This is a genomic window from Dendronalium sp. ChiSLP03b, assembly GCF_034531165.2.
GTDB classification, from domain to species: Bacteria; Cyanobacteriota; Cyanobacteriia; order Cyanobacteriales; family Nostocaceae; genus Dendronalium; species Dendronalium minutum.
In genome coordinates this window covers 1-57,671 of record NZ_JAVRBR020000095.1, presented here as the reverse complement: position 1 = coordinate 57,671, position 57,671 = coordinate 1, and the positions used below count along the sequence as shown (strand labels likewise).

The 57,671-nt window shown below is 41.2% G+C and carries 57 protein-coding genes and 3 CRISPR repeat arrays (1 of these 60 running past the window's edge); of the genes, 31 read left to right on the top strand and 26 right to left on the bottom strand.

Annotation, left to right across the window (positions count from 1 at the left end; all coding sequences use genetic code 11):
* The 7 genes from RMY31_RS22345 to RMY31_RS22315 form a co-directional block, all read right to left on the bottom strand.
* Window positions 1–624 (bottom strand): IS630 family transposase gene (locus RMY31_RS22345; protein ID WP_322661709.1). Its coding sequence is split into 2 segments (ribosomal slippage): window positions 1–192 and window positions 192–624, totalling 1,020 coding nucleotides (it extends 395 nt beyond the left edge of the window); the frame shifts between segments, so codons are not numbered across the junction.
* 481 nt (window positions 625–1,105) lie between these two features.
* The gene (locus RMY31_RS22340; RefSeq protein ID WP_322661698.1) at window positions 1,106–1,981 is read right to left on the bottom strand and encodes a class I SAM-dependent methyltransferase; all 876 of its coding nucleotides are present in this window, start codon (window positions 1,979–1,981) and stop codon (window positions 1,106–1,108) included.
* Window positions 1,982–2,581: 600 nt separating this feature from the next.
* Entirely contained in the window at window positions 2,582–3,586 is a 1,005-nt protein-coding gene (locus RMY31_RS22335) for an alanine racemase (RefSeq protein ID WP_322661696.1), read from the bottom strand.
* 48 nt (window positions 3,587–3,634) lie between these two features.
* On the bottom strand, window positions 3,635–4,888 hold the full coding sequence (locus RMY31_RS22330; RefSeq protein ID WP_322661694.1) for a hypothetical protein: 1,254 nt from the start codon (window positions 4,886–4,888) through the stop codon (window positions 3,635–3,637).
* A 66-nt stretch (window positions 4,889–4,954) separates the two neighbouring features.
* The gene (locus RMY31_RS22325; protein ID WP_322661692.1) at window positions 4,955–6,064 is read right to left on the bottom strand and encodes a fatty acid desaturase family protein; all 1,110 of its coding nucleotides are present in this window, start codon (window positions 6,062–6,064) and stop codon (window positions 4,955–4,957) included.
* Window positions 6,065–6,084: 20 nt separating this feature from the next.
* A complete protein-coding gene (locus RMY31_RS22320; protein WP_322661690.1) occupies window positions 6,085–7,233 on the bottom strand; it encodes a M14-type cytosolic carboxypeptidase in 1,149 nt (382 codons plus the stop codon).
* A 605-nt stretch (window positions 7,234–7,838) separates the two neighbouring features.
* Complete coding sequence (locus tag RMY31_RS22315; protein ID WP_322661689.1) at window positions 7,839–8,204, bottom strand: hypothetical protein; 366 nt, start codon at window positions 8,202–8,204, stop codon at window positions 7,839–7,841.
* Between the two features lie 248 nt (window positions 8,205–8,452).
* On the opposite strand from RMY31_RS22315, the gene RMY31_RS22310 reads away from it, so the two are divergent.
* On the top strand, window positions 8,453–8,647 hold the full coding sequence (locus RMY31_RS22310) for a hypothetical protein (protein WP_322661688.1): 195 nt from the start codon (window positions 8,453–8,455) through the stop codon (window positions 8,645–8,647).
* Here the strand turns inward: RMY31_RS22310 and RMY31_RS22305 are convergent.
* The 3 genes from RMY31_RS22305 to RMY31_RS22295 all read right to left on the bottom strand — a co-directional run bounded on the left by RMY31_RS22305 (window position 8,637) and on the right by RMY31_RS22295 (window position 10,500).
* Window positions 8,637–8,798 (bottom strand): DUF1392 family protein, encoded by a 162-nt coding sequence (locus RMY31_RS22305; RefSeq protein WP_409878188.1) that lies wholly within the window; start codon window positions 8,796–8,798, stop codon window positions 8,637–8,639. The two genes, RMY31_RS22310 and RMY31_RS22305, sit on opposite strands and share 11 nt — an antisense overlap.
* Window positions 8,799–8,867: 69 nt before the next feature.
* The gene (locus RMY31_RS22300; RefSeq protein WP_322661687.1) at window positions 8,868–10,238 is read right to left on the bottom strand and encodes a DNA cytosine methyltransferase; all 1,371 of its coding nucleotides are present in this window, start codon (window positions 10,236–10,238) and stop codon (window positions 8,868–8,870) included.
* 112 nt (window positions 10,239–10,350) lie between these two features.
* Window positions 10,351–10,500, bottom strand: a complete 150-nt coding sequence (locus RMY31_RS22295; protein WP_322661685.1) for a hypothetical protein — start codon at window positions 10,498–10,500, stop codon at window positions 10,351–10,353.
* 40 nt (window positions 10,501–10,540) lie between these two features.
* On the opposite strand from RMY31_RS22295, the gene RMY31_RS22290 reads away from it, so the two are divergent.
* Window positions 10,541–11,500: a cytosolic protein gene (locus RMY31_RS22290; RefSeq protein ID WP_322661683.1), complete on the top strand. Its 960-nt coding sequence runs from the start codon at window positions 10,541–10,543 to the stop codon at window positions 11,498–11,500.
* Window positions 11,501–11,561: 61 nt separating this feature from the next.
* Here RMY31_RS22290 and RMY31_RS22285 read toward each other — a convergent pair whose 3' ends face one another.
* The 5 genes from RMY31_RS22285 to RMY31_RS22265 all read right to left on the bottom strand — a co-directional run bounded on the left by RMY31_RS22285 (window position 11,562) and on the right by RMY31_RS22265 (window position 14,497).
* Window positions 11,562–12,167, bottom strand: coding sequence for an MT-A70 family methyltransferase (locus RMY31_RS22285; RefSeq protein ID WP_322661681.1), 606 nt, complete (start codon window positions 12,165–12,167; stop codon window positions 11,562–11,564).
* Complete coding sequence (locus tag RMY31_RS22280) at window positions 12,164–12,367, bottom strand: hypothetical protein (protein ID WP_322661679.1); 204 nt, start codon at window positions 12,365–12,367, stop codon at window positions 12,164–12,166. Before RMY31_RS22280 ends, RMY31_RS22285 begins: the two co-directional genes overlap by 4 nt.
* Window positions 12,368–12,411: 44 nt before the next feature.
* A complete protein-coding gene (locus tag RMY31_RS22275; protein ID WP_322661677.1) occupies window positions 12,412–12,924 on the bottom strand; it encodes a hypothetical protein in 513 nt (170 codons plus the stop codon).
* Window positions 12,925–12,950: 26 nt separating this feature from the next.
* Window positions 12,951–13,433, bottom strand: a complete 483-nt coding sequence (locus tag RMY31_RS22270) for a DUF1392 family protein (RefSeq protein WP_322661675.1) — start codon at window positions 13,431–13,433, stop codon at window positions 12,951–12,953.
* A 149-nt stretch (window positions 13,434–13,582) separates the two neighbouring features.
* Complete coding sequence (locus tag RMY31_RS22265; protein WP_322661673.1) at window positions 13,583–14,497, bottom strand: hypothetical protein; 915 nt, start codon at window positions 14,495–14,497, stop codon at window positions 13,583–13,585.
* Between the two features lie 266 nt (window positions 14,498–14,763).
* Here RMY31_RS22265 and RMY31_RS22260 point away from each other — a divergent pair, with 266 nt between their 5' ends.
* Both RMY31_RS22260 and RMY31_RS22255 read left to right on the top strand, forming a co-directional pair.
* Window positions 14,764–15,018, top strand: coding sequence for a helix-turn-helix transcriptional regulator (locus tag RMY31_RS22260; protein ID WP_322661671.1), 255 nt, complete (start codon window positions 14,764–14,766; stop codon window positions 15,016–15,018).
* 207 nt (window positions 15,019–15,225) lie between these two features.
* Window positions 15,226–16,173, top strand: coding sequence for a hypothetical protein (locus RMY31_RS22255; protein WP_322661669.1), 948 nt, complete (start codon window positions 15,226–15,228; stop codon window positions 16,171–16,173).
* A 48-nt stretch (window positions 16,174–16,221) separates the two neighbouring features.
* Here RMY31_RS22255 and RMY31_RS22250 read toward each other — a convergent pair whose 3' ends face one another.
* On the bottom strand, window positions 16,222–16,782 hold the full coding sequence (locus tag RMY31_RS22250) for a hypothetical protein (RefSeq protein WP_322661667.1): 561 nt from the start codon (window positions 16,780–16,782) through the stop codon (window positions 16,222–16,224).
* A 539-nt stretch (window positions 16,783–17,321) separates the two neighbouring features.
* Here RMY31_RS22250 and RMY31_RS22245 point away from each other — a divergent pair.
* A complete protein-coding gene (locus RMY31_RS22245) occupies window positions 17,322–17,693 on the top strand; it encodes a hypothetical protein (RefSeq protein WP_322661665.1) in 372 nt (123 codons plus the stop codon).
* A gap of 702 nt (window positions 17,694–18,395) precedes the next feature.
* Window positions 18,396–20,205: direct repeats of the CRISPR family, unit length 37 nt; unit sequence GTTTTCAAACCCAATTACCCCTCACGGGGACTGAAAC.
* Between the two features lie 82 nt (window positions 20,206–20,287).
* Here the strand turns inward: RMY31_RS22245 and RMY31_RS22240 are convergent.
* A complete protein-coding gene (locus tag RMY31_RS22240) occupies window positions 20,288–20,860 on the bottom strand; it encodes an HD domain-containing protein (RefSeq protein ID WP_322661663.1) in 573 nt (190 codons plus the stop codon).
* Window positions 20,861–20,867: 7 nt separating this feature from the next.
* Window positions 20,868–22,220, bottom strand: coding sequence for a TIGR03985 family CRISPR-associated protein (locus RMY31_RS22235; RefSeq protein WP_322661662.1), 1,353 nt, complete (start codon window positions 22,218–22,220; stop codon window positions 20,868–20,870).
* 100 nt (window positions 22,221–22,320) lie between these two features.
* On the opposite strand from RMY31_RS22235, the gene RMY31_RS22230 reads away from it, so the two are divergent.
* From RMY31_RS22230 to csx2, 9 genes are read left to right on the top strand one after another with little or no spacing between them, the layout of a single operon-like run.
* The gene (locus RMY31_RS22230; protein ID WP_322661660.1) at window positions 22,321–22,626 is read left to right on the top strand and encodes a CRISPR-associated protein Csx3; all 306 of its coding nucleotides are present in this window, start codon (window positions 22,321–22,323) and stop codon (window positions 22,624–22,626) included.
* A gap of 43 nt (window positions 22,627–22,669) precedes the next feature.
* On the top strand, window positions 22,670–23,593 hold the full coding sequence (locus tag RMY31_RS22225) for a CRISPR-associated protein Csx3 (RefSeq protein WP_322661658.1): 924 nt from the start codon (window positions 22,670–22,672) through the stop codon (window positions 23,591–23,593).
* Between the two features lie 30 nt (window positions 23,594–23,623).
* Entirely contained in the window at window positions 23,624–25,906 is a 2,283-nt protein-coding gene (cas10, locus tag RMY31_RS22220; protein WP_322661656.1) for a type III-A CRISPR-associated protein Cas10/Csm1, read from the top strand.
* On the top strand, window positions 25,903–26,397 hold the full coding sequence (csm2, locus tag RMY31_RS22215; RefSeq protein ID WP_322661654.1) for a type III-A CRISPR-associated protein Csm2: 495 nt from the start codon (window positions 25,903–25,905) through the stop codon (window positions 26,395–26,397). The genes cas10 and csm2 overlap by 4 nt, the downstream gene beginning before the upstream one ends.
* On the top strand, window positions 26,394–27,353 hold the full coding sequence (csm3, locus tag RMY31_RS22210) for a type III-A CRISPR-associated RAMP protein Csm3 (protein ID WP_322661653.1): 960 nt from the start codon (window positions 26,394–26,396) through the stop codon (window positions 27,351–27,353). Before csm2 ends, csm3 begins: the two co-directional genes overlap by 4 nt.
* 3 nt (window positions 27,354–27,356) lie before the next feature.
* On the top strand, window positions 27,357–28,442 hold the full coding sequence (gene csm4, locus RMY31_RS22205; protein WP_322661651.1) for a type III-A CRISPR-associated RAMP protein Csm4: 1,086 nt from the start codon (window positions 27,357–27,359) through the stop codon (window positions 28,440–28,442).
* A 2-nt stretch (window positions 28,443–28,444) separates the two neighbouring features.
* Window positions 28,445–29,734, top strand: coding sequence for a type III-A CRISPR-associated RAMP protein Csm5 (gene csm5, locus RMY31_RS22200; protein WP_322661648.1), 1,290 nt, complete (start codon window positions 28,445–28,447; stop codon window positions 29,732–29,734).
* Window positions 29,735–29,736: 2 nt separating this feature from the next.
* Window positions 29,737–30,513: a CRISPR system precrRNA processing endoribonuclease RAMP protein Cas6 gene (gene cas6, locus RMY31_RS22195; RefSeq protein WP_322661646.1), complete on the top strand. Its 777-nt coding sequence runs from the start codon at window positions 29,737–29,739 to the stop codon at window positions 30,511–30,513.
* The gene (gene csx2, locus RMY31_RS22190; protein ID WP_322661643.1) at window positions 30,510–31,721 is read left to right on the top strand and encodes a TIGR02221 family CRISPR-associated protein; all 1,212 of its coding nucleotides are present in this window, start codon (window positions 30,510–30,512) and stop codon (window positions 31,719–31,721) included. Before cas6 (RMY31_RS22195) ends, csx2 begins: the two co-directional genes overlap by 4 nt.
* Window positions 31,722–31,822: 101 nt before the next feature.
* Here the strand turns inward: csx2 and RMY31_RS22185 are convergent, their stop codons facing one another.
* Window positions 31,823–32,461, bottom strand: a complete 639-nt coding sequence (locus tag RMY31_RS22185) for a Uma2 family endonuclease (protein ID WP_322661641.1) — start codon at window positions 32,459–32,461, stop codon at window positions 31,823–31,825.
* A gap of 110 nt (window positions 32,462–32,571) precedes the next feature.
* Between RMY31_RS22185 and RMY31_RS22180 the strand changes: the two genes are divergently transcribed.
* A complete protein-coding gene (locus tag RMY31_RS22180; protein WP_322661640.1) occupies window positions 32,572–33,183 on the top strand; it encodes a DEAD/DEAH box helicase in 612 nt (203 codons plus the stop codon).
* Between the two features lie 2 nt (window positions 33,184–33,185).
* Entirely contained in the window at window positions 33,186–35,249 is a 2,064-nt protein-coding gene (cas3, locus tag RMY31_RS22175) for a CRISPR-associated helicase Cas3' (protein WP_322661638.1), read from the top strand.
* A 77-nt stretch (window positions 35,250–35,326) separates the two neighbouring features.
* Here the strand turns inward: cas3 and RMY31_RS22170 are convergent, their stop codons facing one another.
* Complete coding sequence (locus tag RMY31_RS22170) at window positions 35,327–36,949, bottom strand: IS1634 family transposase (protein WP_409878186.1); 1,623 nt, start codon at window positions 36,947–36,949, stop codon at window positions 35,327–35,329.
* Window positions 36,950–37,048: 99 nt separating this feature from the next.
* Here RMY31_RS22170 and RMY31_RS22165 point away from each other — a divergent pair, with 99 nt between their 5' ends.
* From RMY31_RS22165 to cas6 (RMY31_RS22130), 8 genes are all read left to right on the top strand, one after another.
* Window positions 37,049–38,866, top strand: a complete 1,818-nt coding sequence (locus RMY31_RS22165) for a hypothetical protein (protein WP_322661634.1) — start codon at window positions 37,049–37,051, stop codon at window positions 38,864–38,866.
* The gene (locus tag RMY31_RS22160; RefSeq protein WP_322661632.1) at window positions 38,859–39,821 is read left to right on the top strand and encodes a DevR family CRISPR-associated autoregulator; all 963 of its coding nucleotides are present in this window, start codon (window positions 38,859–38,861) and stop codon (window positions 39,819–39,821) included. The genes RMY31_RS22165 and RMY31_RS22160 overlap by 8 nt, the downstream gene beginning before the upstream one ends.
* Window positions 39,802–40,584, top strand: a complete 783-nt coding sequence (locus RMY31_RS22155; protein WP_322661630.1) for a hypothetical protein — start codon at window positions 39,802–39,804, stop codon at window positions 40,582–40,584. Before RMY31_RS22160 ends, RMY31_RS22155 begins: the two co-directional genes overlap by 20 nt.
* Entirely contained in the window at window positions 40,562–41,590 is a 1,029-nt protein-coding gene (cas6, locus tag RMY31_RS22150) for a CRISPR system precrRNA processing endoribonuclease RAMP protein Cas6 (protein WP_322661629.1), read from the top strand. The genes RMY31_RS22155 and cas6 (RMY31_RS22150) overlap by 23 nt, the downstream gene beginning before the upstream one ends.
* Before the next feature lies 1 nt (window position 41,591).
* On the top strand, window positions 41,592–42,191 hold the full coding sequence (gene cas4, locus RMY31_RS22145; protein WP_409878185.1) for a CRISPR-associated protein Cas4: 600 nt from the start codon (window positions 41,592–41,594) through the stop codon (window positions 42,189–42,191).
* Window positions 42,192–42,245: 54 nt separating this feature from the next.
* Window positions 42,246–43,223 carry a type I-D CRISPR-associated endonuclease Cas1d gene (gene cas1d, locus RMY31_RS22140; RefSeq protein WP_322661625.1) on the top strand — a complete coding sequence of 326 codons (978 nt, stop codon included), beginning with the start codon at window positions 42,246–42,248 and terminating at the stop codon, window positions 43,221–43,223.
* The gene (gene cas2, locus RMY31_RS22135; protein WP_322661623.1) at window positions 43,220–43,513 is read left to right on the top strand and encodes a CRISPR-associated endonuclease Cas2; all 294 of its coding nucleotides are present in this window, start codon (window positions 43,220–43,222) and stop codon (window positions 43,511–43,513) included. Before cas1d ends, cas2 begins: the two co-directional genes overlap by 4 nt.
* A gap of 228 nt (window positions 43,514–43,741) precedes the next feature.
* A CRISPR array of direct repeats spans window positions 43,742–45,330; the repeat unit is 37 nt; unit sequence GTTTCCAAACCTCATTACCCCTCACGGGGACTGAAAC.
* Window positions 45,331–45,430: 100 nt separating this feature from the next.
* Entirely contained in the window at window positions 45,431–46,606 is a 1,176-nt protein-coding gene (gene cas6, locus RMY31_RS22130) for a CRISPR-associated endoribonuclease Cas6 (protein WP_322661621.1), read from the top strand.
* Between the two features lie 72 nt (window positions 46,607–46,678).
* A CRISPR array of direct repeats spans window positions 46,679–47,524; the repeat unit is 37 nt.
* Between the two features lie 288 nt (window positions 47,525–47,812).
* Here cas6 (RMY31_RS22130) and RMY31_RS22125 read toward each other — a convergent pair.
* Both RMY31_RS22125 and RMY31_RS22120 read right to left on the bottom strand, forming a co-directional pair.
* Complete coding sequence (locus RMY31_RS22125) at window positions 47,813–48,883, bottom strand: ArsR family transcriptional regulator (protein WP_322661619.1); 1,071 nt, start codon at window positions 48,881–48,883, stop codon at window positions 47,813–47,815.
* Window positions 48,884–48,903: 20 nt separating this feature from the next.
* On the bottom strand, window positions 48,904–49,719 hold the full coding sequence (locus RMY31_RS22120; RefSeq protein ID WP_322661617.1) for a BRO family protein: 816 nt from the start codon (window positions 49,717–49,719) through the stop codon (window positions 48,904–48,906).
* Between the two features lie 214 nt (window positions 49,720–49,933).
* On the opposite strand from RMY31_RS22120, the gene RMY31_RS22115 reads away from it, so the two are divergent.
* The 3 genes from RMY31_RS22115 to RMY31_RS22105 all read left to right on the top strand — a co-directional run bounded on the left by RMY31_RS22115 (window position 49,934) and on the right by RMY31_RS22105 (window position 52,909).
* Entirely contained in the window at window positions 49,934–50,257 is a 324-nt protein-coding gene (locus RMY31_RS22115; RefSeq protein ID WP_322661615.1) for a helix-turn-helix transcriptional regulator, read from the top strand.
* 173 nt (window positions 50,258–50,430) lie between these two features.
* A complete protein-coding gene (locus RMY31_RS22110) occupies window positions 50,431–51,906 on the top strand; it encodes a hypothetical protein (RefSeq protein ID WP_322661613.1) in 1,476 nt (491 codons plus the stop codon).
* Between the two features lie 445 nt (window positions 51,907–52,351).
* Window positions 52,352–52,909, top strand: a complete 558-nt coding sequence (locus RMY31_RS22105) for a hypothetical protein (protein ID WP_322661611.1) — start codon at window positions 52,352–52,354, stop codon at window positions 52,907–52,909.
* A gap of 126 nt (window positions 52,910–53,035) precedes the next feature.
* On the opposite strand, the gene RMY31_RS22100 is transcribed toward RMY31_RS22105, so the two are convergent.
* Together RMY31_RS22100 and RMY31_RS22095 are read right to left on the bottom strand one after the other, a co-directional pair.
* Window positions 53,036–53,506 (bottom strand): GNAT family N-acetyltransferase, encoded by a 471-nt coding sequence (locus tag RMY31_RS22100; RefSeq protein ID WP_322661609.1) that lies wholly within the window; start codon window positions 53,504–53,506, stop codon window positions 53,036–53,038.
* On the bottom strand, window positions 53,490–53,657 hold the full coding sequence (locus RMY31_RS22095) for a hypothetical protein (protein WP_322661607.1): 168 nt from the start codon (window positions 53,655–53,657) through the stop codon (window positions 53,490–53,492). Before RMY31_RS22095 ends, RMY31_RS22100 begins: the two co-directional genes overlap by 17 nt.
* Before the next feature lie 210 nt (window positions 53,658–53,867).
* Between RMY31_RS22095 and RMY31_RS22090 the strand changes: the two genes are divergently transcribed.
* A complete protein-coding gene (locus RMY31_RS22090) occupies window positions 53,868–54,227 on the top strand; it encodes a hypothetical protein (protein ID WP_322661605.1) in 360 nt (119 codons plus the stop codon).
* Between the two features lie 322 nt (window positions 54,228–54,549).
* Here RMY31_RS22090 and RMY31_RS22085 read toward each other — a convergent pair whose 3' ends face one another.
* Window positions 54,550–55,110: an NAD(P)H-dependent oxidoreductase gene (locus RMY31_RS22085; protein WP_322661603.1), complete on the bottom strand. Its 561-nt coding sequence runs from the start codon at window positions 55,108–55,110 to the stop codon at window positions 54,550–54,552.
* Between the two features lie 31 nt (window positions 55,111–55,141).
* Window positions 55,142–55,366, bottom strand: coding sequence for a hypothetical protein (locus tag RMY31_RS22080; protein ID WP_322661601.1), 225 nt, complete (start codon window positions 55,364–55,366; stop codon window positions 55,142–55,144).
* A gap of 176 nt (window positions 55,367–55,542) precedes the next feature.
* Between RMY31_RS22080 and RMY31_RS22075 the strand changes: the two genes are divergently transcribed.
* The 3 genes from RMY31_RS22075 to RMY31_RS22065 all read left to right on the top strand — a co-directional run bounded on the left by RMY31_RS22075 (window position 55,543) and on the right by RMY31_RS22065 (window position 57,579).
* The gene (locus tag RMY31_RS22075; protein ID WP_322661599.1) at window positions 55,543–56,433 is read left to right on the top strand and encodes a hypothetical protein; all 891 of its coding nucleotides are present in this window, start codon (window positions 55,543–55,545) and stop codon (window positions 56,431–56,433) included.
* Between the two features lie 688 nt (window positions 56,434–57,121).
* Complete coding sequence (locus RMY31_RS22070) at window positions 57,122–57,316, top strand: hypothetical protein (RefSeq protein ID WP_322661597.1); 195 nt, start codon at window positions 57,122–57,124, stop codon at window positions 57,314–57,316.
* A 2-nt stretch (window positions 57,317–57,318) separates the two neighbouring features.
* Window positions 57,319–57,579 (top strand): hypothetical protein, encoded by a 261-nt coding sequence (locus RMY31_RS22065; protein WP_409878184.1) that lies wholly within the window; start codon window positions 57,319–57,321, stop codon window positions 57,577–57,579.
* Window positions 57,580–57,671: the final 92 nt, after the last annotated feature.

The window sequence follows — 57,671 nt, the reverse complement described above, 5'->3', positions numbered from 1 at the left end:
TGTAGTTTAATGCACCATAATATGTTTGTTTCTCACGCTCATTCACTACTGGAATGCTGACTCGCTCACTAGTTTTTCCCCAAACATATCCACATATATCACCCCACAGTAAATGACATTCATCAATCATGAAAACCACTAGTTCTCCCGCCTCTATTTCAGTGCGTCGCGCTGCCAATAACTCACAAATCGCTTTTTCTTTGAGTCTACTAAATCCGGGTCATGTTTTGGATTATTGGCTTGTGCTTTCTTCCAACTAATCCGTGCTGTTTCAAACAGTTCGTAGTAACTCTGTTTCGAGGTGAATGTCACTCCATACTGAGATGCAATGTGGTATTCTAACTCATTCAACGTCCAAGTATCCTTAGTTTGTAACCATTCAACTACCTCTGTTTTTTGCTTTTCATTGAGCATTACAACCGAGCCTTTATACCCCAGCTTTAAACCATCCACTCCATTTTTAAAAAACGCTTTCTTCCATTTACTGATGAAACCACTCGATACACCTAGTATTGGCATGATCTGTTCATGCTTGTAGCCATATAGCAGCATTTTTACTGCTGTAGCACGCTGTATTTCACGCTGCTCCTTGCTGTTTTTGATAAAATTTTCTAGCGATTCTATCCACATGGCTGTGTCGGCAGTATAGTCTTAAATTTTACTTTATAACTACCTCCGTATTTTCTCACTAATTGTGCAGGATTGCTATATATTGACAAGCCATTATATGGATACTTCAAATTTGTTTGAGGAAAATATCTGTATTGTAAACAAAACGTGTACGAACCGAATGGCACTAATTTTAGATAAAACCTTTATCAGAATTGGATGTAGGAGTGTAAGAAAACTATAAGCTGTGTTGACTCGCTGGTATCTTAATTTTAAATCTAATTCTTTCCACATCCTTATATCCTTTAACCTAAAACTCAGTGATATCTAGGCTTAACGTTTTTTTAAATGCCATCCGTGTATGAACTCAGAAGAGGAAGGAAATACTTTCAAAATCAGTAAATTACTCTTATTATTCCATTAGTTCTTCTTAAATTACCTGCAATACAAAACTGCTCCTCTTTGTGCGTCAACAATCTCTTTATTCAGAAACCTTTCAAGTACAAGCATTAAGAGTAAGCACAAAGACAGGCATGGTTGCTAGGAGAGGCTTGATAGACTCAGGAGTAACTCCCAATCGTTGCAAAGAAGTCAGTTCTTCGATAACTTCAAGTGTACTGTACTCCTCAATGCAAAACCCTTGTTTTAAAATAAACTCTTTAGCATGCTCCATGTTGTTAAAGGTATTATTCAATATGGATCTTCCTGTAGTATTAGCAATTGTTTGATAAAAGTTCTGCATTGCTAAGTCATGTCCTTGCATCTGAAGCTGACGTTCCTTAGTAACGATGTCAGTAGTAATCCAAACTCCTCCATAATGCTGAAGCATCTCCCGAACGTTTGTAAAAACTTGTTCTTTTTCAGAAAAAGTTAGGTATTGTAGCAATCCTTCGCATAAAACGATAACTTTCTCGCTAGAGCGCAGGTAGTTTGTATGCAGCGGGAGATTGTTTAGCAAGTTGGTTGCATCTATTGCTTCAAAATGAAGATTAGAACGCTCTCCAATCAATTGGGTAACTATCTGTTTTTTCAGGTCAATCATAGTAGGCAAGTCACTTTCGACATATGTAACTTTTGGATCCTGAGACATTACCATCCCACGCGGTAGCAACCCTGATGCAAGTTCCATAATTTGTGTACTCTCAAACTTAGCAAGCACATGGTTAACCGCTTTGTAGCGAGCTTCAACGATCGGACTTAAATGAAGAAGCTTTTGAAAACCGTCACTAGCATATTGGTCAAAGACTGTCTGAGCATCAACAATTTGAGCAAGTTCCGCAGCGTACGGAGTGTCGCTAAATTGTCTAGCATAGGTCATAAGTAGTGCCGTTGGGCTGATTTTGTCAAAGCTATTTAATTGCGAGAAAGTCATTGTTGTTTTGAGTTTCCTAACTTTTCTACTTGAGAGGTTTAATAAATTGTGCTTTGCACAATACTCTGTACTTCTTATGGAATTGATCGTGTTAAAGACCTTCGTTTACTAAAAAATACGCACATTAAATTTTATACTTCACGGTTGTGTTTAGGCGATAAGAGCTACTAAGGAATTGCTAAACTCCATACTCATAGCTGTATCCCTACTAAAAAACCTTCTAGGGCTGATTTATCCACTCCTGAACGCCAGCACAATCGCAATTTAGCTCAACTACATGTTTTTGATGAACACATTTTTGATGAACACATCAACCGCTGGCTTAAGATTTTTTGTATTCCAAAAACAATATCGTAACCGCAGAAAACGCTTTGGCTTGTGTTGCAACTTGATTGCTGGAATTCTAAATTATAAATTTGCTCTGTCTTCTTGATTCGTGCAAGAGGTAAGCTTTACTAACAATATAGTGTTATTCTTGACAAGATGCGCTTGCCCTGAGCTTGTATCTCTCCAATATTTTCCAACATCCTCTAGTGGAAGTCATAAAAAAATTTCTAACTACGACTTCAGTCAGTCTTTGTAACATAACCTATTTGATGCTCAAACTAAAACTACCTGAGTGTACGGGGACAAAAACAAACGATTTAACGAGTAATAATTCACTCCAAAAGTCACTTTGTCGCCCACTGCTAAATCGGCGTGACGTTCACCTAGACAAATCATTGTGTGATCGCTAGTAATGTCAAAAACAGAAAGTTCATCAGTTGGTATTAAGCCCGCAAGCTCTACATCAACCCTACCCATGTGTAGTACAGCCGTCCTGTTTTTGACACCGTCATGGATTATCTGCATGATCTCTGCCTGTAGGGTGAAAACGAAGTGATGAAATCCCTCAATGTATTCTGGTCCTACCGAGGATGATATGCCGAGTAGCAATCCGGTTCCCACTCTAAACTGATTAATTCCCTCTGGTATCTGCTGGGTTCGAACAAAACTTCCAAACGCACCGGACGACCCCACCGATACAGTTGGTAAGCTAAGACCAAATTCTGTTTCTATAGCACGTACTTGCTTTACCAATTCTGCCTCCTTTTGGAAGTACTCAGAATCGGTTTCCTTTTTAGCAAAGTAAATTGCCAAGCCAGTCAACTGAAGATTCGGTAGCTCAAGTACCTCCTGACAAACCTGCTGTAAAGTGTTGCCTTTCAATCCCTCACGGTGGGTATCAGCATCAAAAACAATGCTGACATTATGTTCCTTACACATCAACTGCGCCTGATGTGACAGCGCACGAAGGACATCGAGATCAACGTTAAAACTGGTATCTACATATGTAATGCAATCATCGATCTCGTCCATTGAAGGTGGCCGCAGCAACGTCATTTCGCAGTCGATTCCAGCTTGCTTCAAAGTTTTGATGTTGTGCAATCTAGAATCAGCCAGCTTCGTCAGCCCAGCCTGAATAATCTGACGACATATATTGATGTGTCCACACAGACCTTTGACTACGGCAACTAGCTCCAGATCTTGAGCACAACAGATCTTGGTGGCTTTCCAGATATTTTCTTGGAGCTTTGCAAGATCGACAGTAACTACTATTGACATGATACGCTCGTCCTTATGTTTAAATCTTAAGTGTGGCGTAACTCATCTTTAGTCACGCTCTGATGTTGACATGACGACCGACCCAAAAGCCACTGCTTCTAAAGCATAGCGTTGACGAACACTATCGCTGTGTAAAAGCTCACCAATCGGCTGCCAAGGCAGTCCTTTCTTGGTAGCAGTATCCTTATGGGTTAGCTGACCCTTGAAGCAGCTCACTCCATTACATAAAAATCGATTACTTAGAATAGTCTCGACTATACCGTTGTTAGCCATTTGCAAGACATAATGAAAGCTCTCTTGTGTTAAAAGTTGGGTTGCTGTTCTTGCAACTAATGCTGGAATATGGTCGCAATTATAGTGAATAACACCATTGACTTCATAGGTGTAATGCAACGATGCAGATGAGATACAGGTTTCGATTAAGTCTTTATCGTTCGCTGTGGCATCACAGATAACGCTACCAGGAGTCATCTGAGATACCATTTCTCGATCAATCAAGTACTCGACCTTGTCCTTAGATAGATTCTGTCGCCGGACAGCGCTACAAATGATAATGTCAAGAGCCTGCATCCGCTTGGTGATTGCATCCTTAGTTATCACCGGATTATTGATATCCATTTGGATATAATCGATGTTGAACGCTCTAATATAATCAATGTTCGTTGTCTTAAAGCGTACATTAGCTTTGGTATTTGCACTTTGTAGATCAGCATTGTCTAGCACGGTCAATTTAAGCTTGTTGTCGAGAAAGTACTTCAGCGTTGATAGACCTATGTTGCCCAGACCAATGATCATTGCATAAGCAGACGGTAAAAAGCTTTCGTTGCCGCTACAGAATACTCCTTTATTCCAAGCACATAGATATAAAGCCTTTTGGGCGAAAAGGTAGCCTGTGAGTCTACTCATTGGCTGTAGTAGTGGATAGTGCTTATTCTCACCAACCCATTCGTAAGCAATACCGAGAAAACCTCTGCTAATAAGCTCCTCAATCTGTTGTGGGGCAATGTTCTCATCAAAATGGAGATAAGTGAATAATGTATGATTTTCATTATAGTCTCTGTATTCTTCTGGTAATGGAGCTTTTACCTTCAACAATAACCGCGCTTTGTCCAGAACCTCACATTTGGAAACAACAATACTCCCGTTTTTTTCATACTCTGTATTTGGAAAACCGGAGCCTACTCCTGCTCCGTTTTCTACATAAACTCTATGTCCGTAAGATTTCAATACAGATGCCTGGTCAGGTCTCAAAGCAACGCGTTTTTCACCTTCTTTAATCTCTTTAAGGACACCAATTTCCATTTGATTTTTCCACGCTTGATTTCACTTTTATCAGATCTGTTAAGTTTGCTTCATTACTGAGTGGGGTCAATTAATTTGGGTTTCGGCTTTCTGTCTAGACACTACCATTTGTTCACGCAGATCTGAGAGTGCGGACGGATGATCGCCCCCCCTCAAGAACAGACCTACGCTGATGCGTTCCGAATAATCGGGAAGATTGCGCTTCAGTAGCCGATCAACCGCTGGTAGGTAGTTCCATCGAACGTGGGGAAAGAGTGAATGCGCCATATGGTAGCTGTCTCCAATTGGGAACAGATGTGTTTTCCAAAATAAGCCTATAATGCCAGGATAGTCAGTCGGGCGACCGCTGCTCATCTCGCGTTCTAGCCGATCCTTCCCGATGACGTTGATGAACCAACGGTGTTCTACAACTTGCGACAGCCAATAGAATTGTGGGAAGATAAAAATTAATGGTAATAAGTAAAACATTACAAGTTCGTAATACATACCGTAATATAAATACGGAGCTATCACTGCTGTAACACAGAATAAACGCAGTGTAAGCCATTTCAAGTTCTTGACATCCATCAGTACGTTATTTAAGCATCCCTTAAGACGTGTTTTGATACCTGACGGCGTTAAAGGATAAAATACCCCAGCCCAGAAAGCTCTCTCCGAAATATTTGGTACAAAGCCGATGTCGTAGAAGTCCTGTAAACCCGGATCGAGACCCTTTAAATTGACGTTAGGATGGTGTTCAACGCAGTGCCGTTGGCGGCGAACCAGCGAATTGGGCTTAAATAGAGGGAACTGAAAAAATACGTTGGCGAGAAAAAAATTAAGCTTCTCAGACGGTGATACTGACCCATGAATCGCCATATGCCCTAGCTCTTCGAGGGAACGGAACCGGCCAGCAATAAACAGCATACACAGTAGGTCGAAAGCTAAATGATTGACAACCTTTGCAGCTAAGACTGAAGCTATGCACAATAGCACATTTGACATCATCGGTAGGACACCAATCAAGTTGTCGTACTTCTTGGCACGAAAACTCTTCAAGAAATGGTATATTTCTTTGCTAGTCATGCTATGAGAAGGAACCTTATTTATCTTCACTACTTCCGGAAAATGATAAATATAGTCAACAACCGATAATGCGGTAGCGGTTGTTACTAAGTACACAATGATATTAAACATTGCTAGTCTCCTTGCCTGACTTATACTGACTGATATTGTGAACTGTTACCCTGCAAGCAAATGAATTCATCAATTGCTAATATCACGCTTTTGCTTAAAGCTTTACTTCGTAAAACAGTCCATCCCTTGTCTGGATCTAGATTGTTCTTGCAATCTTTATAAGGCATCTCGATTGTCAATGAAAGGCAGCGATAAGTTTCTCCGATGTAATTACTTGCCATTGTCAAATCTGCTTCACCTTTCTTTTTCTTGGGATAACCATAATCATCCTGAAAATCAAAATTGGATTTTAATAGCACGTTTTTAAATTGGCGTTCGCGCTCTGCCGCTTGCGCGTTATAAGAAGGTACTCCTTCACAACCCATCACAAAAGCGTATGGCAGGGTCTCTTCTCCATGAACGTCAAGGAATAGGTCGATGCCAGTTTGCTCAATCAGACCCTTAACATACTTGATTTCGGGGCTACGCTCGACACTCGGCGCAACCCATTCTCGGTTTAAATTTATACCTGCAGCATTAGATCGCTGGCTACCGAGGGCAGAGCCATCGGGGTTCAGGTTAGGAATCAAGTAGATATCAGCGGCGTTGAGAATGCGACGAATCTCTTCGTCATTCGCTTCAATCTGATCAACGATACCCTCTACAAACCATTCGGCCATTGTCTCACCAGGATGTTGGCGTGCGATCATCCATATTTTCTTGCGTATTACCGATGTCTGCAGCCCCAGCCTTATGACATCTATCGTGCGCCCTTCGACGCTTCGACCGTTGTATGATCCTAAAAAATAGGGTGTAGCTTTCAGTCTTTTAACTAGGCAAGTATGTTGTTTCTGTTTATATGGCTCAAAATAAGCAAAATAAACTTTGTCACACTCAGGCGTAAATTTTATAGTAAGTGTTTTACCATCATAGGTAGTATCCACACGGAACCAGATGGCATCATCGTATGATGCCAGCGCCGAATAATCATACCAACCGTCTGGAAAAGATGCCTCACTAGCATTAACAATATCTATATGAAGCTTGGCGTTTTTGCAGCCATCAATTTTGAAGTAGAACCACTGGAAATCTTTGGAGTACTGGTCAGTTTTAATCTTTGCTTTAATAAAGTTACCATTAAGTGAGCAAATTTGTATATTTCCACACTCAAAATCACTAGTAATTTGCATATTTTTTTTGGTACTTCACTTTTTTATTTAAAAATTTCAACAACCAGAAAAACAATTGTTAAATTATTTTTATTCTTAGAAATTATTGAATTACTCACTATCGATATCCTTAATTTTTTTAATTTACCATTACTTTTTAACTTTCTAGGTAGAGCAAATGTGTGTTTATTAGAAGGCTTAATATATTTTATGTTGCTGTCGTTTGAATCTTACAATTACTATGGTCATCAGAGCAACACTTTTTAAAACAAATAAGTCGGGAGTTTAGTCGGGAGTTTAGCCTAAGTAGGTCGGAAGTTTAATTTAAATAGGTCGGAATTTGAAAGTTTCGTAGAAAGGAATTTACCTATGGCAGAATCTGACTTTTCCCGTTAAGTCGTGAAAAGCTTGCTGTTCAAGGATTTAAGAAGCAGCACAGTAAATACGGTACAGTAATCGAAATCGGGTGCTAAAGGCAATACCTTAGCATCCGTGAGAGGTTAAGGTAATTGCACATTTGTCAAGAGTGTGCAGGAAAAGGGGATAAATCCAGCCTGGAGGCTGGCTTTCGCAAGGCTTTGACAATTCCTAAATTGCTGATTCACCCACGGCGACCCTAGTGTTACTCATAAACTTTGAGTAAGTATCGGTTCTAGTCGTTCTGGTAGTACAATCTGGGCATTAAACAAACCTTGCTTACCAGTGATAGGAATAGGCTGGACAATCCGCCGTATATTGTCTAACCTCCAAGCGAATCGCCCGACTTGCCAATCCCCAGTTTCAAGTTCAGTTTGCGATTGCTGTTTGATGAATGCTTCAGTCATGCTGATACAAGCGGTGAAATCAGCCAGAGCCACGGCATGACCAAAGGGCAAATCTTCCCATTCAATGTAGTTATCAGTATTGGCTAGTATTTTTTGATACTTACTAAGGAAGTAGTTATGAGTGAGTTTTTGGTGAATGCTAGTTTTCTTGGCAGCACAAATTAACAACGGGCCTCTATAGCTGGGGGAGCAACGCGATTTTCTGAAGTCGGGTAAAAAACGAGCGATCGCTAAATCATGTATTTAAGTAGCTAGTTAAAATAAATACTTTCAGAAGAGAGTTAATACTGAAAATACACGAGAGTAGTCTATTTTGAGAGTTGTTTAAATTTATTATGGAAACAAAAAAGTGTAGGATGCCCTTTGAATAATGGTTTTGATGTTGAATATCAAAACAGGGAGTTTGCCGTCACTTCATGAATGAAAAAATATATTCAAGTTTAGATTTAAGCAAATCATTGTCAGACTTTAAAGAAAAAGTTACGAAACTTTTAGAAATTAAAAATCTGAGCGAATGGTCGGCTCAAACTTTTAAAACATTAGAAGAAGAAATTAGGAATACAGCATTAACTCTAGCAGGAGAATGCGTAGCGGTAGAATCTAACCCGTAACAGTAAGTTCATTTTCCCCAACCGAGATAATCCCGCGTTCGGTTGCAATAGAATAACGCCAGCCGTCATTAAACCACTCGATTCCACAGCAGTAACCGACTATTTTTGTAAGATTAAGGATATAAACTTTTTCTAACAGACTAACGAGTATCTGCGGGACATCCTTATGCCAGGGTAGTGAGATGTACCAGCAAGTTTGGAGTGAGTTGCTCTCGGTTTGTCATACAATTGCCCCTGATAATTGTCGTTGAATATAAGTAAATAATTGACAAGCAAAACTAGGAGGAACAGAATACCCGATGATTGACCCAGCCGTTGCAGTTTCCGGTGGCAACTCATACCAAGACGGAAACCCTTGCAAAATGGCAGCAGCTTCAATTGATAAAGACTTCACAGTACCATCAGGCAACCAAATATCCGCAAACTTATTCCTATTGCACCCCTTGCGATCGGTGAAATGCGATCGCACGATAGTATTAGCAGGTAAATGCCCAGGCTTGAGCTTCAATCCATTTCGTCCCCCAACTCGTTCTATAAGCAGGGGTGCGGGTTCATTTGCAGCCAAAAATCGTTCTACTGCTTGCTGTTGTCGAGCAAGTAATTGGGAATCGGGCATCATGGGGATTAGATGCGCGATCGCCCCATACCAACCGATATGTCCTGATGTTGGAGGTAGTGAAATAGCCAAATCCTGACAAGCCACCAGAACTAACCGCCGCCGCGCCTGGGGTAGTCCATAGTCAGCCATGTTTACCACGCTGTAATTGACGTGATAGCCAAGTGACTCCAGCGTGTTCAGGATAATGGCGAAACTTTGACTACTTTGGTAGCGTGGAACATTTTCGAGCGTAAATACTCGTGGTCGCAACTGTCGAATAGCTTGAGCTACTGCTTGCGCTGCGGTCAGGTCATCAGGAGTTTCTATTGCAGTGCCAGCCTTTGCAGTGTGGGCTTGGCTGAAGTTGGCGCACACCGGGGAGGCATGGAGATAATCGGGTCTGGTGGGAAAGCCGCGAAATCCTGATTGTGCTACTTCCTGTACTGTTTGCTGGATTACTTTGCAGCCATACTCGCTGAAGTTGCAATGGTGAGTGTGGGCGATCGCTGCACTCAGTTGTGGTTTTGTTGGGTCATGTTCCACCGCGACGACCGGACGAAGAAGAGCTTGCACCATACCTGCTTCAATCCCGCCGCCCCCGGCGAATAGTACAACAGCTGTCGGTGCGTTGGCTGGAATGATAGGTTTGCCAGAAAGTGGTTTTTTAGCTTTTGCTCGTTTGATGAAGGCGATGATGTCATCTCTGGTAGCTCCTTGACGTTGCATTTGGAGAATCAGAGCTACTGCACTCCAAGGGATAGAGCCGATAGAGCGACCTTTCCAAACACCATCTACTTTCTCCTTCCAATTGAAGCCCCACCGCCAATGAGAAGCGTTATTTGAATCACGTTCACCGATGACACGGGGATATAATGCTGTCGAACCGTCTTGTAACTTTTTAGTTTCTAAGTACGGATAAAGATATCCGACTGACTCGAAACCTGGGCTTTTGAGTCCTTTCTCTAAGAATTTTTCGGGTGTCGCAACAGACATAGTGAGCATCACCGTATGAGTGAATCGATTGACAAAATTTGCTCTCTTTTAACTTGTGACCAATGATTCATTCAGGGATACAAGCCTCTCAATTTATTGAGAAAAAATAAATCTACATAGTATTAATATTCAAGCCCTCGCCTTTGGGCGTAGGAGAATAATTGCGAATTGCGAATTGCGAATTGGATTGACACCACCAGCCACCTTCTTTGGCACGAATGATATTATCTGTTAAGTCTGTCCATTCGATGTTTGTTGGCATAATTACACTCTACTAATTTGAAATTAGATAACTTTGAAAAATGGCTCAAAAAACACCTCAAACTGAATACGATTCCCCCTGGAAGCAGATGTTGCAGTTGTATTTTGAAGACTTTATGAGATTTTTCTTTCCCCAAACCCATGCTCAAATTGATTGGAGTAGAGGTTTCGAGTTTTTAGATCAGGAACTCCAGCAAGTAGTTCGTGATGCTGAATTAGGAAAGCGACTGATTGATAAATTGGTGAAAATCTATCGCGTTGGCGGTGAAGAATCTTGGCTGTTGATCCATATCGAAGTCCAAAGTCAAGAGGAAACCGATTTCCCTAAACGGATGTTTGTTTACAACTATCGAATTTTTGACCGTTACGATCGCTCAGTTGCTTCCTTAGCAATATTGGGGGATGAAAACATCAAGTGGCTACCAAATCGATTCGGTTATGAATTATTTGGGTGTACGGTTGATTTTCAGTTTCCTGTAATCAAGCTGTTAGACTATCAACAAAGGTGGAAAGAGTTAGAAACTAGTCGCAACCCCTTTGCTACGGTGATCATGGCTCACTTGGCAGCAGTACAAACCAGCAGTGATAGGCTACAGCGCAAGCAGCAGAAACTAGTTTTAGTCAAAAGGCTATATGAGCAAGGGTTGGGGCGAGACGATATCATAAACTTATTCCGATTTATTGATTGGATGATGACCCTACCAGATCAATTCGAGTTGGAATTCTGGCAGGAATATCGAGACTTTGAGGAGTCTAAACGTATGCAGTATGTTACTTCGGTTGAGCGTAGTGGTATTCGCTTAGGACTGTTAGAAGGGATTGAGTTAGGTTTAGAACTTAAATTTGGTGTTTCTTCACTTGGGGTGATGGATGAAGTTTCCCAAATTTATGACATTGAACAATTACGAAAAATTAAAGAAGGTATAAAAACAGCGACTTCAATTGATGAATTGCGTCAAATCTACCAGTCCTCTACAACTGAAAATCCTTCAGAAAATTAGTATTGTTTGATATTTAGTTTTCAAGGTGAGCGTAAGTTTTGAGTGCCAAAATTAGCCTTAATTACGCACTCAACGAAATATCTCCATCATGCCCCTCAACAGGCCGATCGAACATCTCCGCCTCATCCCCCCAACAATCCCAGCCAACTCTTGACTCTCGTGCGAACATCTCCAGTTTGGTCATGTTAGGACAGAGTTTCTCTACAAGTTCAAAAAACTGAGGGGGCTTACGGGAATGTTCACGGCGTGGTGCGTGTAGTATGGTGGACTGGTTTGTGAGTGTCTGTCCAGCAAAAGCCCTCACATTCCCCCGAACAGCCAAAGCGCAATGTTCAGTGCAGTTTCTTAGCCAGTGGCCAGTCCCAAGATGTGTTTTAGTGCCATCCTTGGTGACTTTTTCCCAAGTCACAATCGTCTTGAGGTCGAAACCCCAAGCTTGTAAGCATTGGGAAGCCTCAATCATGTGATTGTTGGTAAACCATAAAAAGAGAACACACCCCTTGCTATCAGACAACTCCCGAACGGGCAGTGCCAGAATTTCTTCAGTCCGCATTGGTTGATAAGGGATGCGGTTGCGATGGGTCTTATCTTGATTTCGGAGGCGATAGAACCAAGGAGGATCTATCACAATGCACTGGTACTGACCTTGTAGATTTGAAAGTCTCATGCGGCCTCCTGTGGTTGTTGGACAATCGTTGCACTGATGGATTCAAAATCAACTTGGAAGATGTTTAAATCAGGAGTCATTTCGCCACTGTTATAAAGTCCAACAATATGTTGTCTGATGGTTTCTTCTGTCAGTCCATCTGGTAGATAAATGTGTGCTTCACTGACGACTTTCTCGACTATTTGAACTACGACTTTCATAAGTTTATTAACCTGTAATTAACTGTGAGTTATTTTTAATTTCATCAGCAAGTATTACTGTTGTTACTGTGTGTAATACTCAAACGCTCATACGAGTATTGGTTAAGTAGCCAAGTGTGCAATCGCTGTTCAACTGGGGGCAGTGCTGGTGCAGGGGGTTGTTGGGGTTGGGTTGTGGGTTTTGTCCAACCCATGATGTCTTGCATCCAGGCGCGAACACCGATGCGGTTAAAAGCTTTGCATACGAGTCTTGCTTGCTGTTTGCAGTACCGCCCAGCATCAAACGCGTAATATTCAATAACGGCAGCGACACCCATATCAGGAATTCCCTCATTCCAGGCTTCTAGTGCCGCAGGGGTAAAGCCTTGCTGCATAAGGTTTTTAGCTAATGCAGAGGGTTCCAGTGCCGCACTTAGTAACGCACGGCGAAGCGAAGAATCTTGTACATCTGCCAGCCTTGCTGTTGCCCGAATACTAGCTTTCCCATGACCATTAGAGTCAATAGTAATTTCCTGTTTTATCTGTTCGATGATTTGAGCGATTTCGATTTGTGACATAATCGTTGCTCCCTGTTAAAAAATACTTACATATGAACTCGAATTAAATCTGTCTCGCCCACCAACGGAAAACGAGCAGGCGCAGCCAGCGATCGAGACAAAACTGGGGACATTAGCTCTACAACGTAAAACCAAGCGTTATTCACCAGCACAATCCCCAGAATCAAACGCTGCTTTGTGGCATGGCTATCAAAACGCAACATAACGCGAGATCCCAACACAAAAGCAGGTTTTCTCATATAAGCGGACTGTACTCGTCCAGTACCGATAATTTCGTGTTTGGTGAAACATGTGATTGAGCGTTCGCCCTTGGCGTTGGCGCAGCCATCGCACCTGACCGCATAAACCCATTCGCCTTCCTGCCACAACACCCCGCAGCAGTAGCCGAATGTTTTGGAATCGGTGAGGTAGACTTTCTCTGACAGGTTGACTTCAAGCGAGGGCATTTGCTGACCCCAAGGCGGCGACAGATACCAGCGTCTTTCAAGGGCGATGATTGCACAGGTCATTATCTTTAACTATGAATGAAGTGATTAGTGAGGCATTGGAAGAAAATTACGGAGGTTTGTCCTAATGCAGATGGGTATAGTTGATGGAAACAAGAGAACAGTTAGCTAACGGGTGGGCATCCAAGCCCACACCTTTTCTTACACCGCGACTAACTCTGCCGTCTCAAACAACCGTTGCAATTCTCCAGATGACAACTGCTCAAGCGGGTGGTATTGCAGATATTCGCTAGCTGTAAGTAAAGTATCCGGTATTTGCAGTAACCACACGGTATCAAAGCAGAATCGCAAAAGGTTCGCTTTTGATTGACTCGCGCAAAGCACCAGAGTTCATCTGTAAAGCCAACTTCGCCCAGCTTCTCACCATTACTGGTGTAAATCCTATCTTCCAGCAGTTCCAAGCCGCACTGCTCACATTCGTTGAATATCTGCACTATAATTTCGTTGTCAGTAGTGCAGGATTCTTCTAGTTCTGACTGCTCTTGTGGTGGCAGTGTGTTTTGTTGGTATTGCTGTTGGTCAAAATCAGAGATTTCTAGAATCGTTACTTGTGCTGACACTTGGAAAGCTTCGGTTTGTGCTGGGGCTGGGGGTATTGGTAAGGATTTGTTGAGTGTTCTTTGCTTGAAATGCCATGTGATGAAGCTGTAGCATGTGTTCCAAATTTGATGGCGGAATTTCTCTACGCCATTAACCATTACTACCCAAGCTTGCGTTACGAAATTGTGGTGGTCGTAAGTAATTGTAGCTACGAGTTGAGAACCAGCGTATACTTCATGCTCGTAGAAGCTGAGTTCAACCGTCTTCAGGCTTGTAGGGGCTATCGCTTCGGCTTGGTCTGCAATGTACTGGTCGAACTCGCCTTGTGCGATCGCTTGCTCATCTTTTGCAGGACGGGCGATTTTCTGGAGTTGGGCGGACTGGTATCGGGCGATCGCGCTTCTCCATTCGTCCTTGCATCGTCTGTCTTGTACTTCAAGTGTGCAGCCGATTTCGCTGTAGATGCGCTTTAGCTGGGCTAGGGATTTGGAGTACAGCTGTTGTTGGCTGTAGATTTGGTATGTCATGATGAGTAATACTCCATCTTTATGGTGGGCGTTTTATAGAAGGCGATCGCCGCTCCGGCCAAGAAACGCGATCGCCTTTGTTTTTGTCTGTTCACAGCAGTTTTAGCTGTAGAAAAGAACTTTTGAGATTTGGGCGTACCAATAGACTTTAATATTCATAGTTTATTGTCTATAGTAAAGCTTGTCAAGCGAGACTAGAAAAGTTATGCTTGAAACGTGAGGAAAGAAACGCTATGATTTGAGTACATTAATGGAGGCGTGAATTTATGAACTTAATGCAAGTTACTTTGTCTGTCGATCTGCCTGGCTTAGGCAGACGAATTAGAGAGATTCGGGAGTCTAAAGGATTATCCCCAACATGGGTGGCAGCACAAGCAGGTATGAGTGTTGCTAACCTTTACCGCATTGAAAGCGAAGACGCTAAATCTTTACCGCGTGAAACTCTGCGAAAACTCTCTGAAGCACTTAACGTAGATTTCGATGCTGAGGTGAAAGCTGCTTTAGCCCAAGAGGTAGGATAAAACACTGACTAGATTAGGTTTACGCTGTTATCTGACATAAAGTATTTAATTACTCCCATTTCTGCTCTAAAGATTATTGGTATTGATTAATAGGAAGTTTTGTTTGTCGCTATGGTAAAACCGAAAGCAATTGCATTTAAGCACTACAGTTGACATCTATCTCCAATCGACGTTGAGCGAATGCTATTAACTCGAAGAGATAGAAAAATGAACACCCCATCCCGTAAACGCAAAAAAGCCATCTCTACAGCCAGTGATTCAAAATCAGCAGTTAACCCAGATATCTCTCCCCAAGACAATCAGGATGTAGTGACCATCCAGGTTACTGCTGTTGAAGTTCCAGAGTTAACTGAACAAGAGCAGAGCGATCGCTTACATCTGGAGCGGCAAGTAGAAAAAGCGTTTTACCTTGCGGGGAAGGCGCTGATGGAATTGCGAGACAGGAAGCTGTATCGTAGCACCCACAAAACTTTCGAGGAGTATTGCCGAGAGCGTTTTGGTTTTGAGCGCCGTTATCCATACAGATTAATGGAAAGTACGGTGGTCGTGGATAATCTCATGAAAATGTGTCCTAATAGGACACAAAATGATCTGAGCGCGGACACATCTACTCCAGACTCCAGCGAAGGACAAGTTTTACCCATTAACGAATATCAGTTGCGACCTTTGATTCCATTAGAGCCGGAAGTACAAAGAGAAGCATGGCAGCAGGCAGTAAAGGAGGTGGATGGGAAAGTACCATCAGGTCGCATCGTCAAAGACGTAGTACAACGTATTATGGAGAGAACCCAAGTACCAAATACCTACCAGTTGGGCGAGGTGTGCCAAATTCTAGCTAAGGATAACCCGGAACTCAGGGGCAAGGGTGGGTGCTGGGGGATAGTCAGCCAGGTAAACGACTTTAGCTGCACTGTGAGAACTTGGGATGGGGAGTATACGATTGGATTGCAGCACCTGAAGTCATTCGATTATTTACCTGCTGAGTGTGAGGAAATGCAAGTGATTTGCGATCGCATCAGTCGAATATATTCCAATTCTTTAGAGGAGACAGTCCTAAATCTGTTGCAGTCATTGGGGAAGCTGAACCGTCCTTATCTAACTGCTGTGGAAGAGAAGTTGCTGAGTGTGTTGGAGTTGGAATACGCAGAAAGATAACCCTTTCATGTCACTTAAAGGACATTATTCCTCAAGTTACACATTTTGTTATTTGCTTCGGGTCTTGGTAACATTTGCTGAGTTCAAAATAATTGAGCTTTCCGCACTTCCTTTGATCTCAGACTCATCCTTTTCTACGGTTTCTTTAATTTTCTTGTTAATTTCGTCTTTGAAAACTTTAATTTCCGTTTCAGCATCTGAAAAACCTCCAAAAATTCCAACAACCAGTCCTAATACAGCAAATGAAGCTAGTATGCTACCAAATTCTTCATTTTTGAGCTTAAAGATTGCTTGTGCAGTCCAACTGACAATAAATCCTATCAATCCAAAAGAAAAAGTAGACAAGAGTATAGCACTAGACAAATTTTCTAAGTATATTTCTACTCTTTTTCTTAGTTTAAGCTCTTCGTGAACGTATCCCTTGTGAATTTGCGAGTTAACACTCCTCAGTAATGGTAAATAATTGGCCTCTGCTTCTTTGGCTAACTTAAGTAATTCCAGTTCTCTCTTTAGCTGGTTGGATTGACCAAGTAATACTTGGTACAGCAGTCCAAGTAGCGCAGCCAATGAGCTGACAATTAAAGATATGGCTCTATAATCAATGTCCATTTGCAAAAGTTCAGCTATTCAGTAGGCTAAGTGTCTTTGTGCGTCTCTCAAGAAACTGGATTTTGATAGAGCATATATACTCATCTCGTATACTCAGTTGCTTTCATTCAGAGTTAAGGTAAACAGCCTTAATAGTGCACTTCTAAGTAATTATATTCTTTTTAAGTACATATACTTATCGTCTAAAGCCAGTTACTTTTACCCTTAAGGTGCGAAATGCAGTGGATAATCTCATACAAATGTGTCCCACCCTGACACAAATTCTGCCGACAAGTGAGCGTCAAGTTCGCCCTCTCACTAAGCTAGAACCCCAGCAACAACAGGAAGTTTAGCAACGGGCTATCGAGGAAGCTGGCGGTAAACTTCCCAGTGCCAGGATTGTAACAGATGTGGTGCAAAGGGTAATAGTTACATCTTTCTTCAAAAAGTCGCTTCTTAAACCCTGCTTTAATAAATGATTATCTTCAGATAATATCCGTATATTAACTGGTGAGTAACAAAATCCAATATTAGTTTTTCGGTTTTTTAGAGAAGATAAAATGAAGAAGTTAACCAGTTTGATGATTGTCGGGGCTATGTTGTCGATGAGTGCGCCAGCATTGGCCCAAAGTCGTGCGGTTAATATCAGTGTTGGCAGTATTGGTGGTGCATTAGATAATACTGCGTTGCGAACTGTTCGCCAAGCGATCGGGTTTGCGGTCGGTACTGGTACTGTTGATAAATTTATTGTATATAGCCCAAGAGCAGGCGCTCCTATTCCCATCGAAGGAGGTTTGTCTGCTTGTGCTGAAGCTGGCTTCGGCATAACTGATGCCAGATTTAATGCTTTTATCCAACAGTTGCGTTCAATTACACCTCGCTCAGGAACTTTCTTAAATGTAGAACTTACTGCAAGCTGTAGACTCAACTAAAAATGTTGGTACTTAACCCTCTGGTGTCACTTTTGGAAAACAATATCAAAGCTTGATTCTGAAACTGAGAGCGATTGGCTTCCCTCCATTTGGTACAAGAGGGTTAAAAGTAAAGGTGGCTGCTGGTGCATTGTTCGCCATGTTGGTGAATTCAATTGTACAGTTGAGGCTTGGGATGGGGAGTATACAGTGAGGATCGACCACCTGAAGTCACTCAATTACTTGGATGCTGAATGCCAGCAGATGCGGAAGATATGCGATGCCTGACGGCAAGCCGCAAAGCGTCTACGCATCAGTAGACTGAGGGAAAACATAATTTAGAAGAAGCTGCCCGTGCTGTGTTGAAGCACTTGGGAGAACTGAAGCGACCATATTTGACAACTGTGGAAGAGAAACTGTTGAGTTTGATTGAGCAAGAATATGGGGTGAAAGATTGACGTAACCTGTAAAAAACTCGACAATAGCAGATACTTATCTTATGATTATGTAATCAGCTTGATGATTGACAAACCGAAGTAGAGTCAAAAACCCTGGAGGTTTGCCAAAATCGCCAGAACCTTGACAAGTTAATAGTTACAGCGTTTCATTAATTAGGGAAGTTGAGAATTAGTTGCAATAACAGCGGCTGAAATCGACCTGTTTTTGAGGTTCGTCAAAATGCTTCCCAGGAAGCTTGCTCTGTAACAGTTTCAGCACTGAGCTGTTTTCAAACCCAATTACCCCTCACGGGGACTGAAACCCTCAAAGCTGGTATGCAGAGAAACACGGACAGTTAAGTTTTCAAACCCAATTACCCCTCACGGGGACTGAAACTTTTTTCTATAAAATCATCAATACTTATTTCTTCAGTTTTCAAACCCAATTACCCCTCACGGGGACTGAAACTTTTCCATTGTTGTGTTTGTATCTCTACTAATGAGGTTTTCAAACCCAATTACCCCTCACGGGGACTGAAACTCTACAAAGAGCTACATTCAAACGCAAACTTAAATGTTTTCAAACCCAATTACCCCTCACGGGGACTGAAACATTTCTAATCTTCTGGACTTATCTCTACTGCTTGAAGTTTTCAAACCCAATTACCCCTCACGGGGACTGAAACTTAAATGCCCACGCTGTTATCTGTTTGCGTGTCCAGTTTTCAAACCCAATTACCCCTCACGGGGACTGAAACAAAAAGTAAAACTGGTCATATTTGTAACCAGACTTCTCAAGTTTTCAAACCCAATTACCCCTCACGGGGACTGAAACTTAAATTCACTTTACCTTTTATATGAAAAACGACTTTTGTTTTCAAACCCAATTACCCCTCACGGGGACTGAAACTTAAATTCACTTTACCTTTTATATGAAAAACGACTTTTGTTTTCAAACCCAATTACCCCTCACGGGGACTGAAACCATAATTAATCTGTCAACCCCTTTTTTATAATTTTGAGTTTTCAAACCCAATTACCCCTCACGGGGACTGAAACCAAGACGGCGAAGCTTTGCTGTCCTACACTGGCACGCTTGGTTTTCAAACCCAATTACCCCTCACGGGGACTGAAACGTAAACGTGGGCTTAACATCGAAAACGTCAAGGCTGTTTTCAAACCCAATTACCCCTCACGGGGACTGAAACGTGAGTCGTTCACCGTCTTTACGAAAGGAGTCTACGTCAGTTTTCAAACCCAATTACCCCTCACGGGGACTGAAACTTTTGAAATACTTTAATAGAACTGAATAATTTTAAGGTTTTCAAACCCAATTACCCCTCACGGGGACTGAAATCCCAGGTTCTTTCTCCTACTGGTGCTGTACTAGGTTTTCAAACCCAATTACCCCTCACGGGGACTGAAACTTATCCCGCCATGAGTACAAAGATAAGATATCCAAGGAGTTTTCAAACCCAATTACCCCTCACGGGGACTGAAACTTCCTGGTGCGGGCAAAAGGAATGATGAAAAATCGCCGGTTTTCAAACCCAATTACCCCTCACGGGGACTGAAACTTAATAGGCGATCGCCTTTCAGCGCCGACTGCAAAGAAGTTTTCAAACCCAATTACCCCTCACGGGGACTGAAACCGGCCGCATCATCTACTGATACCTTGCAGCTACTGGTCGTTTTCAAACCCAATTACCCCTCACGGGGACTGAAACTTTGATATTGGCACCGGACACGCTTCTTGGCATCAAGTTTTCAAACCCAATTACCCCTCACGGGGACTGAAACGGGTTCACGGGCGAGTACTGGGAGACGGGATGGACGGAGTTTTCAAACCCAATTACCCCTCACGGGGACTGAAACTTTTTTTACTGTTGTTACATACGATCCGTTACCATGTTTCCAAACCCAATTACCCCTCACGGGGACTGAAACCAATTCTTGGCTCTGCGTTTTCATTTGGTCTGGCTCGGTTTCCAAACCCAATTACCCCTCACGGGGACTGAAACTTTAGCTACTACAACACTATTTGATTTCCCATCGTTGTGTTTCCAAACCCAATTACCCCTCACGGAAACTGAAACTGGAAGCTTTAGCTTTGGCTGAATCAAATGCGATCGCTACTGATATATTTCCCCGTTAGGGGATTAAAATCGAATCAAATTCTCAGCTTTCGTTGCAAAGTTCTTGAATCACTTGTGAGAACTCTTGGGTCAGAAAGTCACAACCAGTTGCACTATAGACCTGCTGCAACTGTTCGTAAAACCACAAAGTTCCTTCCCTACCAGTTTTGAACTGTTGCCAAATACTGCTGCCATGTTGTCGGAGGTCTGTCAATAATGACCTTGCGTTGTGCAGCTTATCAGCCAAAGACACCCGCCGGAGTGAGGCTGAAGCATGACGCAGATTTTCTAAATACCTTTGCTTGCGCTCTAACCAAGGTGGTTTCGGGTATGTGTCGGATTCGGTACAGCCATCGACTATTGCAACGACCGTTTCACCGAAACGCTGAAGTATTTCCTCGCGGGTGGATTTGCCGCCTTGGTCTTCGACCGCATCGTGCAATAGACCTGCGATCGCTTCTTCTTCAGTGCCGCCAGCTTCTAGTACGAGTGCTGCCACACTCAGTAAATGAGCGATATAAGGGATGCCGCTAATTTTGCGAGTTTGGTTAGCATGAAGACGAGTTGCATAGACTAATGCTTCTTCAAATTTTGCTGTCAACTGTATTGTATTCATGGAAAAATCAATGTTGATGGTAAAGCTGAAATTCTTTGGCTACATCGGCGGCAATACTTTGTCTGAGTTCGTAAGGAAAGAGAACTTCGCATTTAGGCCGCCATGCCCGGAGACGCATTACAATGCCATTATCTTGCTTGCGGTAACACACTTGGTAATAAGCATCTTTTGGTGAACGATTTTTCAAAATTTCTAGTAAAGCCTGTTGTTCTGGTTGTTTAATTTTTTGTTTAATTAAGTTTTGTGCTTGCTGGTAAGAAATTTCTTCAAAAGTTTCATGTCGTTCAGTACCACTAACATAGCGATCGCTAAAATCTTTATCAAACCTGATTAACATTAATTGTGATGGCAAATAAAAATCAAAACCCCAAGCTTTAGACATCTCTACAGCAATGTCATCCGGACTAGGTAGAGTCTGTTTATGATAATGTTTCCGTAAGTTTAGTGGTAGTTGAGAATTTTCCCAATCCAAAGGAATCATTTTTTGAATCCGGTCAAGGCGAAAGTTATACCATTCAGTTTTCTGATCGGGACTTTCGCCGTAAGCACATAAATAAACGGCTCTTTGGAAATAGTAAATACAGACTGGAAAAACTACGCAATGAACCTGACTTTCGAGTTTGGCACTTGCATAAGTCAGTTTAATTGGTGATACTGGAGTTTCTGCCCAAAGTTGACGTAACTGGTATTGCCATTCACCAACTAAGTCAATAGTTATACGGGGAATTACATAATCAACCTTCAAAAAAAAGCGTTGTATACCATTAATTTCGTGAGAGTGATTTTCAACAATTTCTACTAAATCTTCGTGCAGAAAGTTCAGTTCATAAACACCCAGTTTGTTAGATTCAGCTTCATCTTTTGGCGTAAGTGGACGTTGTGGAAACTCGCTGACACGGTAATATTTTTCGTTTTTATAAACCAACCAACCCAAGTCTGCTAGAACTTCTAAATCGCCTTGCAAGGAACGACGAGTTATACCAAACAATCTTCGCTTCAATACTTTTCTAGAATCTGTTATCCCAGTGTGAGCCATCAACGATTCTTGCCATTGGTGAGCAACAATTCCTGTTTGTTCGTTAAATAACCACTGCTGGGTTGTTTTGGCACAAGAACAATCAGGATCGTGCAAGCTTGGAACTTCTTCGCCCTTAGTGTGAGTGGGACTAAAAAATGCGTCTCGCCATTCGGCATAGGTAAACGAATCATTTAAAGCTAAACGTTCTTGACGATTGCCATAGAGAGATCGCAACCATACCCACAATCGAATCGTCCGCAACAGTTTTTGCTTCAGCGAACCGCGTGCTAACCATTGTAGTAATTCAACTTGGGGAGCCTCTTGAAATACTAGTTCAGACACAGCCGAATCTCAATAAATAACTTTCTTTAAGATACAGCCTTTTGGAAGACATAGTTTCCAAGGGCGTGTATGATGTACCAAGCAAATCAAAGCAATGGTGATGTCTACTTACAAAATTGAGATTAAAGACAACTTATTACGAGTTAGTTTTGGCGAACCTGCCCAAAATGACCAGATTGTACGTGATGCCGCCGCCCGGTTAGAGGAAATGGCAGCATCAGGTGAATTAGCAGGAGGGCCGTTGCTTAAGATTAACGGGCCAACTTCTATCCCTGTATCATTTGTTTTAGCACACAAGTTGGCTCACATATACGGGGCAGTTGCTTTTTACGATCCTAAGTTAGGTAAATATGTAATTTCTATCACACATAATCCTAGTTATAAATTGGGAGACTTAATTGATTGATATTTGATGGTTAAACAAATGGGTACTTCTACCAAAATGTTTTATGACAACGTACCACATTAATCTAGAAAATGATTTGTTAAAAGTCAGGTTTGGCAAACCTGCAAATGGCGATCAAATAGTTCAGGATGCAGCGGCTCGTTTAGATCAGATGTTGGCATCAGGCGAACTATCTGGAGGCAAGTTACTGAAAATTGATGGCCCAGCATCTGTTGCTGTTAGTTATCTGATAGCACATAAGATATCTCATCTGTATGGTGCGATCGCAGTCTTCGATCCTAAAATTGGCAAGCCAGGATACAAGGCTTATATTGTTGCTACTACTCACACTCCAGCCTATAAGTTAGGCGAAATTATTGAAACAGATGAACCGTACAAGAGTAAGCCAATTATTAAAGTTGTGCTTTGCGGCCCTCCACAGTCTGGAAAGTCATGTCTGCGTGAAGGTCTAAAGCAAGCCATTACTAATATTCAAGGCGCACCCTATCCTTATGTGATTACAGCTTGTCCTGATGGTGAAGGTGCTTGGTTTTCTGAAGCTGCAAAGCGCGATCCAGATTTAGCCAGAAGGTTGAAAGATGAGTACAAAGCCAAGTTTACGCCAGAGTTTGCAATCAAAGCAGCAAGTTGGGTACGCAGTGCCAACACACCACTCAATATTATTGATGTAGGCGGTAAAATTACTGAAGAAAATCGAGTGATTGTGCGTGAAGCTACTCATGCAGTTATTTTGGCTGGGGAGAAAGGGAAGCAAGAAGTTCCTTTGTGGGAAGAGTTTTGTCGAGATTTAAATGTACAAATCATTGCTAATCTTGATAGCGATTATCAAGGGACAGAAGATAAAATTGTGACGCGATCGCCTTTGTTAAGTGGTAGTATTCATTACCTTGAACGAGGAGAGGATGTTTCCTCACGTCCGATGGTGCAAGCTTTGGCACAGATGTTGGCGGGTTTGTGTAGAGGGTAGCGTTCAATTTAGCAGTGGGAAAAAGTTTTTATGGTGAAAAGTTCTCAAGACGTTGCATTACAAGTGATTCAACAGGCGATCGCTGCCTTAGCTAAATGGGCTAAATTCGATCATCCTTCTCTAAATGATGAGTATCGAGAAGTTAGCAGAGCAAAGCAAATATTAGGCTGGAATGAAAATACAGCAGTTGGAATATTGCGCTTACTGTTTGACAAAGTGAATTTATGTAATGAACTAAAAATAGACATATCGAAGCTAAATTATCATCAACTTAAAGCAATTAATAATGACAATAGTAAATATCCTGATATTCCTTATCCATTAAACTTAGAATCTATTAAAATACAACAGGACGATTTCAAAGTAGAAATTAATCAGACATTTTCAAATTCTTTAAAAGATAACTGGGAAAATTTGCCTTTATTAATGTTGATATTAGACAAATTTGGTTCATGTTTGAGCTTTGGAGAATCTGATGTGGCTTTGGTAGACATGGCAAGAGCTACAGCAGCAGTTGCAGCAGCATTAGTGAATAATTCTGAAGCTGAGAAGATTAGCTTAATTGCTGGGGATTTATCAGGTATTCAAAACTTTATTTATACTATTTCTTCCGATGGTGCGCTTAAATCACTCAGAGCGAGAAGTTTTTATCTTGAATTGGTGACAGAAGAAATTGTACAGCAGCTTTTGGAAGAGTTAGATTTACCGCGCACTAGTATTATCTATGCAGGTGGGGGAAACTTGTACTTATTAGCTGCGGCTAATAAAAAAATAGAGGAACAAGTTAGACAAGTTCAGCATGAATTTAATAAGTGGCTGAAAAATGAATTTCAGAGCAAAGTATTTTTAGCTCTTGACTGTATAAGTTTTTCTACTGTTGACGTAGGAAAGCAAAAATTCTCATATCATTGGAATCAAGTGATTCAGCAACTTAATAAGCAAAAGCAACGTAAGTTTGATGAGCAGATAAATGACTTACTTGCAGTGCGTAATAGTTATGGTGATCGTTGTCGTGTTTGTCATAGAGATGATACTACCGACTTAGAACAGTTAAATCCTGAAGAAGATGATTCTGTTCTTGCTTGCCCGAATTGCCGGGAAATGTTCCAGCTAGGGAGTCAGTTATTTAAAACGAAAGCTGTTGTGCGATCGCGTCATCGTAATATATCTAGTAAGCCGGAAGTAACTTATCTAGTTAATAATTCTCACTACTTTCTTTTTGACCAAGTGCCAACACAGCAGATTCAGAATGATGACATATTGTTTTTAATCAATAACTGGAAAATAAGAGACTATCAGGTATATAACTCTGTACCCCTTTTGTTAGGAAATTATGGTAAAGAAAGTTGTGAAAATCCAGGAAATTTTATCCGTGCTCATGAATTAGCAAAAGAAGCAAGAGGAATCAAAAAAGTTGGTTATCTACGAATGGATGTAGATAATCTAGGAAAAATATTTGCTAAGGGATTGAGTGATAATCACACTTTGCCAAGGCTTGCAGGATTATCACGACAGATGAGTTATTTCTTTAAGGTGTATCTCAATAGTTTAGCGAACAATAGAAAAGAGACTTTACCTAAAAATCCTAAAACCTTAACTCCTGAGACAAATACAGAAAAATTTGCACGACTAAATCTTTTGTTTATTTATGCAGGTGGAGATGATTTATTTGTCAGTGGTGCTTGGGATGAGTTAGTTGAATTTGCTTTCGATGTTTACCAATCTTTTCGAGCCTACACAGGCCATAATCCATATATTACACTATCAGGAGGTATAAGTATTAATGCTATAAAATATCCTCTTTATCAAGCTGCTTCTGATTCAGGTGAATCTGAAAATAAGGCAAAAGCAAATAATCGAGATAGTTTAGCTTTGTTTGGAGAAGCATTTAAATGGGATGAATGGCTGGGTCAAACCAACGTATCAACAGATAATATCAAAGTTATTGCAGAATCTAAATTATACATTAGTAAAAAAGAGCATCTGGAATTATTTGGAATTTTGCCCTTTGTAAAGAACTTATTGAATCATCCAGATTTAGGATATCCTCAAAGTTTTATTCGTAATCTTTGGGTAACGGCTGAAGTTCAAGAATTAGCATTACAGGAAGCAAGAGAAGAGCAAAAAAATGATGTTAAATATTTCCTACATTTACCGAAGTTAGCTTATGCTATGTCAAAATTGTCTCAAAAATTACGCAACTATGAAGATTTTGTACCTATTCGGCAGTCTTTTATGAGTCCATATAATGCGCCTTATTTTCGGGCGATCGCCACTTGGATTGAACTACTTACTCGCTCACAAAATTTATGAATCAAAAGTCTGATAAACTAAATTCCAATTTACAACCTAGCCCAAAAAAACAAATCACCATTCCGACTAGTTCGGAAGTTCAGATAGATGAAAATATTACTACTAGGATGGTTAAAAAGATTAACAAACTAACTGGTGGTCTAAATGAATACAAAACTCGTGATTTAGTAGAAGACTCGGAAGAACTTGGAAGAGAGCTTGCTAAAAAGTTAAAAACTACGCAAATCCGTAAATTTCTAGATACTGTAAACCGACTCAAAGCTCAACTGGCTGATAAAGGTTTTACTGAAGAAATCAAATCAGAAATAATACTTCTGCGACCCAAACTTGCTTATGCTGCTGCTCGACAACCCGGTTCGATGGATTCACTTCAACAAGTTTTAGAAGCAGCTATTAAGAAAATTGAATATTTAGACGATTTTAATCGATTTGTCCAACTAATTGAATCAATTATTGCTTATCACAAAGCATCAGGAGGAAGAGAACAGTGACTAGCTCGACAAAGAATAATCAACAAAAACCATTACTTGGAAAATTACGTCTCACCAGCACACTCCTTGTAGAAACTGGTCTTCATATTGGTGGTGGTGGGGAAAATCTTAACATCGGCGGATTGGATAAACCTGTAATTCGTGACCCAATGACTCGTTACCCTTACTTACCAGGATCATCCATTAAAGGTAAACTACGCTCAATTTTGGAACGCTTACTGAATAAACCTATAAATCGTAAAGGTAGTCGTGACACTTATCGCTATGAAAGTGATGATTTAGAAGATGGTTATACAGAAATTAATGGACAAGATATTCCATATGAAGGCGCTCGTCATTGTCAACTTAGCCGTATATTTGGTTCTACAGGTGGGCCAGGAAGTGGAGCAAAAACTTGGATCAAAACTTCTATCGTCAAAGCTCAATGTTTAGAAGAAAATGGCACGAAAACTATTAATGGAGAAAGTTACACCAGCACTAAAGGCCGAAATGCACCAGCTCGACTTATTGTTCGTGATAGCCATCTTTTACCAGACTCAGCTACAAAATTGAAGAAAATTGACACTGGGTTATATATGACCGAGTGGAAGTTCGAGAATGGCTTGGATCGAATTACAGCAGCAGCTAACCCAAGACAACTAGAACGAGTACCAGCAGGTTCAGAGTTTCACTTTGAACTTGTTTATACGGTCGAGGATGCTCATCAAGCTATCGAGGATTTAAAGAACTTAGCGATCGCAATTGCCATATTAGAGGACGACGCTTTAGGCGGACATGGCTCCAGAGGTTACGGCAAAGTCAAATTTCATAACTTTCAATTTTATTACCATGATGTAGAACAATACCGCCAGATTACTAATACTGGAGGAAGTTCATCAAGTCCTATTTCTTTAGGTAATACCTCAGAACTATTAAGCAGATTTAGCGAAATTCAAAATCTACTACCAGGGAGTTAAAAAGTGAGTATCTGGAAGTTAGTCAAACTGAAATTTGGACGAAATGTTGCCCACTTTGGTGAACTGGGTATTGGTATGGAAGGAACTAATGAACGAGTTCTATCTGATACGCTATTTTCTGCTTGGATAAGTAGCTATGCAAAATTGTTTGGTAAAGATGCTGCTACACGCTTCCTAGATAAATTCAACTCTCAACCAGAACCACCATTTCGGCTGAGTTCCACATTTATTTATCAGGGAACAGGAGAGAACACAACATATTACCTACCGCGTCCTTTAAAATTTCCTCCTAACTATCCAGTTGGAAATGATTTAGACTTTATCAAAGCTTACAAGCCTTTGAAGTATTTGCCTTTAGATATTTGGCAACGTTGGTATCAAGGAAGTGGATTTTCAGACAGTGAAGAACTGAAAGCAAAAATCAAAGGTAGTGCTAACGGAGAATTATTTCAAAAAGGTACTTTCGAGTATAGTAAATCCTTTGAAATCAGCAAAGTTCCTAAAATTGCTGTTGATAGAGTTACTAGAGCAACTAATATTTACCAAACAGGATTTGTGCAGTATCAATGGGAAGCCAGCCAGAAAGAATTTGAAGAAGTTGAAAGCTTATCAGGTTTATACTTTCTTGTTCATTTTGCTGAACCAAATTTAGAAAATATTTTCTTTGCTGTTTTATATTTTATGGGCAGCGAAGGTATCGGTGGTGAACGTTCCAGCGGTGCTGGACAATTCAAAGTAGAGCAAACAGAATTAACTAAGGCTTGGAAACAATTACTTAATTTCAAGGATGCAAATCATCACTGTTTAATTAGCTTATTTTGGCAGCATCCTTTACCTAAAGAAAATTTAAATCATGCAAGTTATGAACTTCAAAAAAGAGGTGGTTGGCTTGCTTCTCCCGTCTCTGATGGCCGACAGTTGCGACGTAAATCAGTACAAATGTTTACAGAAGGTTCTGTCTTTTCTGTCACTCCTCAAGGACAGCTTGCAAATGTAACTCCTGATAATAAATCTGGAAAATTTTTAGACCACAAAGTTTACCGCAGTGGCATTAGTTTGAGTTTACCCATTAAAGTGGAGAAGGAATAATTATGATTGCTTCTAATCTTATTCTCTCCAAACCAGAAGTATATGAAAGTAAGCAAATTCAACTCACTAGTCCGATATTACATATTGGCAGTGCTGTATCTAAATTGAGTCGATTTGAGTATGTAGCCACAAGCAAGCGAGTGTATCTCCCTAACCCGGAAGTGCTTGCGAAAGCTTTTCAACAACAAGGTCGTTTGAATGAATATATTCGTCGCATTGAGAATCAAGAAGATCTTAATACCTTACTACAAGCAACATTTGGAGATGACTGGGAGAATGCTTGTGACTCGAATAAAGAAGCTATTTTTCCCAAGCATACAAGTAGCTTGAGATGGACACAGCAGAAAATTACTGACCTTCGTCCGATGATTCGTAATGGTTTTGGGCAATTGTATATTCCTGGTTCATCTATTAAGGGAGCAATTAGAACAGCTATTGCTTACCACTTACTCAAACATGCAGATAAATATGAGTTATCAAGAACACAACAACTGAGTGAGATTGAAAAGAAACTGCATGAAACTATGGCGCAAATTAGACAACGCCCTAAATTTGCAGATGACAAACTTTTAATGGATGCCCTTTTTTCTGAATTTAATCTCATTTATCAAGGTAAGGATGCACTTGGTAAAACTAGTCTACAAAATCTAGACTTTATGAGGGTTATTCAAGTCACAGATTCTGAGCCTCTTATAGAAATAAGAGTGACTAATAAACAGGGAAGACCACATTTTTATAATCTTCCTGTTACAACAGAAGTAATAATTATCAGCCATTGGGAAGGTGGTAAAGCAAAATATAAGGCTCCCATTTACACCGAGATGGTGCGAAGTGTGAAAACTAAATTCACAATTAGCCTGAATAAAACTATGCTGTCTTGCTTTACTCCAAAAAACAAAATTCCTTTTGAAACAATTGATGATATTCTGTCAATTTGTCAGGAATTTGCTCAAGACCAGTGGGATGAAGAACATTTTTATTGGAAAGGCATTAAAAATAATCCAAATGCTAAAGATACTAATCAGCAACCAATAAGTTTAGATTTTGATAATATTCGAGACTTTTACCAACCTGAAGTCTGTTCTTATAACCTAAGAATAGGTTGGGCAAGTGGTATGAATGGCACAACAGTTAATTTATTATTTCATCCGGAATTGAGAAAAGAAATTCGTGATAATTGCAGTCCTAGAAAAGCTCCTGATTTTGAAGCTCCAAAGTCTCGGCGAGTTGTAGCTTTATCAAGTCGAGAAATTAAGTTTATACCAGGATGGGTAAAATTTCAGGAAGTGTAGCTATGCTAATTCGCTCTAGTTGGACTTTAACTGTATGTGAACCTACTGTATTACCACGTGCATACAGTTTAGAATTAGTCAAATACTTGCACCAGTGTATGGGTTTAGAAGTAGGAAATGAGACAATTCCATCTGTCACTTATTCAGGGATTTTAGGATTTTATTCAGTATCAGGTAACTTTATAACTTTTCGCCCTAATGAATTTTATCAACTAGCACTTTGTGGTTTACAAGAAAAAGCAGCAAAAGCAATATCTACTCTTGAATTATCTCTCTCTCTAGAATTTCTCGGTGCTAAGTTTAATATTCTCAACCGTGAAGAAGAAATAACCAGCTATGAAGAAGTATACACAACTTTGGTGGCAAATGAGCCAGAACCATTAAGAAGATATGACTTGCAATTTATTACCCCTACTGCTTTTACTCAGAGCGGAACAAACTTACCTTTACCAGTACCAACCTTAATGTTCCGTAGTTGGTTAGAACGTTGGAATCATTTTGCACCTGTTTACTTAGGCAGTGATGAATTAATCGCTTACCTTAGCAATGCAGTCATGGTTAAAAATCATAAAATTCAAACACGAACTTGGCAATTACAGCGAGGTTTTGTGAATGGCTTTGTTGGTGATGTAACTTTACAAGTTTTCAACCGTGCTGATCCCTTACTTGCTAATGTTGCTCATTTATTAGTTCAATACGCACGATTTGCTGGTACTGGCATAAAAACTCGGTTGGGAATGGGACAGACATTAATTGGGAAATCAAAGAAGGAACAATGAGAAAAATTATTACATTTTTAGGAGTACAAGCAAAAAAAACTACATATAGTTTTGAAGGAGTAAATTATAATGGAGAAGTTTTTGCAGAAGCTCTACATCAATTTTGCACATATGACTCCATGTTAGTCTGTGTTACAAGTGAAGCTAAAAAAAAGACTTTTCCTATTCTAGAAAAATTAGAGGATGAACGCATAGAAGCCATTGATATACCCAATGGTGAGACTACAGAAGAAATGTGGGAAACATTTAAAGCCATTACTGACAGAGTAAATGAAAATGATAATGTAATATTTGATATTACTCATGGCTTACGTTCTTTACCATTTTTAGTATTTTTATTTGCAGCATACCTTAAAGCAGCTAAAGACGTAACAATTGAAGCTATTTACTATGGAGCTTGGGAATTAGGATTTTCCAATAATGGAATAGCTCCTGTCATTAACTTATCAGAATTTGTAAGTATGCTTGATTGGATTACAGCAACCGATCAATTTACTCAAACTGGTGATGCACAGCGACTTGCTAGATTACTTAATCCAGATGGTAAAGCTAGTAATATAACTAAAAAAGCTGCAACAACACTTTCTGAGGTTTCTCTCGCTACACTTCTTTGTCAACCATTACAGTTAGCCACCAAAGCTCAAAGTCTTGAATCTGACTTGTTAAAAGCACAAGAACAACTACAGTTGACAGCACCACCATTTGAAATGCTTAGGCAACGTATTACTGATACCTTTGGTAATTTTATAAGCGATTTCCAGAAAGACACTAAAAAAGCATTAGAATCTCAGTTTCGTCTAATTATTTGGTATCAAAATAATAATCGTCTAATTGAGGCAATGACTTTAGCTCGTGAGTGGCTAATTAACGCCGTTACTTACCGTCTGGGTCTGCCATTTACTCTAAAAATTAGCACTCGCGAAAAGTTGATTGCTAGAGCTATTTCTGGTTTAGAAATGGTCAGCCGTGATGACCTTACAGTTGAAGAACTAAATGAATATGGAAGAATAATTTATGATACCTGGACTGAAAAAGATAATTTAATTCAGTTATGGAATTTTCTTCAACCGGTGCGGAATGGTTTGGATCATGCTGGACATCAAGATGGAGCTATGTCTATTAGTAAAATTGTCAAGACAGCTAACGAGAAAATTAAACCACTTCTTATTAATCTTGCAATAACTTGGGAACTTGAAAACTGTTATTAGTTTAAATATAACTTAGTGCTACTTTCAAGATGCCACGGTTGAACTATTTAGAGTTTTAAAGATTAAATAGCAATCGTACCTCCTTATACCCCCTCCAACCATTACTCTTCCTTCTCCATCTGTGCCCTCACCCATTCCCTAATTGCTTGTCGGAAAACCCGTCTTCCTGCCATGCGGTATCTTTCAATTAGTGAAAAATTTTCTTGAATATTCAAATTAGGAAACACTAAACTTGTTTCTGTTTGGATATATTCTTCACCTTGCAATTGGTAAATTTTCATGACTCCAGAGTCGTAAGACCAAATCTCAGGTACACCTAACCTTGCGTAGATGGGAAACCTATCTAATGATTTACTAGTAACATCAATTTCTAAAGCTAAATCAGAGGGTGGGTCTTGATTCAAATCAAACTTGAGCTTGCCTCGAATTAAAGCTTCATTTTGAAAATAAAAACAATTATCAGATTCTATCCCAGCCTTTTTTAGTTCTCGCTTCCAGGTAGTTGAGCCGTAACACTCGTAATCTAGCTCTAAAACTTCTGCCGTATCTTTGATGATGTCACCAATTATTTCCTTGTAATATTCGTGTTCTGGTAATGGAGTCATAATCTCTAAAGTGCCATCATCGTAAGCTATCCTAGCTGCTCGGTTTGCACCTAAATCTACTAATAAATTCTCAAATTGTTGCCAACTGATATTATGGAGAACTACCCGGTCAGCGCGACGATCAATTAACAGCATAATTCCTCGCAACCTCAGTGAGCCATCATTACTAGTCGGTAATTATTGAGAAATCAAGTAGATTTTCAAAACCTGACTATTATCACAATTCATCCTAATTTATTCTATCAATGATGATTGATGAATACTTCCAAACCTTAACTACCTTCCCCCCACGGAACTTTCAACGAGAAGCGATCGCTAAACTACTCAATCAGCAAGACATTCTCCTTCGCGCACCCACAGGTTCAGGGAAAACTGAAACAGCGATCGCGCCTTTTCTTTTCGCCAAACATCTCAAGCTCGACTTTCCCAACAAACTTATCTACGTTGTTCCCCTGCGTACTCTAGCCAATAGCCTCCGCCAACGTGCTGAAACTTTAGTTGCAAACTGGGAAAAAGCTTATCCATCATACCATTCCCCCATAGTAACTCTGCAAACAGGAGAAAACCCAGAAGACCCGCGTTTTGAAGGTGATATCGTTTTTTGTACCATTGACCAGATGTTGAGCAGCTTCCTCAATATTCCCTACTCAGTCGGTCGTGGTTCTGCCAATGTTAACTCAGGAGCAATTTTCGCTTCCTACTTAGTGTTTGACGAATTACACCTGCTCGACCCAGACCGTTCTTTCGCTACAGTTTTGAAAGTATTGCAACAGGTCAAAGGTATTGCACCATTTTTACTGATGACTGCCACACTCACAAATGAACTTGCAACTCAAATAAAAGATTTGGTTGATTAGTCATGAAAATTATTCAAATTGAAGATGCAGACTTACAGGCGATAGAAGGCGAACGCTGCCGTACCTTCCAAGCTGTATCTCGTCCGCTTAATGCTTCGGTTATCCTAGACGATATTCGAGCTTATGGGCGAAAACGAGTGATGATCATCTGTAACACAGTCTCTCAGGCTCAGGGATTATTCAGGGATTTAGAAGAACTAAACCACAATGAGAGATTGCACGTTACACTGCTGCATTCTAGATTCCTGTCAGAACACCGCGCCCAAAAAGAAACCAATCTCAAAGCTATATTTGCTCAAGACTGGAAAGACGATGGCGATTGCTATGTTTTGATTTCCACCCAAGTAATTGAAGCGGGAATCAACATTACCTGCCAAGTCATGCACACTCAACTTTGTCCGATGAACTCACTGTTGCAACGGGCAGGACGATGCGCCCGGTTTCGAGGTGAGCGAGGAGAAGTTTTTATTTATCCTACAGTAGAAGTCAATCCAGCTTCTACTGTCATAGCGATCGCAGATTTAGAAGAAGATGAATCCGAACCCGAAAAGCAAAGTTTTCTGCCTTATCCTAAAGAAACTTGCGAACTAACATGGCAAGTTTTAGAAGCACACACTCAATCTGCACAAGCCAACGAAAATGTCGGATTTCGTACTGAAGAAGCTTGGATTAATCGAGTTCATACAACAGAAGATTTATTGCAACAACAGCGCCGACAAAATAATCAAATGCAGTTTGAACAACATTTTGAAGCTGCATATTTTCGAGGATGCCAATCTGCTGCCAGCGAGTTAATTCGCTCGGTAGATAACCGCAGTTTGTTTACTTGGGAACAAACGCCGATGATTGATATTGAAGCAGAAATCATCGATCCCCGAAAGCTACTGGCTTTTTCAGTACCGATTTCCACTCTTTGCAAAGCCTGGAGAGAATTTCAAAGTGCAGGTTTTGGAGCAGATTGGCTCTTCCAGCGAATTGAATTTCCAAAGAAAAAATCTGAAACCTACAGTCAACCTGTTTGTACTTCGATTACATCACGTGAAGCGCTCATTTGCAGTATTCAGATTTTGATCAATCCCCGCTATCTCTACTATGACAAACACATAGGATTACTAATTGGCATCAATGAGTTCGGTAATGGTTTTGCATCACCGCCAAAACCGCAACGCTTCATTAAAAATGAGTACCGCTACCACATGGATACTTATGTGGGTCACTTGGGCTGTATGTGGACTTGTTGGTATAAATCATTTACAACTACCCGCTTAAAAAATGGTGAACTTGAAAAAATTAGCAATGGGGAGCCTAAAAAAACTGTTTATAGCAGTGTTCGAGATGAGCTTTTAAAAACAGGAGGACAATTAATTAAAAGCAAAATCTTTCCCCAAATCCAACAGCAGCAAGCAGAAGCATTATTTGAATTACTGGTATTGTTAGCTATCTTCACTCACGACTTAGGCAAACTTCAAACTAAATGGCAGAAAGTTATGCGGGGATGGCAACTGGAAGCTAAAAAATTCCAAGCCAAAGACCCTAAAACATACTTACTGGCGCACACCGACTACAATCCAGAGTCCCAGGAGCAAAAAGCTGCGCTTAAGAACTACGAGAAAAAACATAAGCGTCCCAACCACGCTGTTGAAAGTGCATATTTAGCTCAAGATATTCTGAATCAATCCTTAGTCCCCCTACTACAGGATTATTTTTCTGCTGATAAAGAACAGATTCAGTACATACGGCACACAGTCATACTGGCCGCAGGCCGCCATCACTCTGCTTGGGCTGGGGGATGGCAAGAATCAGACTTAAGTACAAGCAAAACTATACAGCTACACCCTCAAGCGCAAGAAGCGATCGCTCAAAGTTGGAAAACGATGCTGCGGTATCTGCCCCCTACTTTATTTTTACCGCCAGCCAATCTCAGCAAAAATATTTATACTGTCAAACAAAAATTTGAATTGAACCGATTTACTACTGACCAAATTGAGTATTTGCAACTTTATTTACTGGTGGTCAGAGCTTTAAGACTGTGCGATCAGCGTTCAGTACAACTGCATAATACATAGCTTTAAAGCTGTTGGAATACTCCTCTTCCAACGGGGTATAGAATCATATTCAGTTCACCCCACATTCCGCAGGTGAGTTAAGAAAGAAGATAATATTTTCGACAAGGAGCACCAAAAAACTGGAGAATCCATTGCCTTTCCTGAGTTAAGTTGGTAATTTGCTTGATTTGAGCGACAGTAACCAAATGAATGGACATAAAACATTGAAACACCCAACGTAAGGTAGGAGTAGAAGTTGGTTTACCTAACTGATTATCAATAGTTTTTTTTGCTCGTTCTAAGGCTTGACGTAAAGCTCTTTGACCCAGACTATAAACAAGCAGGCACAAACCCATAACCATTGCTAATGCAGCAACTCGCTCAGTCGAATTCAGGAATACACTGGAAGTAAAAAATAAAGGGTCTTTGAGAAATCGAAAACCGCGCTCAGTAGACTGCTGTGCCTTGTATTCACGTAAAACATCGTCATCGCTGAGTTCTTCAGCATCGAGGACATTGGTCGCTAGAATAAATCTTCCGGCTCGTTTGGTTTCAATGGCTATTGCTATTTCTTTGGGTTTTAGGGTGGCATCAACTTGGTAGTAAAAGCTGGGGGAAGCATCCTTACTAGGTCTACCACGTTTAGTGTGTTTTTTTACCTCATGAACCTGGATATGAGCCAGTTGATGTAAGGGCAACTTAGAACTGAGCCGTTGTGCAGCAATCAGAGCATCTTTTGAGCAAGCAAATTCTTGGTTTAGTAACTGCCGAAGTTCGGATTGGGCAAGTGATAACTTTTTAATCAAAGCTTTTTCTAACTGCTTGAGGTCAGCTTCTTTTCTGGCTTGACTTTCAACAACTAACCACGACTGTCTGACACCGCCATATTCACTACAACTTGGTGCAATTCGATATCCAGGTATTGCGCTGTCATTAAATGCATCTGCTGGCATCTCCTCTAACAGCATTTTTGCAGCAGTTAAGGTAGCTGGAACTCTCGATACCCAACGAAGATGTTTTATTTGTTGCAAGTTTTCTTCCGTATAAAGTGCGGCATCTGCAACAAACACAGAATCTATTTGCCACTGACGCTGAAAATCAGCGATGATGGTGGCAAACATTGCTGAGTCTGATTCATTACCGTCTGCGACCCTCAGATACAAGGGAATATCTCCATCCCCACTGCACATTAAGTCTAGGATAAATTGTTTCAAGTCTGGGCGGTGATCTCTTGAATAGCCATAGGTAATTTCGATACCTCCTGGTTCCGCGTTCTCTGCTGTTGTGTTGTTTATGTAATCCCCATCAACGTGGAATGAACTTGAATCGAGGTGCAGGCTGTCCATTTTGACCCCAAATTTACGTGCTGCACAAAGCGCCACTGTCACAAATACTTCGGTTAATCCCGCCTCATATAATTTGTCCAATACTCGACCTAAACGGTCATCGTTTAAGTGTTCTGCACGTATCCCTTCTCCTAAAAGATGCTCTGTCGCTTTGCCAACGAAAAACTTTTCAAACAAATATAATGGCGCACTCACGAACCCAAGTCCATTTAACACCATTGCTTTTACTACTTGACCTGAACTAATGATTTCTTGAGAGTGAGTTCCCAGCAATCTGTTAATTTGTTCTACTAGATTCATCTCATCACATATGCCTGCGATTATGCCGCAGTGGTCAATATCTTGTACTCTGATATCTAATGGTGATGCTGTCATACTTCTAAAATGCAGCATTTAGGTCATTTTCCAAATTACAGCATTTACGAGCGCACCTGCGGAATGTGGGTTCACCACTCTCATCGGTCATAAGTCCAGATGATAGAACATCTATTTGTTACTAAAAAATACAGAAATTATGCTGATACACTGCTTCTACTGGGTTTGGTGCAACTTGTCGAGTATGCCCTAAGACAAACAAATCAAAAAAGCGATGTTGGTCTATTCGATGAAGGTATGCGCTATCGCATTCAATTAAAACAGGCTGTAAATCTACAGGCGATCGCAAAGCTTGATTATACTAATCCTTTTCCACCAGTTAAAGGTCAAAAAACAGACACAAGTAAAATTCCTTTAGAGATAGAACCTTTTGACACAGTAAAGGAGAGCGAAAAACGCAAACTATACAAGAACTATGTATTTCAGCAACGGGATAAACCGCAATGGAATGAAGAAGCTCCAAAACCACCCCATGCCAGTACCCAAAATGGAGTGATTCTCACCTCCATGCGGCACGATCGCAATCATAACGAACTGTGGCACTTAGGATATCAACTTAAAGAAAACTACGGTGCTTTACTGGTTGCACTATTCCAAGCATTTAGTGAAGAGACTAGCTCTCAACCTCATACAGAAGCTAACCGTTGTCAGGAATTATTTGCTCAAGCCACTAACTGTAAATTGCCAGAGCTAGCCAGTGCAGTCAAAATTTACCTACCAACATCGGTTCGAGGAGTTAATCGAGTTAAAGCAGATAGTAATAAAGTAGACTCTCAAAAAGCAGATTGGTTAAGTCTATGGCTGATTGCTGGGGGGTTATTTAGCTTTGGCGTGTCAGAACGGGTAAAAATAGCTGACCGTGTTTTTGAATGGCGAGTAGTTGTTCTAGAACCTCAAGATATCCAATTGAGTAAATATCGAGAAGTGCTAGACCGACTTCGCAAGTACAATCCACCCTCTGGGGGACATGGTATAGCTCGATTCGATGCGGAGTTAGTATTGCGATTTTGCCAAGAACTCCTGAATAATCATGCTTCTCAAGCTGATGCAGAACTTGATGAATTTGATATTTGGGAACCGATTAACCATTTCGTAAAGAGCTTTGTTGGTACTCACTTTGGCTCTAAAGGTCAGGTTTACGGAGTTAAAGAAGTCTTTAGCTTGGGACTGCCTGGTTGGATTCGTCCAGCAAATTCTCAAGAATTAGCAGACTATCAAAGTGTTTTACAAGAGCATTTGTCAGTAATTAGCACTTTGTCAGCAGAAGAAGGTCACAGTGAATTATTAACTGCTTATCGAGACTTTATTACTGGTACAAGTTTACGTCAATTTTTTCCTTTTCAAGTCAGTTATGCAGATTACGTTATTAAACGGCTGGCAGATCCCAAAGCTAAACCTCCGCGATTATTTTCCGTTACAGGGTTAAACACAATGACCAAAAAGGATTCGGACTTTATCAAAATTACCCAAGACCCCAGTTTTTTACGCATAGCTAAAGCAATTAACCAAGCAACTGTATATGCAGGAAAAATACAAACGAAAGAAGGAGTAAAAGAACTGGAATGGCAACGGACTTATGGGTTAGCACAGCGTTTGAGTAGCCAATCTGGCTCGAAGAACGATTTTTTAAAGGAAATTACTGACTTTTTAGCAAAATACGAAGCTGAAAATTTACGCCTGTCTGAACAATTGCAAGGAAAAGGTAAATCTCTTAAACGAGTTTGGACAACTAAAGAAGACCTAGATCGCTTGGTGGAATTAGTTACAGAAAATGACACTGTACTAGTTGCCAATCTCTTAATTGCTTATGGTTATGCTCGTTGGACTAAACCCAAAGATGATTTAGAACCTGACCAACAACAAGATATTAACGAATTAGACGATACTGCAATTTTAGGAGAATCAAACGATGACTAATACACAATTTCCAGTTTACTCAATTTCTATTAGTGGTTCCTTGGCTTGGCAACTTCATGCTTTGAACAATGAAGGTAACGAAGGCAATCAAAGTTTAACCCGTCGTTATTACATTATTCAAAAAGGAATGAATGAACCTGAGTCTGTCAATGGTATTTCCGGTGATATGCTCAAGCACATTCAAGCAGAGCATCTACACCGCATTGCTATTCAAGACGAACTAGCATTATCTCAAGGTGGTCAACAATTTCATCCAGACCGCATTGGTTATGACTTAGAAAAAGGATTGCCAATTTTTACAGATGCCGATACTGATTTAGCAGCCAAAACTAATCAAGTCATTCAACGCTGCACTATGAGTGACTTAGAAGGATTTATGGTGACAGTCAAAGGCGGACAAACTCTAAAACGAGAGTCAGTAATTGAATTTGGTGCAGTCGTAGGTTTACCAACTCTTGTGAAAACTCAAAGTTATTTCCATGCAAAATACGGCACGGATAACCCAACTCCCTACAACGTGCAAGTCAGTTCTGGTTTATATGCAACTGTCTTGAACATTGAAGCATTTCGCATTGGTTACAATCCCCATACTTTCAACTACAGCATTAACGTAACAGAACGCAAAAAACGTTTAGATGCTTTACTTAAAAGTGTTTTGTACACCTACCTCCAACCCAATGGGGCAAAGCGCAATACTAACTTACCTCATCCCGACCATTTTGAAGGCGCGATCGCCGTTAGTACCCGCCGTTGTCCCGCACCCATGATTAGTGCTTTAGAAGCAAGCTACAACCGCCAAATTCATAGCTTGGCTGAAACCTTAAATAACATCAACGGTGCAGATACAATACTTTGCTTTGATTTTGATAATATTGCTCAGTTTGCTGCACAAATTGAAATTTTAATTGAGCGAGCGCAACCTTGGGAGAGCGATAATGCCGAAGCGATTGAGTAAGTCAAATACGCCTAAACAGGAATTGCCAGCAAATGCCGAACAATGGCTGACTGTTGCCTATCAACCAGTTAGCCTCTTCTCCCTCAAGCGTTCGGATGCCACTAGTATGGCGGCTCGGTCTAATCTTGTGCCTACTCCTTATGCTATCAAAATGGCTTTGTTAAAAGTTCTGCTGGAAAGTCAAGGAGGACAACATGAAAGTGACTTTGACCAATGGGTTAAAAGTCAATTTATCTGGATTCGAGATTTAAGAATTTATGTTTGGCCACCTGAAAAACTGGTAGTTAATCGCAATGGCTACAAACTTCGCTACTACGACCAAACTGCTGATAAAGCTGATAAAACTCGCTCCACTTTACCTATGCAAGATGGTTTTGTGTTTCGGGAATGGGTTTATATGCAAGGTCATTTGCAAATCTGTTGCGGCCCAAGCGTGAAGCGAAGCTATCCCGAAGGGACTCGCCTAACTCAGTTACAGCAGCTGTTCTCTCTAATTAACTACTTTGGTAAACGGGGTTGCTTTTTTCAATACCTGCCACAATACAACCAACAAACTCTTGAGCCACTATTTCAACACAATTCCACTTGTGGCTTTACAGTGCAGCCAATGGATGACCTGGGCGAGAAAACTACTTTTAACCGTATCAATCCCTATTCCACAGATAAAGCACAACTAGATAAAGACCGAATAATCAAACCTGGATTTCTCCCTTTGCAACTCACTACTAGCAGCGCCCGTTATGATATCTACCAAAGATACTGAACCTGTTTTAACTCAACTAAATTTAGTTCTCAAGCGCACGCAAACTTCAACTAGTCCTACACCGTTAATCTCCTGGTTGCCAGAAACTCAGCCTGCACCAGCTTGGATTCCTCTCAAAACTCATACTGGTGTTACTAAAATTATGCCTGTAATGCCAGATATGAGTTTGTATCCAAATTTAATGCAAGCCATCTGTCAGCGTATAGCTTATAGCAACTATGTAGAATGGCAACAGCAACCCTATGAAATGACAGGAGTAGAAGCAGATACTAATACTCTGCACGTAATTCAAATTCCTCTTGTCGCCACTGCACCATTACCATCAACGTTAGGACGAGCTATTCATGCTCAATGCTTTCAATGGTTTGCTAATGCTGATGCGGTTTTAGCCCAACATTTACATCAGCAAGAAAGCGTACCCTTTACTTTGGGAATAAAATATCTTTCTCCAAAAAATATACAGCTAAGAATTACCTTGTTGAAACAAGAACTCTTAGCACCCCTGCTTTGGGGATTACATAGTGACTTAGGGAGTGAAATAACTCTAGCAGGTGTTCGGTGTCGATTAAGCAAATGGATAGACATTTTGCAAGCCAGTAGTTTTGCAAAATTGCTAGAAATACCAGTTCAAAATACTATCAAACTTCAATTTCTATCTCCTACTAGCTTTAAGCAGAGTGGGACAGTACAGCCTTTTCCATTACCCGATTTAGTTTTCAATGGACTGCTGCGGCGATGGAATCACTTTGCTCCATCCCAATTAAAATTTCCCGAAATCAAGTGGAATAGTTTAGTTTCTGCTTTTGAACTGAAAACCCATGCTCTGAAACTAGAAGGTGGCGCAGAAATTGGGTCTGAAGGCTGGGTAATTTATCGTTTTTCCGACTCTGAATCGGCAAAAATTGCCACAGTTTTAGCTCATTTCGCCCATTTTGCTGGAGTAGGACGAAAAACAACAATGGGAATGGGACAAACATCAATTCAAAATTCTTTCATTCAAAATTGATATGACTGAAGACTATTTACCCCTGGCGTATCTCAACGCTTGGGAATATTGCCCGCGCAGATTTTACCTGGAATACGTTCTAGGTGAAATGGAAGATAACGAGCATATTATTTTGGGTCGTCACATACACCGCAATATCAATGAAGAAAAAACACTCCAAGAAGGAGAGATGCTGATTCATCAGCAACAGTGGGTGTGGAGCGATCGCTTGAAAGTCGCAGGTATCATTGATGCAGTCGAAGAATGCGACGGTCAGCTTGTGCCAGTGGAATATAAAAAGGGCAAAATGGCGCAGCACCTCAATGACCATTTTCAATTGTGTGCAGCCGCTTTGTGTTTGGAAGAACGCACCGGACGCAATATTGCTTATGGCGATATTTTTTATCATACTAACCGCAGAAGGCAGACAGTAGCTTTTACACCACAGCTACGGCAAATGACCGAGCAGGCGATCGCCCTTGCTCAACTTGCTGCTACTAAGGCTATGCCATCCCCAATAGACCATCCTAAAAAATGCCTTTCATGTAGCTTACAAGTAATTTGCCTACCTTTTGAAGTTAAGCAATTACAAAATTTGCAAGCTGCTGAAACTGATGATTGAATCAGTGCAACTTGATTAACAACTTTTATTCACTACTAATTACACACCTTTGATATGTCAGTGCTTTACGTTACCCAAGCTGATGCTGTTTTGAGCAAGAATTATGAAGCTTTTAATGTGGCTTTGAAGCAGGAAGATGGCTCTTGGAAAAAACAAAGTATTCCTGCACAAACTGTAGAGCAAGTAGTCCTTATGGGCAATCCTCAAGTTACTGGCGATGCTCTTGTCTATGCTTTAGAGCTAGGTATGCCAGTTCATTACCTTTCTAGCTTCGGTAGATATTTGGGTTCAGCACTGCCTGGTTACTCGCGTAACGGACAACTGCGGTTAGCTCAGTATCAACTTTATAGCGATCCAGTGCAACGTTTAGAATTAGTCAAAGCGATCGTGGCAGCTAAAATCCATAATCAATATCAAGTTTTATACCGCCATAACGAACGGGATAACCCTCTTAAAGAGCGCAAAAGCCAGGTTAAGAACCAAAAAACTATCGATCAGGTAAGGGGTATCGAAGGTTTAGCCGCACGCGAATATTTTAGCTGTTGGCCGCGTATGGTTGGAAAACAATGGACTTTTACAGGCAGAAATCGCCGTCCACCTACCGACCCAGTGAATTCGCTGCTCAGTTTCGCTTATGGTTTATTGCGCGTTCAAGTAACAGCTGCGGTTCATGTTGCTGGGCTAGATCCGTATATTGGCTACTTACACGAAGTTCATCACGGTCAGCCTTCGATGGTACTCGATTTGATGGAAGAGTTTCGCGCTTTAATTGCGGATAATGTTGTGTTAGCAGTGCTACGCAATCGAGAAATTCAACCTCAAGATTTTAACGAAAGCTTAGGTGCATATCGACTCAAAGATACTGCTAGAAAAAACTTTCTACAAGCCTTTGAGCGCAAGCTCAATGATGAATTCAAGCATCCTGTTTTTGAATATCGATGTAGTTATCGCCGAGCAATAGAATTACAAGCACGCTTAATAGGTCGGCATTTGCAAGAAGGTATTCCCTATAAAGCTCTAGCTTTGCGATGATCGCGCTATTCTATTTGATTATTTACGACTTACCTGATAACAAGGCTGCAAATAAACGCCGTACTCGTTTGCACAAAATGTTGTCTGGCTATGGTAAATGGACGCAATACAGTGTATTCGAGTGCTTCTTAACGTCTGTACAATTTGTTACACTACAGACAAAAATAGAAAAACTCATCAAACCTGAAGAGGATTCTGTAAGGATATATGTACTGGATGCTAGTGCAGTTAAACGAACAGTTACATACGGTTCGGAAATACCTCGACAAGAACAAACTATTGTCTTATGATTGGTAGATTAGTTTATTAACTTGATGTTTGTCAAACCAAAGCGGGGTCAAAAAACCTGGAGGTTTGCCAAAATCGCTAGAACCTTGACAAATTAATAATTCCAGCGTTTCAAATATTTGGGAAGTTGAAAAATAGTCGTAATAACAGCGGCTGAAACCGATCTATTTTTGAGGTTTGTCAAATTACTTCCCAAGAAGCTTGCTCTGATTAAGTTTCAGCACCGAGCAGTTTCCAAACCTCATTACCCCTCACGGGGACTGAAACATATCAACACAATCTTCAACTGGAATATATTGTGTAGGTTTCCAAACCTCATTACCCCTCACGGGGACTGAAACTATTCTAGTTCTTTATCTTGGAGATTTTCAACTTTAGTTTCCAAACCTCATTACCCCTCACGGGGACTGAAACTTCCACAGCTTATCTTTATCTACATCTACTAAATAAAGTTTCCAAACCTCATTACCCCTCACGGGGACTGAAACACTGATATTTCTATCTACTGAAGCTTTCTTGATTTGGAGTTTCCAAACCTCATTACCCCTCACGGGGACTGAAACAAAAAAATATATAATGATATTCCATCTAAGATTCAAGTTTCCAAACCTCATTACCCCTCACGGGGACTGAAACTAGATTCAAAACCTGACTTAACAGAACTAACTTTAAGAGTTTCCAAACCTCATTACCCCTCACGGGGACTGAAACATTAATTTATTTATTTTCCGCTAAAGTATTTATTCGTTTCCAAACCTCATTACCCCTCACGGGGACTGAAACTTTAACTTGCTGGACTAATTCAGGGATAGACAGGTGTTTCCAAACCTCATTACCCCTCACGGGGACTGAAACGACAATACAGCATCAATGTGCCCATAAATTTTTACAGTTTCCAAACCTCATTACCCCTCACGGGGACTGAAACCTGTTACTTATTCCCCACTCTTGAGCCAAGGTCTGGTTTCCAAACCTCATTACCCCTCACGGGGACTGAAACCGATCGCTGCCACTGCCACAGATGGGGGGATGACGTTGTTTCCAAACCTCATTACCCCTCACGGGGACTGAAACTAGCAGGCTACTAAATAGCTCGTTAAGTAAGGAAGGTTTCCAAACCTCATTACCCCTCACGGGGACTGAAACTCCTCTACGTGTAGTTGGTCAAAAACTAGATCCTCTAAGTTTCCAAACCTCATTACCCCTCACGGGGACTGAAACATTTAAGATATATCCAAAGGCTCTGGCAGTGTTTTCAGGTTTCCAAACCTCATTACCCCTCACGGGGACTGAAACATAAGATGTTGGTTTTACTCCAAAAACACAGCACATAGGTTTCCAAACCTCATTACCCCTCACGGGGACTGAAACATTATCGTTCCTATCCAATCTTGTTGGAGTAAGTACATGTTTCCAAACCTCATTACCCCTCACGGGGACTGAAACTCTCTATTTTCTTTGACCGATAGCGACCCGCAATCCCAGGTTTCCAAACCTCATTACCCCTCACGGGGACTGAAACACCAATACTATAGTCACATATGTCACCCAAGCCAAAAGGTTTCCAAACCTCATTACCCCTCACGGGGACTGAAACTAACAACGTTGTTGCGATAGTCGCGGTACTCTTTACGACGTTTCCAAACCTCATTACCCCTCACGGGGACTGAAACTCTAATGTCATTACCTTAACCGTTGCAAGTATAAGTTTCCAAACCTCATTACCCCTCACGGGGACTGAAACATATCAATATCTTGCGATCGCAATTCGTTCTCCATCCGGTTTCCAAACCTCATTACCCCTCACGGGGACTAAAACAACAAGCGATCGCTCACTCGACCAGTCACTAATTAAATTTTCCTCGCAAGGGGATAGAAATCGCCTAAAATATTGGACATTCTTCGACTTAAATCAAGCGATGCCTAGAGCAGCCACAGCCCCCAAGCGCAGGCCTAGAGTCAAATCAACGCCCACTTCCTCAGTGCCGACATGGGCAGATGAGACTGAATTAGTAGGCTTGGTGTTTGATTTAGAGGCAACAGCAACAGCTTCTCTTTACTCGCAATACAGTATTGGACTTCATGCGTGGTTTCTAAAGCAAGTGCAGCAAATCGACCCAGAGTTATCTGCATATCTCCACGATGGAGAATCAGAAAAAGCCTTTACTATCTCAGCACTAGAAGGACAACTATTACCTAGTGGCAAACAACTGCAATTAGTCGCCAACCAAATTTACCATTGGCATATCAATGCACTGTCTCAAAGGGTGGCATTGTTCCTCAAACAGTGGTTAACCAACTTACCAAAAACTATAGAGTTGAGTGACACAATTCTACAGATCAAACAAGTGAATATCGCTCAGGCTCCAACTACTTATGCACAGTTACTGCACTCACCACAACAATACTCACAAGTAAATATCAGTTTTATTTCACCGACAAGTTTTCGTCGCAAAGGAAATCATTTTCCTCTGCCAGTACCAGAAAATCTCTTCCACAGTTACCTACGGAGGTGGAACGATTTTTCCCAGATGCCAGTAGAACAAGAAACATTTCTTGAATGGATAGACGCGGGGGTAATTATTCATCAGCATCGTTTAGAGTCAATGAAAGTGGCAGCAGGAAAACGCGGCTCGGTCACAGGTTTTACTGGGGCAATTTCCTTGGGTTTGAGTCGGTCAGCTTTAGCCAACACTGAATTTAGCCAGCTATTTTATGCTTTAGTCAGACTTGCACCGTACTGCGGTACAGGTCATAAAACTACTTTCGGTTTGGGACAAACTCGGTTGGATTGGGTGGAACAAGGGTCAGCTACATCCGCTGCGTTGTTGAACAACATGTTGGCAGAGCGCATTGAAGAACTGACAGAGCTATTTACTGCACAGCGCAAACGCAAGGGAGGCTCGCGCACTGATAGAATTGCCTCAACCTGGGCAACTGTATTGGCTCGTAGAGAAATGGGCGATTCATTGCAGGCGATCGCCTCGGATTTAGAAATGCCGATGTTAACGGTTAAAACTTATGTAAAATTAGCTCGCAAAGTTCTCAAGCAAAACGAAGAAACTGCATCATCTGAAAAAATTATCGGCGGCTGAAATCGACCTGTTTTTGAGGTTCGTCAAAATCCTTCCTAGGGAGCTTGCTCTGTAACAGTTTCAGCACCGAGCAGTTTCCACAATCTATTACCCCTAACGGGGACTGAAACAACACCTACTGCAATTGGTACTTGGCATATGTTCCACAGTTTCCACAATCTATTACCCCTAACGGGGACTGAAACTTTTCCCTCGTGTATAAGAAGGCATACTGTGAAGAGTTTCCACAATCTATTACCCCTAACGGGGACTGAAACCATTAATACTTCCTTCATCAAGGTTGATATCACCCCAGGTTTCCACAATCTATTACCCCTAACGGGGACTGAAACCTTAAAAATCAAAAATAACGAATTCACTCTCATGCTGTTTCCACAATCTATTACCCCTAACGGGGACTGAAACAGCACAGTTGTGTTTACACTTTTCGTTCCACCATTGGTTTCCACAATCTATTACCCCTAACGGGGACTGAAACATCGATCAAGTTGCTCAGTACTTATTTGAAGAACCCGTTTCCACAATCTATTACCCCTAACGGGGACTGAAACAACAAATAGATGCTGCTGCTACATGGGAAGAAGTCACGTTTCCACAATCTATTACCCCTAACGGGGACTGAAACTGCTAATTTTGGAGATAGATTAATTTGTTGATTTACGTTTCCACAATCTATTACCCCTAACGGGGACTGAAACTTTACGGATATTCGTAAAACTGTACAATCGCTTGAGTTTCCACAATCTATTACCCCTAACGGGGACTGAAACAATTTTTGCACTACTTTGACAGGCAAGTTGGCGATACGTTTCCACAATCTATTACCCCTAACGGGGACTGAAACTCGAAGTAGTCCAGGAAGCGATAATAATTACTTCAATGTTTCCACAATCTATTACCCCTAACGGGGACTGAAACATGTTTGTAGCTTTGTTCCCATCAAAAACGCAATTTCGTTTCCACAATCCATTACCCCTAAGGGGACTGAAACACTTCAAACCGATCGCATAACTCTTAGAGAATGGATAGTTTCCAAACCTTATTACCCCTCAAGGAGACTGCAACTTTTGTTGGTGCTTGCTGTCATTTGTCACAGAGTTCGTTTCCACAACTCATCACGTTATTCTTCTCCTTCGCCCCAAAGAGTGCAGGCATTGATACACAGACCAGTGGCATTTGAAATTTTAGGCAGGTAAGACGAAACTTTCACTCCCCAACCGGAAACCTCTGCATCATCTCCTGCAATTCAACAGCCTCCCCATCCGGCGTATAAACCACATTACCCGACATTGCCAGCACAATCCGCTGCCGTCGCGCCCACTCGAACCAATCACTGACATCATTGGTGACTGTATTTTTTCCCTTAACCCCACTCTTGCACGAATTGATAAACAGGCCAGTGGGGTTATCGCACCAACCTTCAGCGATCGCATCCTTAACACGAGCGATCGCACCCTGCACATTTGCCCAATGCTTCTTGACCACCCCCAAGCAAGGCTGAGGATTTATTCTTAACCTCCTCAATTCAGTGCAAATCTCTTTAATTTGATACTTGCTAGGCTTATCCGTATTTGCTTCAACCTCTGCCTCGGAAACCTGACCTTCATCAAAATCGGCTAAATCATCCAATTCAGACTCATCAACATAGCGATCGCCCTGGACTGGTAAAGGAGAAATTGCTTGACTCGATTTTTCCACAGGCTCGGCAGCGGCGGCGGAAAAATTGTCCTCACGAAAGCCTGTCTCGCTAGTTGAGTTAATCAGTGCAGGTTCATCAACGCAGTGAGTAATCGAGGTTGGTTCCGAAATCTTAGTTTCTTCCACTTCACTTTTTTCTTCCTCAGCAGCACAGTGTTGTTGTGGCTTAGAAGCTTCAGGATTGGATCTATGGTGTTGTTCAACAGCGAACTCCGAAGATTCAGTTTTGCATCTGCGGTGTTCAAGTAGTCCATTTAACACCTCGAAGTGCAACTTGTACTGCCATGTCTTATCCTGACCGTTACCCGGATTCTTCTGCTTCTCGATAATCCCCATCTCCTCAAGTAGAGCGATCGCACTCCTAATAACGTGCAAACTATGCTCACCCATCAGATCGGTGTAGATTTTCTTGAGTGGCTGATAAACCCAAGATGTACGGTGATTCTTGAGCTTCCAGTTTGTCCAGTGCCGGAAATACTCAATTAGCTTTGCTGCACAGAAGTTTCCGGTAATGTCCAGGTATTCTCGACGCAAGATAACTAAGACTGAAAATTTCTCAGCAGGATTAACGCTACTCATCTGCTTATCTCCTGTATCTTCTAAAACGGCATATCTTTTTGTTCTTCAACGGATGCTTGCGACCAAAATTCCCTAAGCTTTTGGCGTTTAGCGGCTTGAAATTGCTGTTTCTCTTCGGGCGATACTTCATCCATCAACTGTTCGACCTCAGCCCGTTGCCGTTCCTTCATCTGCTCAACAGTCGCCGCAGGTAGGGCTAAAGGTTGATTCTCTTGGGATGGTCGGAAGTTGCGACGGCGGTACGAAAAGCGGAAGTGGCGTTTGTCTTGTGATGGCAGCTTCTGCCAAACATCGGCATCCCAGCCGGGGGGCATGAAGTCGGCTCTTGGGGGCAGCAAGTTTTGGATTTGGGCTTGAAGGTCAGCGATCGCCTTGCCTTGTTCTTCAATTACCGCGTTCTGCTGTTCGAGTCTTTCCAAGAGTTGAGCGAGCAGTTCTGAATTTTGTGGGGCTAACTCTGCTTCACGAGTTTTTACTGCAAAGTAATTTTGTGCGGCAGCTATCTCTGGTTTTCGGGAGTCACCATTCATTGCTGTTAGGTAACAACCATAGCGACTGAGCTTGAAATCGTCTCTGGGTCTGCCTCCAGTACTTTTTGCCGGCAATGACAAAAAGTGGTTTTCGCACTCAACCCCTATATTCTTACAAGCAGCGATCGCTCTGGTAACGGCATCTTCAAGTCGTCGCCACTGCTGATACCCCAAGATGGGCATTAGTTCACGGGCCAGCCAATATTCTTGACCGTCGCTATCAATATGTTTAATTTGGTCAAAGGGGCTGGAGTAACTTTCACTGTTGATAATCGCGTCCATACTTTCTCCACTTTTTTGACGCATAAAGCTATTGCGGCATAGTTGCAATGCCGCCTCAGATTTTGAAAGCCTTTTAATTGCAATCCATTGAATTGCGCTAATTTACCGTTTAGTCAAGTAGTCACGACAAAATAAGATTCAAAAGAGAATCTTTCTCCAAGTGGCGATCGGTTGTGCTTTGCCTTGATACTAATAGTTGCAGATAACTATTGAGTTTGTCAACTAAATGTTGCACAATATGGCAAGGCAAGAAGAAGTAGAAGAGGTTGTAATGTTACCACTAAGTGAAGTGGGATCAATTAAATGGACAAAGGAGCGTGGGGAGAAAATGCGCTTGTTACGTGGTGATATGCCATTGTTAACTTTGTCTAAAAAGCTTGCTGAGAAGGATGTAGAGATTTCTCGCCAGTATTTGCACAGAATGGAGACAAACTCAGATGTCAAAAGTGCTTCCCCTGAAATTGTCACAGGTTTGTGTAAGGTCTTTAACTGTACATTAGCTGAATTATTGTGTTTGAAAGAAACCAAAATTGTGCAATTAGGGGTTGACAACTGCAACTAAAAGTTGCACTATAGTAATCAAGGGCAAAGAAAGGAACTCCAGGAAAATTAATTCAGAGAGATCACCTTCAGGATAAAGAAAATTTTATCTGTCTGAGATTAAACGGACTTAGAAGCAAGAAAAACAAAAAACTAAATGATGGCATGACAGCAGTAGTAAAAGAGGCAATGTAAATGACTACTCTCACGTATGTAAAAGGATTACCAACTCCAAGAGAAGAAGTGAATAGTTTAGGACTCACAGAGTTTGAGATGTTTTTAGCTGCTTACAGTTCGGTATTCCATAAAGCAGCGTGTGAGACAGCTAATCACCTTTTTGCAGTAAATAGCTTCAATGACTCTAGTTGGAATACTTATTTACAAAAGGCTTATGGTATATCAAGGCGACAGTCCAGTGGTGTAATTAGTTTTGCTCAAGGTGCGGTTAATGCTTCTAAGGAACACCGTAAGCTCCACATCAAAACACTCGAAGGTAAACTAAAATCGCTTAACTCTTGGATTACAAAATCAGAGAAGAAATTATCTGATTCTGCTAGGTTCTATGCTAAAAAGAACTGGCGTAATTCTAAAACAGGATGCCGCCTTCCACTGTCTTGTTCTCTAAAGTTCCGTAACACTAATTGGAAGAATTTACGTTTTCAAATTCACAATAAAAAACGCCGGGCTTACAAATTAGCTCAACAAATCGAACACTTAAAGACAGCCCCCATTCAAACAGTTATTCCTAGAAATCAAGTATTTGTAGTTGGTTCTAAGAATGAAAGTTTTGGTAATCAAGTTTGTCAATGGAACGGTAATACTATCAAATTCCGCGTCCCAGCTTGCCTAGAATCAAAGTTTGGAAAGTACGTACAAACTTCGTTAGGCAACTTTGACCGCAATATCAACAGATTGCCCAAAGATGGCGCAAAGACATGGCATTTCTTTCGCAAGCACAACAAATGGAATGCAGCAGTGCAATTTACACCCGTACCAGTCAATCGAGTTTCCAGGCATTCTGCTTTTGGCTGTATTGGGATTGATATGAATCCTGGCTCTATCGGTTGGGCTTATGTTGATAGTGATGGCAATCTTAAAGCACACGGGCAAATTCCAATGCTGATGGGATTACCATCAGGCAAACAAGATGTGCAGATTGTTGAAGCTTGCTTACAACTGGTGCGATTAGCCACAATATTTGATTGTCCGATTGTTTGTGAAGAATTAGACTTTTCTACTAAGAAGGAACAATTAAGAGAGCGTGGCAGAAAGTATGCTCGGATGCTTTCTAGTTGGGCATATAGCCGTTTTTACCAGTTACTAGAAAGTATTTTAAGCAATCGTGGCATTTACTTGATGAAAGTCAATCCAGCCTACACCAGTTTAATTGGTTTAGTGAAATATGCACGTCAGTATGGTTTAGCCAGTGATGAAGCTGCTGCTTTAGCCATTGCTAGGCGTGGTATGCGATTGAATGAAAATATTCCAGGCTCTATAACCGCCTATCTGTCCGTGAAGGATGGAAAGCACGTATGGAGCCTGTGGAACCAACTAAATAAGTTAGTCAAGAAATCTAGCATTAAGCGTCACAACTTCTATGCTATCTCTAACTGGGGGTCTTTGGTCAAGCAATTGTCGGAGGAATCTGGCAGGCGCAAGCTACGGCGTTAAAGACGATTTCTTAGAAGATAAACCGCTAACTTCTTCCTGTACAACTTTGTCTACTTATAGGCAACTTTGTTCAAGTTTTTATAAGCGAATAGCAAACCGCCTGCACCAGAACGCAATCAAGGGTTTGCAAAAAAGTTCGAGTTAACACACATAGTCCTAAGACATGATTACTGGGGTATAGCACAAGCTCAACTATTGAGTGGGTAAAGAGTACCTGGCGATGCAATCAAAGGACATTTACTTATAGCTGTAGCTTTCTCGTGAAAAGTGCGATCGCAGTCCCCAAGGTTGCGCCATTGCACTTCTGGTCTATTCTAAAAGCTCCGCTAAATTTCGCTGAGTGCGTTGTGGAGAATCACAACGTTTTGTTCGTAAAAATCAAAGGCGATCACTGCACCTTGGACAGTCTAGCGATCGCCTTTTCCCTTATTCAAGGAACTTTATTATGACGCAAAGTACACTTACACAGCAAGCCTCTTCTATTGACGAGCAAGCGTTGGCACAAGCTGAACTCAACGCTTTTGTTGCAACCCAGGCGGAAACTGTAGCCCCAACCAAAGATCCGCTAACTCACCGCGATCGCCAAATCATTGCAACCATCATCGAACGCACTCCAGAGGAGATCAAAACCATCTGGATAGAAGGCGGCATCACCGTATGGGTGCAGCTTATGCATGGCGGAAGGCTACCATTTGACCGCGATTGGTTTTCGATGAGAGTTGCAGAGGTTAAAGCAACACTGCCAGAAACACTAAGAGAACGGAACGAAAGATTGAGCGCAGAACTTGAAACAGCTTGCAAGAAGTTTGGTCTGTGGCACGGTGAAATAGACTGGCTATCGTTCAGCGCGAAAGTGTTTCGGGACGGTCGATTGTTAGGCTTCGTCGGATGCAATAGAGAAGGCTGGTACAGTAGACGGCATCAATACGGGCCATCACAACGAGTTGACAGTGGGGAAGCTGCGATAACCTTGTTGGGAGTGAGAGTGGCAGTAGCGGCGTAAGACCAATTCGCAATTTCCGAAATGCAAGATGTAGCAAGACAATCCTTGCTTACACTCGGATTTAGGAAGGGCGATTGCATCCAACACAAATGCGATCGCCTGCCACCTAATCCTATGCTGAGGCAATCAACTATGCCGCACCAGTATGACGAATGATTCTTTATGCTCTTGTGCAAGAAATGCTTGTACCTGTTGAAATCCAGCTCTTTTCCATGCTCTGAGCGCACGTTCGTTAAATGCTGCCACTGTAACGCGAAACACTCTGGGATTGAACTTTGAACTTGCAAAATCGAGGACATCTGCAATATACATCTGTGCCTTTCCCTGCCCTGTCAGGTCGGGGCGCACTCCCAAACCAATGTCAAGTGCGTCCTTTGCATAATCGCCTCCTGGTACTTGGGCATCCTTACCAAAACAGCAAAAGGCAACTAGTTCGCCATTGTACTGAATGCTATAGTAAGCGTTTTGAGGGTCTACAAACGACCCAATCAGTGTTTCATTAGACGTACCGTTGTACATCTGGTAAGGTGGCTGGTAATGCCAGCGAGTAAGTTTTTCTGCATTAGCCGCATTCATCGGTTCAAAGCAAAAATGCATTGACATACTCCCAATTACTCACCCTATACCTTGTGCTAAAAGTATAGTTCGGTGTTATTGGCAGCGTGAGTGTTGGCTGTAGAAAGGGCGATCGCAGTTCTATTGATATGCGATCGCCTTTAGAACTAAATCGATAACGAATACGGATCATCGCACAAAATACGGCAATTATACTCTCGCTTCGATTTGTAAATATTAATACCTGTATTACTCGATAACAGCGATTTGGCCGCTGCTAATGATTGCGATCGCGTTCTTTTGGGCGAGGGTAGTTGCCTTGATTTAGCGCAAATGAAAAGGCAAGTGCATTTATACCCGGTGAACGCACTCGCCCCAAACTGTAATCAGAAATGAGGTCATCATGGTACAAAGTACAAATATTACACTTTCTCCTCCAGACAGTTGTGATTGTGACTACTTTTCGTATGAAGAATGTACAGAGAAAATTCTCTTGCCCCCAGATGATCCCAATGCAGAGGTGATTTCACTTGCTGGATACAAACTTGTTTATGTCAAAGGTGGTTTCCCGAAGGTATACCGCGTCTACAAAGACGATTCAATGCTGGGTGTTATATTTCAACACTTAACCCATTGGTCAAATGCAGTAGACGAAATTCACTATACCCAGCCATTGGATGCGGCTATTGGTTTAGAGAGGTTCATGATAGCTACAGGGGTAGTTAGAGCGGCTCCAACCGAGCAACAGTCAACTGGCTCTTAAAAATAAGAGCGACTGATACTGATAAGTCGCTCTTAGATTTAGATGGTGTTGGTGGTGTGAGAGACAAAAAATGGGCACTACTTGCTGCCCACTTTTGTTGAGGAGTTGCCAAAATTCTGAATGCATACAGGAGTTTAATTCATCCGGCGTTGAAAATCAAGCAACTCAATAGCTACCTATATCACCAACCTACTTCGTCAGCACCAAAGGAATTAGGATATCTACTTCAACGCTAAATCCAGCATTTAGTATGTCCTTCTACCTCAAGAAGTAGTTGTGACTTCTACAAGCATGTTGTACAACTCAATTGCTGTTAAGGGAATCATAGCAAGCGTTCTGCTGCATCTGGCTGCACTTTCATAGCTGCTACAAGTGCATCAAGGACAAATCTGAGTAACTGAGCAGTATCAGGGTCTGTCAGTTCACCTTTATTATTCAGTTTTTTACTCACAAATGGAACACTCAGCGATGCTCCCAGGACAATATTTGCAGCTAACGCCGTCAATGTCAGCACTAGTGAAGCATGAGCATTGGCACCACCAAATTCTGATGGAGAGGCACTGATTGCAGCAACAGGTTTGCCCACCAACTCACCTGATGAGACTATCCAATCTAAAGCATTCTTCAGTACACCTGGCATTCCATATGCATACTCTGGTGTACAAATGATTACTCCATCAGATTTTCTAAGCTGCTTACGCCAATTGTTTACTGATATTGGAGGAACTTCACCGTCGAGTTCAGGATTGAAATGCGGCAGGTTGGCTAATCCTTCATAAATTGTAAGCTCAATTCCTTCACCGATAATTCTTGCAGCAGCACGTAGCAGTGAGGTATTGGCAGAACCAGGTCTGAGACTTCCAGAAATCGCAAGTATTTTCATAGTCTAATTTTGACCTAGTTCTGCTGTGATTTTACTTGTTAGCTGCTTTTTTGATAGTTGTTAGCTCAGACTGCTGTTGGGCAAAATGCTCTTGAACTTCAATCGCAGTCATCTTTCTGACTGGAGTGTGCGGTCGAATCGGCTGCAACATCCCGTGTAAGCTGCAATGCGTATCGCTAGCTTTTCGGTAGACGTAACCAGTACTCAAGCCAGAGATGCGAAAGTAATCACCTGTTTGTAGTTGTTGGTAAGTCATAAGACTAATTTGAAGTACAGAGATTATTTAGATTACCTTACACGGAAATTTTCATACTTCAGCACGTTTACATTACCAAACAGCGATCGCAACAGCCAGTACTGGTGAATCTAAATCGTAGACGAAATATAACTACTAACTCACCAGTAAAATTAGACACAGTTCTCATTTTTGATATGACTACCAAGCCTCACGACCAGTTTGCCAAGCAATTTTTAGAAGAATTACTGTCTTCTTTAGGGGAAGTAACAACTAATAGAGAGGTGACTGATGAACCAAGATTTGTCGATGTTTTATTTTCACCAACGACAACATCTACTGCTGATGCCGAGACTTTAGGGTTACTTGGCAGAATAGCTATGCTTAATACTGCTTTACTAGAACCATTTCGCAATCAACCGAGTTTTTCAGAAATACGCAACTGCTTTCTCAAACTATTTGTTGTAATTGCCGACGCGCAGCGTAAAGCCAAACGGGAAAAAACCCGGCTAAGGGAAGCTAGTTTAGCCCGACTGTGGATCGTATCGCCCAGTGTCTCAGAGGCTTTGTTAAAGGATTTAGAGGTTAAACTAGACTTAGAAAACTGGCCAAGCGGAGTTTACTTTGTTCAAAATTGTTTTAGAGGAGCAGTAATAGCAGTTAATCAACTACCAGTTACACAAGAAACATTGTGGCTAAGGATTTTAGGTAGAGGAGAAACACAACGCCAAGCTGTAGCCCAATTGTTGGCACTTCCAGAAAGCAACCAATTAAGACAAAACACCTTAAGACTAATTACCAATTGGCGGATTGTTGTAGTTCAACAGCAAGCCGAATTAACAGAAGACGATCGGGAGTTAATCATGAACTTGTCGCAAGCTTATCAGCAATGGGAAGATACAACAAGACAACAGGGACAACGGGATGTTGTAGAAAACTTGTTGAGATTCCGGTTTGGTACTGTGGATGAGGAACTGTCGAGAGTTGTTAATAGTTTATTACAGTTACCACCAGAAGAATTTGCCAGTGTGCTATTGCAATTATCTAATTTGTCCCGTGAAGAATTGTTAGCGAGATTCGCGCAGTAAAACCTTTTCAGCACATTCATATTACGCATCAAAATCAAAAGCGGTTTGTTAACAGCAGACCGCTTTTTGTATAGCAAAAAATCATTGCCTCGGTAGCAATAGTCTGTTTAAACCTAAAGCGATAGCTTGTTAAATCAACAGCGATCGCTCTAGGGAACCGATTCAACTACAAAGGTAATTTTGGCATGAACAGTATTGCTTCGCAAAGTCTGAAATGAGAACTTCAAATAAACTCAATGAATAAGCAACAAGAACTTCAACTTGCCTGGGATGCCCTTTATCAATTCGCAATTCGCAACTCGCAATTCGCAATTAAAATGCGGACTATACAATTGAATAATTAAGCAATAATAAACATTAAAACTGTGCTTATTTCAAGTAAAAATGCAATGGTTAATGATAGTGTGAAGAGTTTAATTCTCTACTAATCCTAACTGCGAATTGCGAATTGCGAATTGCGAATTGTATTGTAGAGCATAGGCACAGAGAACAAATCAACCATTGGGATTTTACTTGCAATCAATCGGAATGCAAAAGTCCTACTATTACAACCAATGGTGACGATGGTCAGGGTAATCTCAAAAGGAAAGCCCCGTCACTGGAAGTTTACGGCTAGAACAAATACTTGGAATTTAGAAGTTTTACAACTCCTGAATTCTTACTTTAAACAATTTCAAACATCAGAAATATGGCAACCCTATCCAGCACTAAAAACCCTGTTGATAATAAAAACGCTTGTCTGCTGTTTCTTCAGAACAGGGGAGGACGAGTTAAGTTATCAGAATTAACTTTTAGCCAGACTGTGATTCAAGATTTGATAACCAAAGATATAGCCAAGGTAAAGAATACAGGGAATGGTTACTATCTAGAACTGGAGAAGTAATCATGAAACTAAATCCTGTTTACGAGCCTAGAACCCTGAATCAATCGCAAGTATATATGATTGAGGGTACGCAATACAGATATCTACGAACTGAAGGTAATGGTCAGAATGCTAAATATGTGTTCTTACCCCTGCCAAATCAAAGAAAGATATCTGAAATTTCCTTGAATTCCACAAAACTGGCTATCAAATGTCAGTCAGTCGAAGGAATGACCTGTCAGCCTCCAAAAAACCAAAATGTTGTACAGATGGGGTTTTTGTGATGTCAATACATAAGCCACCAGTTGTCAAATACCCGATTAAGGTTCAAAGAGGTAGTTCACAAAAGATAGTTTATCGAACCATCAGAAATATT

Coding starts and splice junctions, on each gene's coding strand:
- RMY31_RS22340 (WP_322661698.1), bottom strand. CDS start 1,981: ATGACTTTCTCGCAATTAAATAGCTTTGACAAAATCAGCCCAACGGCA.
- RMY31_RS22335 (WP_322661696.1), bottom strand. CDS start 3,586: ATGTCAATAGTAGTTACTGTCGATCTTGCAAAGCTCCAAGAAAATATC.
- RMY31_RS22330 (WP_322661694.1), bottom strand. CDS start 4,888: ATGGAAATTGGTGTCCTTAAAGAGATTAAAGAAGGTGAAAAACGCGTT.
- RMY31_RS22325 (WP_322661692.1), bottom strand. CDS start 6,064: ATGTTTAATATCATTGTGTACTTAGTAACAACCGCTACCGCATTATCG.
- RMY31_RS22320 (WP_322661690.1), bottom strand. CDS start 7,233: ATGCAAATTACTAGTGATTTTGAGTGTGGAAATATACAAATTTGCTCA.
- RMY31_RS22310 (WP_322661688.1), top strand. CDS start 8,453: ATGAATGAAAAAATATATTCAAGTTTAGATTTAAGCAAATCATTGTCA.
- RMY31_RS22300 (WP_322661687.1), bottom strand. CDS start 10,238: ATGTCTGTTGCGACACCCGAAAAATTCTTAGAGAAAGGACTCAAAAGC.
- RMY31_RS22295 (WP_322661685.1), bottom strand. CDS start 10,500: ATGCCAACAAACATCGAATGGACAGACTTAACAGATAATATCATTCGT.
- RMY31_RS22290 (WP_322661683.1), top strand. CDS start 10,541: ATGGCTCAAAAAACACCTCAAACTGAATACGATTCCCCCTGGAAGCAG.
- RMY31_RS22285 (WP_322661681.1), bottom strand. CDS start 12,167: ATGAGACTTTCAAATCTACAAGGTCAGTACCAGTGCATTGTGATAGAT.
- RMY31_RS22280 (WP_322661679.1), bottom strand. CDS start 12,367: ATGAAAGTCGTAGTTCAAATAGTCGAGAAAGTCGTCAGTGAAGCACAC.
- RMY31_RS22275 (WP_322661677.1), bottom strand. CDS start 12,924: ATGTCACAAATCGAAATCGCTCAAATCATCGAACAGATAAAACAGGAA.
- RMY31_RS22270 (WP_322661675.1), bottom strand. CDS start 13,433: ATGACCTGTGCAATCATCGCCCTTGAAAGACGCTGGTATCTGTCGCCG.
- RMY31_RS22265 (WP_322661673.1), bottom strand. CDS start 14,497: ATGACATACCAAATCTACAGCCAACAACAGCTGTACTCCAAATCCCTA.
- RMY31_RS22260 (WP_322661671.1), top strand. CDS start 14,764: ATGAACTTAATGCAAGTTACTTTGTCTGTCGATCTGCCTGGCTTAGGC.
- RMY31_RS22255 (WP_322661669.1), top strand. CDS start 15,226: ATGAACACCCCATCCCGTAAACGCAAAAAAGCCATCTCTACAGCCAGT.
- RMY31_RS22250 (WP_322661667.1), bottom strand. CDS start 16,782: ATGGACATTGATTATAGAGCCATATCTTTAATTGTCAGCTCATTGGCT.
- RMY31_RS22245 (WP_322661665.1), top strand. CDS start 17,322: ATGAAGAAGTTAACCAGTTTGATGATTGTCGGGGCTATGTTGTCGATG.
- RMY31_RS22240 (WP_322661663.1), bottom strand. CDS start 20,860: ATGAATACAATACAGTTGACAGCAAAATTTGAAGAAGCATTAGTCTAT.
- RMY31_RS22230 (WP_322661660.1), top strand. CDS start 22,321: ATGTCTACTTACAAAATTGAGATTAAAGACAACTTATTACGAGTTAGT.
- RMY31_RS22225 (WP_322661658.1), top strand. CDS start 22,670: ATGACAACGTACCACATTAATCTAGAAAATGATTTGTTAAAAGTCAGG.
- cas10 (WP_322661656.1), top strand. CDS start 23,624: ATGGTGAAAAGTTCTCAAGACGTTGCATTACAAGTGATTCAACAGGCG.
- csm2 (WP_322661654.1), top strand. CDS start 25,903: ATGAATCAAAAGTCTGATAAACTAAATTCCAATTTACAACCTAGCCCA.
- csm5 (WP_322661648.1), top strand. CDS start 28,445: ATGATTGCTTCTAATCTTATTCTCTCCAAACCAGAAGTATATGAAAGT.
- cas6 (WP_322661646.1), top strand. CDS start 29,737: ATGCTAATTCGCTCTAGTTGGACTTTAACTGTATGTGAACCTACTGTA.
- csx2 (WP_322661643.1), top strand. CDS start 30,510: ATGAGAAAAATTATTACATTTTTAGGAGTACAAGCAAAAAAAACTACA.
- RMY31_RS22185 (WP_322661641.1), bottom strand. CDS start 32,461: ATGCTGTTAATTGATCGTCGCGCTGACCGGGTAGTTCTCCATAATATC.
- RMY31_RS22180 (WP_322661640.1), top strand. CDS start 32,572: ATGATGATTGATGAATACTTCCAAACCTTAACTACCTTCCCCCCACGG.
- cas3 (WP_322661638.1), top strand. CDS start 33,186: ATGAAAATTATTCAAATTGAAGATGCAGACTTACAGGCGATAGAAGGC.
- RMY31_RS22170 (WP_409878186.1), bottom strand. CDS start 36,949: ATGACAGCATCACCATTAGATATCAGAGTACAAGATATTGACCACTGC.
- RMY31_RS22165 (WP_322661634.1), top strand. CDS start 37,049: ATGATAGAACATCTATTTGTTACTAAAAAATACAGAAATTATGCTGAT.
- RMY31_RS22160 (WP_322661632.1), top strand. CDS start 38,859: ATGACTAATACACAATTTCCAGTTTACTCAATTTCTATTAGTGGTTCC.
- RMY31_RS22155 (WP_322661630.1), top strand. CDS start 39,802: ATGCCGAAGCGATTGAGTAAGTCAAATACGCCTAAACAGGAATTGCCA.
- cas6 (WP_322661629.1), top strand. CDS start 40,562: ATGATATCTACCAAAGATACTGAACCTGTTTTAACTCAACTAAATTTA.
- cas4 (WP_409878185.1), top strand. CDS start 41,592: ATGACTGAAGACTATTTACCCCTGGCGTATCTCAACGCTTGGGAATAT.
- cas1d (WP_322661625.1), top strand. CDS start 42,246: ATGTCAGTGCTTTACGTTACCCAAGCTGATGCTGTTTTGAGCAAGAAT.
- cas2 (WP_322661623.1), top strand. CDS start 43,220: ATGATCGCGCTATTCTATTTGATTATTTACGACTTACCTGATAACAAG.
- cas6 (WP_322661621.1), top strand. CDS start 45,431: ATGCCTAGAGCAGCCACAGCCCCCAAGCGCAGGCCTAGAGTCAAATCA.
- RMY31_RS22125 (WP_322661619.1), bottom strand. CDS start 48,883: ATGAGTAGCGTTAATCCTGCTGAGAAATTTTCAGTCTTAGTTATCTTG.
- RMY31_RS22120 (WP_322661617.1), bottom strand. CDS start 49,719: ATGCGTCAAAAAAGTGGAGAAAGTATGGACGCGATTATCAACAGTGAA.
- RMY31_RS22115 (WP_322661615.1), top strand. CDS start 49,934: ATGGCAAGGCAAGAAGAAGTAGAAGAGGTTGTAATGTTACCACTAAGT.
- RMY31_RS22110 (WP_322661613.1), top strand. CDS start 50,431: ATGACTACTCTCACGTATGTAAAAGGATTACCAACTCCAAGAGAAGAA.
- RMY31_RS22105 (WP_322661611.1), top strand. CDS start 52,352: ATGACGCAAAGTACACTTACACAGCAAGCCTCTTCTATTGACGAGCAA.
- RMY31_RS22100 (WP_322661609.1), bottom strand. CDS start 53,506: ATGCATTTTTGCTTTGAACCGATGAATGCGGCTAATGCAGAAAAACTT.
- RMY31_RS22095 (WP_322661607.1), bottom strand. CDS start 53,657: ATGATCCGTATTCGTTATCGATTTAGTTCTAAAGGCGATCGCATATCA.
- RMY31_RS22090 (WP_322661605.1), top strand. CDS start 53,868: ATGGTACAAAGTACAAATATTACACTTTCTCCTCCAGACAGTTGTGAT.
- RMY31_RS22085 (WP_322661603.1), bottom strand. CDS start 55,110: ATGAAAATACTTGCGATTTCTGGAAGTCTCAGACCTGGTTCTGCCAAT.
- RMY31_RS22080 (WP_322661601.1), bottom strand. CDS start 55,366: ATGACTTACCAACAACTACAAACAGGTGATTACTTTCGCATCTCTGGC.
- RMY31_RS22075 (WP_322661599.1), top strand. CDS start 55,543: ATGACTACCAAGCCTCACGACCAGTTTGCCAAGCAATTTTTAGAAGAA.
- RMY31_RS22070 (WP_322661597.1), top strand. CDS start 57,122: ATGGCAACCCTATCCAGCACTAAAAACCCTGTTGATAATAAAAACGCT.
- RMY31_RS22065 (WP_409878184.1), top strand. CDS start 57,319: ATGAAACTAAATCCTGTTTACGAGCCTAGAACCCTGAATCAATCGCAA.